Origin of the sequence: Sulfitobacter profundi (genome assembly GCF_042661425.1) — a bacterium.
Taxonomy (GTDB): Bacteria; Pseudomonadota; Alphaproteobacteria; order Rhodobacterales; family Rhodobacteraceae; genus Sulfitobacter; species Sulfitobacter profundi.
On the sequence record NZ_JBHSWA010000003.1, the window covers coordinates 226,386 to 281,718 of the forward strand.

At 58.9% G+C, this 55,333-nt stretch carries 58 protein-coding genes and 7 pseudogenes (2 of these 65 only partly in view); 28 read left to right on the top strand and 37 right to left on the bottom strand.

Features of this window, described 5'->3' with window-relative positions; genetic code table 11:
- The 3 genes from ACFQAU_RS19450 to ACFQAU_RS19460 form a co-directional block, all read left to right on the top strand.
- On the top strand, positions 1 to 333 hold the 3' portion of the coding sequence (locus tag ACFQAU_RS19450; RefSeq protein ID WP_132445991.1) for an HIT family protein. 99 nt of this gene lie to the left of the window's left edge; 333 of the gene's 432 nt are visible here — the last part of the coding sequence; the start codon falls outside the window, past its left edge; the stop codon is at positions 331 to 333.
- A gap of 132 nt (positions 334 to 465) precedes the next feature.
- Positions 466 to 870, top strand: a complete 405-nt coding sequence (locus tag ACFQAU_RS19455) for a hypothetical protein (protein ID WP_132445989.1) — start codon at positions 466 to 468, stop codon at positions 868 to 870.
- A 103-nt stretch (positions 871 to 973) separates the two neighbouring features.
- Positions 974 to 2,068, top strand: a complete 1,095-nt coding sequence (locus tag ACFQAU_RS19460) for an HPP family protein (RefSeq protein ID WP_132445987.1) — start codon at positions 974 to 976, stop codon at positions 2,066 to 2,068.
- Positions 2,069 to 2,075: 7 nt separating this feature from the next.
- On the opposite strand, the gene ACFQAU_RS19465 is transcribed toward ACFQAU_RS19460, so the two are convergent.
- From ACFQAU_RS19465 to ACFQAU_RS19515, 11 genes are all read right to left on the bottom strand, one after another.
- A complete protein-coding gene (locus tag ACFQAU_RS19465; RefSeq protein ID WP_240791643.1) occupies positions 2,076 to 2,498 on the bottom strand; it encodes an MFS transporter in 423 nt (140 codons plus the stop codon).
- Positions 2,499 to 2,531: 33 nt separating this feature from the next.
- The gene (locus ACFQAU_RS19470) at positions 2,532 to 3,029 is read right to left on the bottom strand and encodes an MFS transporter (RefSeq protein ID WP_240791642.1); all 498 of its coding nucleotides are present in this window, start codon (positions 3,027 to 3,029) and stop codon (positions 2,532 to 2,534) included.
- The gene (locus ACFQAU_RS19475; protein WP_240791641.1) at positions 3,026 to 3,343 is read right to left on the bottom strand and encodes an MFS transporter; all 318 of its coding nucleotides are present in this window, start codon (positions 3,341 to 3,343) and stop codon (positions 3,026 to 3,028) included. Before ACFQAU_RS19475 ends, ACFQAU_RS19470 begins: the two co-directional genes overlap by 4 nt.
- A gap of 192 nt (positions 3,344 to 3,535) precedes the next feature.
- Complete coding sequence (locus tag ACFQAU_RS19480; protein ID WP_132445984.1) at positions 3,536 to 3,859, bottom strand: hypothetical protein; 324 nt, start codon at positions 3,857 to 3,859, stop codon at positions 3,536 to 3,538.
- Between the two features lie 56 nt (positions 3,860 to 3,915).
- The gene (locus tag ACFQAU_RS19485; RefSeq protein ID WP_386284529.1) at positions 3,916 to 4,098 is read right to left on the bottom strand and encodes a DUF1127 domain-containing protein; all 183 of its coding nucleotides are present in this window, start codon (positions 4,096 to 4,098) and stop codon (positions 3,916 to 3,918) included.
- Between the two features lie 430 nt (positions 4,099 to 4,528).
- Positions 4,529 to 4,882, bottom strand: a complete 354-nt coding sequence (locus tag ACFQAU_RS19490) for an MliC family protein (protein WP_132445977.1) — start codon at positions 4,880 to 4,882, stop codon at positions 4,529 to 4,531.
- A gap of 59 nt (positions 4,883 to 4,941) precedes the next feature.
- Positions 4,942 to 5,796, bottom strand: coding sequence for an ABC transporter ATP-binding protein (locus tag ACFQAU_RS19495; protein WP_132445975.1), 855 nt, complete (start codon positions 5,794 to 5,796; stop codon positions 4,942 to 4,944).
- Positions 5,738 to 7,177: an FAD-dependent oxidoreductase gene (locus ACFQAU_RS19500; RefSeq protein ID WP_386284533.1), complete on the bottom strand. Its 1,440-nt coding sequence runs from the start codon at positions 7,175 to 7,177 to the stop codon at positions 5,738 to 5,740. Before ACFQAU_RS19500 ends, ACFQAU_RS19495 begins: the two co-directional genes overlap by 59 nt.
- Positions 7,170 to 7,487, bottom strand: coding sequence for a (2Fe-2S)-binding protein (locus ACFQAU_RS19505; RefSeq protein WP_132445969.1), 318 nt, complete (start codon positions 7,485 to 7,487; stop codon positions 7,170 to 7,172). Before ACFQAU_RS19505 ends, ACFQAU_RS19500 begins: the two co-directional genes overlap by 8 nt.
- A 33-nt stretch (positions 7,488 to 7,520) precedes the next feature.
- A complete protein-coding gene (locus tag ACFQAU_RS19510) occupies positions 7,521 to 8,060 on the bottom strand; it encodes an NAD(P)/FAD-dependent oxidoreductase (RefSeq protein WP_386284544.1) in 540 nt (179 codons plus the stop codon).
- Positions 8,057 to 8,575, bottom strand: a complete 519-nt coding sequence (locus tag ACFQAU_RS19515; protein WP_386284551.1) for an NAD(P)/FAD-dependent oxidoreductase — start codon at positions 8,573 to 8,575, stop codon at positions 8,057 to 8,059. The genes ACFQAU_RS19510 and ACFQAU_RS19515 overlap by 4 nt, the downstream gene beginning before the upstream one ends.
- 90 nt (positions 8,576 to 8,665) lie before the next feature.
- Between ACFQAU_RS19515 and ACFQAU_RS19520 the strand changes: the two genes are divergently transcribed.
- A complete protein-coding gene (locus tag ACFQAU_RS19520) occupies positions 8,666 to 9,580 on the top strand; it encodes a LysR substrate-binding domain-containing protein (protein ID WP_132445963.1) in 915 nt (304 codons plus the stop codon).
- Positions 9,581 to 9,662: 82 nt separating this feature from the next.
- Here ACFQAU_RS19520 and ACFQAU_RS19525 read toward each other — a convergent pair whose 3' ends face one another.
- Positions 9,663 to 10,538: a LysR family transcriptional regulator gene (locus ACFQAU_RS19525; protein WP_132445960.1), complete on the bottom strand. Its 876-nt coding sequence runs from the start codon at positions 10,536 to 10,538 to the stop codon at positions 9,663 to 9,665.
- An 82-nt stretch (positions 10,539 to 10,620) separates the two neighbouring features.
- Here ACFQAU_RS19525 and ACFQAU_RS19530 point away from each other — a divergent pair, with 82 nt between their 5' ends.
- Positions 10,621 to 11,421, top strand: coding sequence for a phytanoyl-CoA dioxygenase family protein (locus ACFQAU_RS19530; RefSeq protein WP_132446072.1), 801 nt, complete (start codon positions 10,621 to 10,623; stop codon positions 11,419 to 11,421).
- A 207-nt stretch (positions 11,422 to 11,628) separates the two neighbouring features.
- On the opposite strand, the pseudogene ACFQAU_RS19535 reads toward ACFQAU_RS19530, so the two are convergent.
- From ACFQAU_RS19535 to ACFQAU_RS19565, 7 genes and pseudogenes are all read right to left on the bottom strand, one after another.
- Positions 11,629 to 12,327: pseudogene (locus ACFQAU_RS19535) on the bottom strand (alpha/beta hydrolase).
- A 212-nt stretch (positions 12,328 to 12,539) separates the two neighbouring features.
- Positions 12,540 to 14,157: pseudogene (locus ACFQAU_RS19540) on the bottom strand (ABC transporter ATP-binding protein).
- Between the two features lie 3 nt (positions 14,158 to 14,160).
- Positions 14,161 to 14,951: pseudogene (locus ACFQAU_RS19545) on the bottom strand (ABC transporter permease); the annotation flags it as partial.
- Between the two features lie 33 nt (positions 14,952 to 14,984).
- Positions 14,985 to 15,941 (bottom strand): ABC transporter permease, encoded by a 957-nt coding sequence (locus ACFQAU_RS19550; RefSeq protein WP_132445948.1) that lies wholly within the window; start codon positions 15,939 to 15,941, stop codon positions 14,985 to 14,987.
- 1 nt (position 15,942) lies between these two features.
- Positions 15,943 to 17,448 carry a carnitine 3-dehydrogenase gene (locus tag ACFQAU_RS19555; RefSeq protein ID WP_132445945.1) on the bottom strand — a complete coding sequence of 502 codons (1,506 nt, stop codon included), beginning with the start codon at positions 17,446 to 17,448 and terminating at the stop codon, positions 15,943 to 15,945.
- Between the two features lie 69 nt (positions 17,449 to 17,517).
- Positions 17,518 to 19,071 (bottom strand): ABC transporter substrate-binding protein, encoded by a 1,554-nt coding sequence (locus ACFQAU_RS19560; protein WP_132445942.1) that lies wholly within the window; start codon positions 19,069 to 19,071, stop codon positions 17,518 to 17,520.
- Between the two features lie 49 nt (positions 19,072 to 19,120).
- Positions 19,121 to 20,053, bottom strand: coding sequence for a beta-keto acid cleavage family enzyme (locus ACFQAU_RS19565; protein ID WP_206054322.1), 933 nt, complete (start codon positions 20,051 to 20,053; stop codon positions 19,121 to 19,123).
- Positions 20,054 to 20,105: 52 nt separating this feature from the next.
- Between ACFQAU_RS19565 and ACFQAU_RS19570 the strand changes: the two genes are divergently transcribed.
- Complete coding sequence (locus ACFQAU_RS19570; RefSeq protein WP_132445936.1) at positions 20,106 to 21,044, top strand: GlxA family transcriptional regulator; 939 nt, start codon at positions 20,106 to 20,108, stop codon at positions 21,042 to 21,044.
- 158 nt (positions 21,045 to 21,202) lie between these two features.
- Here the strand turns inward: ACFQAU_RS19570 and ACFQAU_RS19575 are convergent, their stop codons facing one another.
- The 5 genes from ACFQAU_RS19575 to ACFQAU_RS19595 are packed head-to-tail and all read right to left on the bottom strand — an operon-like array spanning position 21,203 to position 24,950.
- Complete coding sequence (locus ACFQAU_RS19575; RefSeq protein ID WP_132445933.1) at positions 21,203 to 22,477, bottom strand: TRAP transporter large permease; 1,275 nt, start codon at positions 22,475 to 22,477, stop codon at positions 21,203 to 21,205.
- Positions 22,474 to 22,956 (bottom strand): TRAP transporter small permease, encoded by a 483-nt coding sequence (locus ACFQAU_RS19580; RefSeq protein ID WP_240791640.1) that lies wholly within the window; start codon positions 22,954 to 22,956, stop codon positions 22,474 to 22,476. Before ACFQAU_RS19580 ends, ACFQAU_RS19575 begins: the two co-directional genes overlap by 4 nt.
- A 43-nt stretch (positions 22,957 to 22,999) precedes the next feature.
- Positions 23,000 to 23,344: a type 2 periplasmic-binding domain-containing protein gene (locus tag ACFQAU_RS19585; RefSeq protein WP_386284780.1), complete on the bottom strand. Its 345-nt coding sequence runs from the start codon at positions 23,342 to 23,344 to the stop codon at positions 23,000 to 23,002.
- Positions 23,302 to 23,997 carry a TRAP transporter substrate-binding protein DctP gene (gene dctP, locus ACFQAU_RS19590; RefSeq protein WP_386284609.1) on the bottom strand — a complete coding sequence of 232 codons (696 nt, stop codon included), beginning with the start codon at positions 23,995 to 23,997 and terminating at the stop codon, positions 23,302 to 23,304. Before dctP ends, ACFQAU_RS19585 begins: the two co-directional genes overlap by 43 nt.
- Entirely contained in the window at positions 23,994 to 24,950 is a 957-nt protein-coding gene (locus ACFQAU_RS19595; RefSeq protein ID WP_132445921.1) for a PfkB family carbohydrate kinase, read from the bottom strand. The genes dctP and ACFQAU_RS19595 overlap by 4 nt, the downstream gene beginning before the upstream one ends.
- 81 nt (positions 24,951 to 25,031) lie before the next feature.
- Between ACFQAU_RS19595 and ACFQAU_RS19600 the strand changes: the two genes are divergently transcribed.
- The 5 genes and pseudogenes from ACFQAU_RS19600 (at position 25,032) to ACFQAU_RS19620 (ending at position 28,142) form a co-directional block, all read left to right on the top strand.
- The gene (locus tag ACFQAU_RS19600) at positions 25,032 to 26,039 is read left to right on the top strand and encodes an SIS domain-containing protein (protein WP_132445918.1); all 1,008 of its coding nucleotides are present in this window, start codon (positions 25,032 to 25,034) and stop codon (positions 26,037 to 26,039) included.
- 10 nt (positions 26,040 to 26,049) lie between these two features.
- Positions 26,050 to 26,472, top strand: coding sequence for a hypothetical protein (locus tag ACFQAU_RS19605; protein ID WP_386284627.1), 423 nt, complete (start codon positions 26,050 to 26,052; stop codon positions 26,470 to 26,472).
- A complete protein-coding gene (locus tag ACFQAU_RS19610) occupies positions 26,469 to 26,969 on the top strand; it encodes an ornithine cyclodeaminase family protein (protein ID WP_386284635.1) in 501 nt (166 codons plus the stop codon). The genes ACFQAU_RS19605 and ACFQAU_RS19610 overlap by 4 nt, the downstream gene beginning before the upstream one ends.
- 89 nt (positions 26,970 to 27,058) lie before the next feature.
- Positions 27,059 to 27,112: pseudogene (locus ACFQAU_RS19615) on the top strand (hypothetical protein); the annotation flags it as partial.
- 37 nt (positions 27,113 to 27,149) lie between these two features.
- On the top strand, positions 27,150 to 28,142 hold the full coding sequence (locus ACFQAU_RS19620) for a LacI family DNA-binding transcriptional regulator (protein ID WP_386284643.1): 993 nt from the start codon (positions 27,150 to 27,152) through the stop codon (positions 28,140 to 28,142).
- A 247-nt stretch (positions 28,143 to 28,389) separates the two neighbouring features.
- On the opposite strand, the pseudogene ACFQAU_RS19625 reads toward ACFQAU_RS19620, so the two are convergent.
- From ACFQAU_RS19625 to ACFQAU_RS19650, 6 genes and pseudogenes are all read right to left on the bottom strand, one after another.
- Positions 28,390 to 28,860: pseudogene (locus tag ACFQAU_RS19625) on the bottom strand (DDE-type integrase/transposase/recombinase).
- 85 nt (positions 28,861 to 28,945) lie between these two features.
- Positions 28,946 to 29,659, bottom strand: a complete 714-nt coding sequence (locus ACFQAU_RS19630) for an IS6 family transposase (RefSeq protein WP_132445909.1) — start codon at positions 29,657 to 29,659, stop codon at positions 28,946 to 28,948.
- A 75-nt stretch (positions 29,660 to 29,734) separates the two neighbouring features.
- Positions 29,735 to 29,902 (bottom strand): annotated as a pseudogene (locus tag ACFQAU_RS19635) (integrase core domain-containing protein); the annotation flags it as partial.
- Positions 29,899 to 30,576, bottom strand: coding sequence for an AroM family protein (locus ACFQAU_RS19640; RefSeq protein WP_132445906.1), 678 nt, complete (start codon positions 30,574 to 30,576; stop codon positions 29,899 to 29,901). The gene ACFQAU_RS19640 and the pseudogene ACFQAU_RS19635, both read right to left, overlap by 4 nt.
- Positions 30,573 to 32,129 (bottom strand): hydantoinase/oxoprolinase N-terminal domain-containing protein, encoded by a 1,557-nt coding sequence (locus tag ACFQAU_RS19645; RefSeq protein ID WP_132445903.1) that lies wholly within the window; start codon positions 32,127 to 32,129, stop codon positions 30,573 to 30,575. The genes ACFQAU_RS19640 and ACFQAU_RS19645 overlap by 4 nt, the downstream gene beginning before the upstream one ends.
- Positions 32,126 to 33,247: a DUF917 domain-containing protein gene (locus ACFQAU_RS19650; protein WP_132445900.1), complete on the bottom strand. Its 1,122-nt coding sequence runs from the start codon at positions 33,245 to 33,247 to the stop codon at positions 32,126 to 32,128. Before ACFQAU_RS19650 ends, ACFQAU_RS19645 begins: the two co-directional genes overlap by 4 nt.
- A 381-nt stretch (positions 33,248 to 33,628) precedes the next feature.
- On the opposite strand from ACFQAU_RS19650, the gene ACFQAU_RS19655 reads away from it, so the two are divergent.
- From ACFQAU_RS19655 to ACFQAU_RS19685, 7 genes are all read left to right on the top strand, one after another.
- On the top strand, positions 33,629 to 35,206 hold the full coding sequence (locus ACFQAU_RS19655) for an ABC transporter substrate-binding protein (RefSeq protein ID WP_132445897.1): 1,578 nt from the start codon (positions 33,629 to 33,631) through the stop codon (positions 35,204 to 35,206).
- Between the two features lie 73 nt (positions 35,207 to 35,279).
- Entirely contained in the window at positions 35,280 to 36,290 is a 1,011-nt protein-coding gene (locus ACFQAU_RS19660; RefSeq protein ID WP_132445894.1) for an ABC transporter permease subunit, read from the top strand.
- Between the two features lie 10 nt (positions 36,291 to 36,300).
- Positions 36,301 to 37,200, top strand: a complete 900-nt coding sequence (locus tag ACFQAU_RS19665; RefSeq protein WP_165935594.1) for an ABC transporter permease — start codon at positions 36,301 to 36,303, stop codon at positions 37,198 to 37,200.
- 7 nt (positions 37,201 to 37,207) lie between these two features.
- The gene (locus ACFQAU_RS19670) at positions 37,208 to 38,212 is read left to right on the top strand and encodes an ABC transporter ATP-binding protein (protein ID WP_132445891.1); all 1,005 of its coding nucleotides are present in this window, start codon (positions 37,208 to 37,210) and stop codon (positions 38,210 to 38,212) included.
- The gene (locus ACFQAU_RS19675; RefSeq protein ID WP_240791638.1) at positions 38,205 to 39,209 is read left to right on the top strand and encodes an ABC transporter ATP-binding protein; all 1,005 of its coding nucleotides are present in this window, start codon (positions 38,205 to 38,207) and stop codon (positions 39,207 to 39,209) included. The genes ACFQAU_RS19670 and ACFQAU_RS19675 overlap by 8 nt, the downstream gene beginning before the upstream one ends.
- Positions 39,206 to 39,601: a LysR family transcriptional regulator gene (locus ACFQAU_RS19680; RefSeq protein ID WP_386284665.1), complete on the top strand. Its 396-nt coding sequence runs from the start codon at positions 39,206 to 39,208 to the stop codon at positions 39,599 to 39,601. Before ACFQAU_RS19675 ends, ACFQAU_RS19680 begins: the two co-directional genes overlap by 4 nt.
- Positions 39,598 to 40,158: a LysR substrate-binding domain-containing protein gene (locus ACFQAU_RS19685; RefSeq protein ID WP_386284263.1), complete on the top strand. Its 561-nt coding sequence runs from the start codon at positions 39,598 to 39,600 to the stop codon at positions 40,156 to 40,158. Before ACFQAU_RS19680 ends, ACFQAU_RS19685 begins: the two co-directional genes overlap by 4 nt.
- A gap of 222 nt (positions 40,159 to 40,380) precedes the next feature.
- On the opposite strand, the pseudogene ACFQAU_RS19690 reads toward ACFQAU_RS19685, so the two are convergent.
- The 4 genes and pseudogenes from ACFQAU_RS19690 to ACFQAU_RS19705 form a co-directional block, all read right to left on the bottom strand.
- Positions 40,381 to 40,647 (bottom strand): annotated as a pseudogene (locus ACFQAU_RS19690) (transposase); the annotation flags it as partial.
- The gene (locus tag ACFQAU_RS19695) at positions 40,553 to 40,792 is read right to left on the bottom strand and encodes a transposase (protein WP_132445885.1); all 240 of its coding nucleotides are present in this window, start codon (positions 40,790 to 40,792) and stop codon (positions 40,553 to 40,555) included. The pseudogene ACFQAU_RS19690 and the gene ACFQAU_RS19695, both read right to left, overlap by 95 nt.
- A 222-nt stretch (positions 40,793 to 41,014) precedes the next feature.
- Positions 41,015 to 42,313: a type I glutamate--ammonia ligase gene (locus ACFQAU_RS19700; RefSeq protein ID WP_386284783.1), complete on the bottom strand. Its 1,299-nt coding sequence runs from the start codon at positions 42,311 to 42,313 to the stop codon at positions 41,015 to 41,017.
- 6 nt (positions 42,314 to 42,319) lie between these two features.
- Positions 42,320 to 43,171, bottom strand: a complete 852-nt coding sequence (locus ACFQAU_RS19705; RefSeq protein ID WP_132445882.1) for a MurR/RpiR family transcriptional regulator — start codon at positions 43,169 to 43,171, stop codon at positions 42,320 to 42,322.
- 170 nt (positions 43,172 to 43,341) lie between these two features.
- On the opposite strand from ACFQAU_RS19705, the gene ACFQAU_RS19710 reads away from it, so the two are divergent.
- The 9 genes from ACFQAU_RS19710 (at position 43,342) to ACFQAU_RS19750 (ending at position 51,337) form a co-directional block, all read left to right on the top strand.
- Positions 43,342 to 45,099 carry a branched-chain amino acid ABC transporter ATP-binding protein/permease gene (locus ACFQAU_RS19710; protein ID WP_240791637.1) on the top strand — a complete coding sequence of 586 codons (1,758 nt, stop codon included), beginning with the start codon at positions 43,342 to 43,344 and terminating at the stop codon, positions 45,097 to 45,099.
- A complete protein-coding gene (locus ACFQAU_RS19715; RefSeq protein ID WP_132445876.1) occupies positions 45,096 to 46,250 on the top strand; it encodes an ABC transporter substrate-binding protein in 1,155 nt (384 codons plus the stop codon). Before ACFQAU_RS19710 ends, ACFQAU_RS19715 begins: the two co-directional genes overlap by 4 nt.
- Positions 46,251 to 46,262: 12 nt before the next feature.
- The gene (locus ACFQAU_RS19720; protein ID WP_120352517.1) at positions 46,263 to 46,979 is read left to right on the top strand and encodes an ABC transporter ATP-binding protein; all 717 of its coding nucleotides are present in this window, start codon (positions 46,263 to 46,265) and stop codon (positions 46,977 to 46,979) included.
- The gene (locus ACFQAU_RS19725) at positions 46,976 to 47,872 is read left to right on the top strand and encodes a branched-chain amino acid ABC transporter permease (RefSeq protein WP_240791636.1); all 897 of its coding nucleotides are present in this window, start codon (positions 46,976 to 46,978) and stop codon (positions 47,870 to 47,872) included. The genes ACFQAU_RS19720 and ACFQAU_RS19725 overlap by 4 nt, the downstream gene beginning before the upstream one ends.
- A gap of 2 nt (positions 47,873 to 47,874) precedes the next feature.
- The gene (locus tag ACFQAU_RS19730) at positions 47,875 to 48,642 is read left to right on the top strand and encodes an N-formylglutamate amidohydrolase (protein WP_120352515.1); all 768 of its coding nucleotides are present in this window, start codon (positions 47,875 to 47,877) and stop codon (positions 48,640 to 48,642) included.
- Position 48,643: 1 nt separating this feature from the next.
- On the top strand, positions 48,644 to 49,282 hold the full coding sequence (locus tag ACFQAU_RS19735; protein WP_120352514.1) for a cysteine hydrolase family protein: 639 nt from the start codon (positions 48,644 to 48,646) through the stop codon (positions 49,280 to 49,282).
- Positions 49,279 to 49,437 (top strand): hypothetical protein, encoded by a 159-nt coding sequence (locus ACFQAU_RS19740; protein WP_206054320.1) that lies wholly within the window; start codon positions 49,279 to 49,281, stop codon positions 49,435 to 49,437. Before ACFQAU_RS19735 ends, ACFQAU_RS19740 begins: the two co-directional genes overlap by 4 nt.
- A gap of 35 nt (positions 49,438 to 49,472) precedes the next feature.
- Positions 49,473 to 50,597, top strand: a complete 1,125-nt coding sequence (locus tag ACFQAU_RS19745) for an aspartate aminotransferase family protein (protein ID WP_240791635.1) — start codon at positions 49,473 to 49,475, stop codon at positions 50,595 to 50,597.
- A gap of 551 nt (positions 50,598 to 51,148) precedes the next feature.
- Positions 51,149 to 51,337: an MbcA/ParS/Xre antitoxin family protein gene (locus ACFQAU_RS19750; protein WP_120352513.1), complete on the top strand. Its 189-nt coding sequence runs from the start codon at positions 51,149 to 51,151 to the stop codon at positions 51,335 to 51,337.
- Positions 51,338 to 51,429: 92 nt separating this feature from the next.
- On the opposite strand, the gene ACFQAU_RS19755 is transcribed toward ACFQAU_RS19750, so the two are convergent.
- The 3 genes from ACFQAU_RS19755 to ACFQAU_RS19765 all read right to left on the bottom strand — a co-directional run bounded on the left by ACFQAU_RS19755 (position 51,430) and on the right by ACFQAU_RS19765 (position 54,481).
- Entirely contained in the window at positions 51,430 to 53,046 is a 1,617-nt protein-coding gene (locus tag ACFQAU_RS19755) for an ISL3 family transposase (protein WP_417807596.1), read from the bottom strand.
- A gap of 26 nt (positions 53,047 to 53,072) precedes the next feature.
- Complete coding sequence (locus ACFQAU_RS19760; RefSeq protein WP_386284738.1) at positions 53,073 to 53,330, bottom strand: MerR family transcriptional regulator; 258 nt, start codon at positions 53,328 to 53,330, stop codon at positions 53,073 to 53,075.
- A gap of 101 nt (positions 53,331 to 53,431) precedes the next feature.
- The gene (locus tag ACFQAU_RS19765; RefSeq protein ID WP_064223623.1) at positions 53,432 to 54,481 is read right to left on the bottom strand and encodes an AraC family transcriptional regulator; all 1,050 of its coding nucleotides are present in this window, start codon (positions 54,479 to 54,481) and stop codon (positions 53,432 to 53,434) included.
- Positions 54,482 to 54,816: 335 nt separating this feature from the next.
- On the opposite strand from ACFQAU_RS19765, the gene ACFQAU_RS19770 reads away from it, so the two are divergent.
- Positions 54,817 to 55,333, top strand: the beginning of a protein-coding gene (locus ACFQAU_RS19770; protein ID WP_067296557.1) for an ABC transporter substrate-binding protein. The gene runs 668 nt beyond the window's last position; only the first 517 of its 1,185 coding nucleotides appear in the window; its start codon is at positions 54,817 to 54,819; its stop codon lies off the right edge, out of view.

Genomic DNA, 55,333 nt, shown 5'->3' on the forward strand with positions numbered 1-55,333 from the left:
CCGATCCGGGAGGGCCATACGCTCATCATCCCAAAACAGCATCACCCGTGGTTTGAGGACCTGCCCGAACCGCTGGCAGCGCGGATTATGATAGTCGGCCAGCGGCTGGCGCGGGCGATGAAGGGCGAATGGCAGGTCGAGCGCGTGGCGTTTTTCTATACCGGTATCCACGTCGCACATACCCATGCCCATGTCGTGCCGATGTTGCACCAGCACGATGTCACCTCCGCCGGCTATCTTGAGAACGGGATCGAGGCATTCACCCTGCCGCCCTCGCCGGGAGAAGCGGCGCTGCTGCAAACTGCCGAACGTATAAAAGGGCGATTGGCGTAGGACAGTTAAGCGGGCGATAGCTGCCTAAGGTTAGCCCCGGTCGATAGGGCGCGGCACTCTCGGTTGGCCCAAGCCACATTCCAATGCATCCCTGTCCCAGTGACCCGTCTCAGCTGCTGCCTAATAGGTCGATTGAAGAAAGGCTATCTACGCGCCGTGTGTATCAACGCTGCTTTGGACGGCCTTGTAGGGCAGGAGGAACTCTCAAGATCTATACATTGCAGCTTGCAGGTGAAGGTGTGGCGACGGCGCGACCTTGCGGGAGACTTGGCTCTCAGCGCTGGCGCTGGCGAGCTGGCTTTGCGCAGCTTAGGCTATGCGGACAGCGATGCGGATGATGTAGTCAATCGCTTGCGCAAAAGTGACGTTGAGCGGCTGGACCAGCAGATCACTGCCGCGCGGGACGAGCGTGGGCGTGAGGATATTGTCTTAGCGATTACACCGGAACCCGTAAAAGGCCGCAAGCCGGACATTCGCCTTTTATCGAAGAGTGCGGGCAACTTATTCCACCGGCGCGCGGAATTCGAGAAGCCTTGACCTTTTTGCGCCATGTCCTGTTCAGTTCCGGCACATAAACCTTCATAGGCAGAAGAATGCCCAATGTCGTCGCGTGCGGCAGGTCGACGGGAGAAAAGGTAACATGCGGATATGGCACCACCTTGAACCAGCGCTGCCCCGGTTCCACGGGGGCGAGCCGCTGCGGGCGGGTTTTGGCGCGCTGATTGGTATCAGCGTTTGTGTGGGACTGGCCTATCTCGGTGCGCTCTTTGGACAGACATCCTTCTATCTTGTAGCCCCTTTGGGTGCGACGGCGGTGCTGCTTTTTTGCGTGCCAAACTCGCCGCTGGCGCAGCCTTGGTCGGCAGTAGTGGGCAACATCAGTGCTGCTTTGGTGGCTCTGATCGCGGTTTGGTACACCCCCGATCCTTGGCCGGTTGGCATCGCGGTGGGGGGCGCGATCACTGTTATGATGTTTCTGCGCGCCTTGCATCCGCCGGGCGGGGCGGTGGCCTTGCTGACCGCGCTCAACCCCGAGGTGGCATTCGAGGCTGGGCCGTGGTTCGCCTTGGTGCCGCTGGGGTTGGCGACGGTAGTGCTTGTGCTCTGCGCCACTGTCTATAACCGGCTGACAGGGCGGAAATATCCCTTTCGCTTGCCAAAAGAAGAGCCGGATGACGCGCCGCCGCGTTTAGGGCTGTCGACGGATCAGCTTAGCGAATTGCTGGAGCGCTACAATCAGACCACGAACCTCGGCGTGGCCGATCTGGGGCGTCTTCTTGCCGCCGCCGAGGCCGAAGCGGCGCAGCATCGTTTTGACGGCACGACCTGCGCAGATATTATGACCCGCGATCTTATCACGGTTGGCCCTAAGACATCCTTTAAGGAAGCAGCGCGATTGCTGCGTAAGCATCGGATCAAAAGCCTGCCGGTTGTCGACGCTGGGGATACCCTGCGCGGGGTGATCCTGCAGGCTGATCTGCTCGGCATGATAGCCGCGCAGGGCCGCCCCTGGGCCCGCAAACAGCAGGCACGACAGACTGTGGGGGACGTCATGCATTCGGCAAACCGGGCGGTGCCGCATGACCTTCCGGTTGGGGTTCTGCTGAACCGCTTGGCCGAGCAGGGCAGTGATGTAATCCCCGTCGTGAAGGGCACGCAGCTTGTCGGCATTTTGACGCGGACAGACATCATGCGGCTGCTGCTGCAAGGCGCGGACGACCGGGCCGTGGCCTGAACCGGCCTTAACCGACCGCAGACGTTTCCTCTTCTTCTGGCGTGCGCGGATCAAGCTCCACAGCCACCGGGGGAATATCCGGCAGCGGCGCAAACTTCTCGCGACCTTGCACCGGAAGCGCCTGTCTGCTGCGCGTGGCGACCAGCACAAAGAGCGCATAAAGAACGGCGACAGCGGATTCGAACAGGAAGAAAGACGCAGGCCCAAAGATCGACATCAGGCATGACGCCAGTAGCGGTCCGACCGGGGCGCCGATGGAATAGACCATCAACAGACGCCCTGACGCCGCTACGTAGAACCGCTTTTCCAATCGGTCGAAGGTCTGCGCGACGCAAAGCGTGTAGACGCTGCTGATTGCCCCACCAAAGGCCAAGGCCATCGTGATTAGCACCGCTAAGGACACCCCGCCCGATAGCGCGGTGCTCAGCAACCCCCATAACACCCCAACCACCAATAAGAGGCACTACATGACGATGCGCCTATCAAACCGGTCCGCAAGCATCCCTACAGGCACCTGAAAGCCAAGACCGCCCAGTACGACCGTACTCATGAACATCGCCGCTTCAGACACACTCAACCCGATCTGCCGGGCAAAGACGACGCCGAGTGCGTAGAAAGACCCAACAAGCATGCCCGCAACAACCGCGTCGATGACCGCAATACGCGATGCATAGTATAGCGTTAGAATGTCGAGCGGCTGAGAAGCTTTCAGGTTCGGCTCGCCAAAGCGGGTCATAGCGATCGGGATGAGCGACAACCCGATGAGTGTCGATGCGATCATCAAATGATCGCTGCCGCCGACTGTGCCAAGGTTGACTAACGTCTGGCCCGCAGCAATCGCCAAATAAGAGACCAGCATATAAAAGCCCAGTACACGGCCACGGGTTTCGTTGCTGCTGCGGTCGTTCAACCAGCTTTCGATGAAGGTGGTCATGCCGGCGATGCAGAAGCCGTTGATCATCCGCAACAGGATCCATGCGGCTGGAAACTTAAAAACCCATAGGCCAAGCAAACCGCCGCCATCAGCGCTGCAAAGGCCGAGAAGGCCCTAATATGGCCGATCCGCAGAATGACACGTTTGGTGTAGAGCCCGCCAAAGGCCAGCCCCATGTAATAGACGGCCATTACGACCCCGGTTAGTGCAACCGGATAGCCTGCTGCTTCCATCCGCAGGGGAAGGATGACACCAAGCAGGCTGTTGCGCGCGATCAAAAGCGTGGTCCCGCTGAAGAGGGCTTTGACCGGGGCGTGCAGGGTGCGCACTGTTTGGGCCATCTTTGCCTCTTGTCGGTCAGGGGCCTAAAGGCCCAAGTGGTCTCCATCCGCGAGCTTTGCGGAGAATGGTCATGGTGTCAGAAAGAAAGCCCCGGCAGATGCCGGAGCTTTGAAGGCTGGGCCATGAGCGGAGCGGTTAACCCGTCCGATCAGGACCGATGCTGGATCTCTACTAGAGATTTCACTGCGCAATCAGCGAATTTCCTCCACATCCAGTATACGCCGGACCGCCGGCATCGCCACCTTGCTCAACTGCATGGCGGAATGTACTGCGGCCAGCCCGAGAAGGACTGCGACCATGGGCGAGGCGGCGTACCCTTGCCATGATCTGCTGCGTTTCCCTGCAATCGGAGCCGGCGCACCGCCATCGTCCTTCCAGCGAGCAACACAGTCGTCTGAAGGTGCAGCAGGCGTGGCACTGCCCTGCGGTTCAAACATTTCCGGAAACAGCTCTTCAAAATCTGCTCTACAAAGCATCATCTCTTCGGTCCTCTCGTAGCTTTCAAATATCGCCAACACAGCGTCCCCGCTATTCGGGATGCTGCATCGTGCGTCTCACGCGAAAACGTTGATCACGCGTGTTGATGCTTGAGAGACGTGGAGCCGTTCCTGGGTAGGGTTTCGGCTTGCATGCGTTTCACGATCAGCGGGATTTCGTCCCGGTGGAGACCGATGTCGCGCAGGACGTAGTCATCCAACTCTTGCAAGGCGGCAATTGTCCTTTGACGCTTCCAGCCAAGAACCGCAGACCGCATCAGACGGCGAAGAGCGCCCGGCTGCGCGGAAAAACCCGCTGGTTTTGGCGAGGGGGAGTCGATTTGAATGGTGAATAATTGGCGATGAAATAGGCGTACATGACACTCTCCATGACGAGATGGTTGAACCGCGACGGAGGTAGCATCTCGCTCGGCCATGCGCATAAAAGCGATTGGCGTCTGAGGCGCATACGTCCGTCATGTTGATTGATCCTGAGATCGAGTGAACCCCAAGGCTGGAACAGGCGTTGCCGCACCATTCCGCCCGGGGCTACCGGCGGTTCAGTGTTTTTGCAGCGTTCAGCAGGAGCCTCGTATGAATTCCGAACATCGTCATACCTCTGACATGGGCCACCCCGAGCGACTTATCAAGCGCTCGGGGTGGTCTGCGACCTTCTGTCCTAATTTGGCCCCTCTAAGGCCGGAGCGCTTATTCCTGCGGCATGTCGCTAGATTGCTCACACTGAACTTTGGTCTCGTCCATCTGGTTTTCTAAAAGTGCGGTAGAGCCCTTGGTCGACAATGTATCAGCGCCCGAAACATAGCTTGCGCCTGAGCCAGACACGACGTTGACGAAAATCCGCGGGGTCCCGTTGATATTAGTTAGCGCGATCGCGTTTTCGCCTGCGTTGACGTATTGCACGCGCAGCGGGTCGGCCCCATCGCAGGTATAGGTCATGGTCTCGATACTATCGACGGCACCAAGGGACAGATTAACGTTTGTTTCCGCGGCAACCGGCAGGGCCAGTGCCGAACCGATGCAGGCAGTAAGGGTAAAGCGCATGAGACATTTCCTTTGTTACTTCGAGCAATAGGTTAGGTAGTCCGTATCCTCTTAGGCTGCTAGTCGGGAGGGACGTTGCATGCGGCAGCTGACACAGGTGAGTGCCGCAGCCCCTTGCATTGGGATCGGCGCGTCACAGCGCCGGCATTTTGCTGATCTATTTGGCAGCGCTTGCGCGAACTGCGTGCGACAACTGGGACAGCGCCCAGCTGCCGCGCGCGGGATCGCGGCGGCGCAAGAAGGGCATTTGGATGGCAAGTGAATAGTCGGGCAAAGCCCATCTCATGTGTCACGACCAACATGGTGCGGCTCTCTTCGGCCAGATCGCGCATGACGCCCAGCACTTCGCCCACCAGCTCAGGGTCGAGCGCCGAGGTCGGCTCGTCAAAGAGCATCACGTCAGGGTCCATCGCCAACGCACGGGCGATTGCGACACGCTGCTGCTGGCCACCTGACAGATGTGCGGGGTAATAATCCGCCCGATCAGACAAGCCGACCTTGGCAAGCAGCGCTTCAGCTTTTTCGCGGGCCTGCGCCTTGGGGGTGCCCTGGACGTAGAGCGGACCTTCCATGACGTTTTCCATCACGGTCATATGCGACCAAAGGTTGAAGCCCTGAAACACCATCGCAAGACGGGCACGCATGGCTTCAACTTGCCGCAGGTCTTGCGGCACGATCTCTCCCCGGCGGTTCTGCGTCATCCGCATCTGCTCGCCCGCCAGCCAGACCTCGCCGGAATTCGGCGTCTCCAGTAGGTTGATGCAGCGCAGAAAGGTGCTCTTGCCAGAGCCGGAGGCGCCGAGAATGGCGATGACCTCGCCCTTTTGCGCCTCAAGCGACACGCCTTTAATGACCTCATGCAAGCCGAAGCTTTTGTGCAGGTCTTTGACTTTCAGGGCTGCGGGGGCGCTCATGCGGGTTCCTCCTGAGGGGTGAGAGTGCGGCCAGTTCGCCCAAGGCGATCGGTTTGATCGGCGAGCGGGCGCGGGGCGGTGAGATGAGGCGGTTTGCGCGGCCTTCGTTGAGCAGACCGCGCAGGGTCGCGTCGCACATGCGGCCCTGACAGGGGCCCATGCCGCAGCGCAGGGATGTTTTGATCTGGCGATGCCCTTGCTCGCCTTCACCGATCGCCTGTCGGATGGCCCCGGCAGAAACCTCTTCGCAACGGCAAACGATGGTGTCGTCTGATGGCGTCAGTATCTCAGCCGGTGGAGGGTATGCGGCATCAAGGAAGGGCCGAATGGCGCGGGCGCGGAACAGAGCGGCGCGGGCGCGGGCGGCTTGTTGGTTGCGGGTGTCAGTGCTGAGGTGGCCGGACTGGGATAGGATATTCAGTGCGGCCAATTCTCCTGCCGCCGCAGCCGCCTCCGCGCCACCAATCCCGGCACCGTCACCTGCCAGGTGCAATCCCGGCTGGTCGGTAGCACCCCAGAGATCATGCTTGGGCTGAAAGGCACCCTGCGCGGCGTTCCATTCATGCGCGATCCCTGCGGCGCGGGTGATATGGGTGCCGGGGATCACACCTTGATGTGTCAACAGCAGGCCACATGTGAGGAACTCGTCGCGGCCCTTGGCACGGAAGGAAAATGCGACGTCGCCATTCGTTTTGGCGGTCGCACGGAAATCAGACGCAGCAGTGTAGCGCGGCACGCCTGCCGCACGGATCTTAGCGATCAGGCTCAGTCCTTTCAGCAGAGTCGGCGCGCCAAAGAGCGCGCGCGGTAGATGGCGCAGGGCGGACAACATATCGCGGGACGACTGGGTCTCGACGAGCGCCTGCGGCGGGCAGCCCGCGTCGATCATCTGCGCCGCAATGAGGTAGAGCAGGGGGCCGGAGCCTGCGAGCACAGCATCTTTGGGGAGCATCTCCGTGGTCTTCATCAAAATTTGCACGGCACCGGCGGGCATGACACCGGGCAGCGTCCAGCCGAGAAAGGGTGCGGGGCGTTCCTGCGCACCGGTTGCCAGCAGAACATGGGCCGCCGGGGTCGTCCGGCTCACGCCACCTTGGGACCATGTGACCTGCGGGCCCTTATCCAGCCGCCAGACCGTTGCGCCGGCCTCGAAAGTGATGCGCGGATGGTTAAGCGCATCGACCAACCCGGCTCCGGCGGCATAGGCTTTTCCAAGATAACCGCGCTGATCTCGGTTTTGCGACACATTGCGGAAAATCTGCCCGCCAGGACGCGGCTGCTCGTCAAGCATCAACACGCGAAGACCGCCTTGGGCCGCGACGGCAGCGGCAGACATTCCGGCAGGTCCTGCGCCGATGATGATCAGATCGACTTCAGCCATTCTGACCTCCGCTCAGGCCACGTAGGCCGGTTTGACGTCGGACGGTCATGCCCTCGCGCAGAAGGGTCATGCAGGCTTGGGTATTGGGCGTGCCGTCAATCTCTACCAGACAGTCAAAACAGACACCCATCATGCAAAAGGCCGTGCGCGGCGCGCCTGTCGCTGTCTGTCGTGTCCAACCGCCGCTATGCGCCAGAAGGGCCGCTGCGACGGTGACCCCAGCAGGCGCCGACGCGGGCGCGCCATCGAGGATGAACGCGACACGGGCCCCGGTCTCAGGCAGCGTGCGAAAGCGCGAAGCGACACTCATCGAAAGCCTCTAGATCAGGGGTGGGGGATGTGTTCAAAATCCAATCCGCCAGAACGCTGGCATGCAGGGGGCAAGAGTGACACCGCTGTGACATGTCACGAGAAAAGCGCCGGGATGCGCGGCGGATTTGGCATATACTGGGTAGCCATCAGGCGACATGACTCGCAGCGCGCCCCACGCCCGGACAACCCGCACATCGGCAAGCGCAGGGAAGACCGTGACCGCATGTTGCGCGAGTTTGGACATGATGGGCAAAGATTCACGATCATCCAGCCCCGCATTCGCTTTGGTGCCGCCAATCTGCACGCCGCCCTCGTCGACCTGCCGGATGGTGCTGGACAGGAACGGCAGGCGGTAGCCCAACTTTTCGGTGATGAGCAACTCGCCAAGCTGCGGCCGGACCTGTGTGATGAACCCAAGATCGCGGGCCAGGCAGGCAGCGCCCAGACCGGCGCCGAGCACAACCTGCTCAGTGTAGAGTGCTTCTCCCTCGGCCAGCGTCAGCGCGAAACCACCTCTTGGCTGCGGCCTGATCGCGGAAACGGTTGCGCCCAGCCTTACATGCCCGCTCATCGCCTGAACCGAACAGCGCAAGGCGCGGAGAAGGCGGAGGGGTTTACATGGCCATCGCGGGGCGAGAAGCTCGCGCCGACAACATCTGATCCAATGCCTGTCATCTGGTTGCGCAGGTCATCGCCGCTAAGCATCTCATAGCAGGCGTGGTTGCCCAAATGGCTGGCCTGCTGAACCAGCTCTGCTTTGAAGCTGTCCATCTCTGTCGGATCGGTGAAAAACTCGTAGCCCCCGGGCTGATCCAGCGCCACGTCGATGCCCGACAGTTCTCTCAACTGCTGCGCGAAAGTGGGCCAAGCGGCCAGCGCATCGAATGTCCAATTGGCGTAAGGGGCGAAATCTGCGCCTTTGCCTTGGCCCCAAATGAGCCCAAAGTTCCCCTGTGACGCACGCGCATCGCCATCTGCCCCGTCCAATACGCAAACACGTTGTCCGGCCTTGAGCAGACCAAGCGCCACGGACAGGCCGACAAGCCCGCCGCCGATGATGGTGATTTCTGGGGTGCATTGATGCATGTGATTCCTCCGCCGTCAAAATCGCAGCATTGCGTCCATAAGAATAATTGTAATATTTGCGCTAATCATTCTCTTAGGATATGAATCGCTATGCTCTCTCGGCTCACACACCGCCAGATCGAAGCCTTCCGCGCTGTAATGGAGACCGGCAAGGTCACCTCCGCCGCCGCAGTGTTGGGAACAACGCAGCCATCGGTCAGCAAGCTGATTGCGGATTTGGAACGCGCCGCTGGATTCAACATGTTCGAGCGACAAGGCAGGCAGGTATTGCCCACTTCTGAGGCGCGCGCGCTTTATGAAGAGGTTGAGCGGGCCTTTGTCGGGATGATGGAGATTTCCCGCGTTATCCAAGACATCCGAGACTTTCGGACCGGCAGCTTGCTGATTGCGGGGATGCCAGCGCTGGCTTTGAAACTCTTACCCGACGTCATTACCGAGTTCATCGCCGATCATCCCGGCATCTCCGTATCTTTGCGCACAAGAAGCTCTCAGGCGGTGCTGCGCCACCTCAGCTCACAGCAATTCGACCTTGGGTTTGCGGCATTGGACAACGACCATCCTGCCGTGGAGCGCCGCGCGTTGTTCACCGCGCCGATGATGGGCGTCCTCCCCTTGGGGCATGAATTGGAACAGAGAACCCTGCTCAAGCCAGAAGATTTCGATCAACGTCCCTTTATCGCGCTTGGCGCAGAGATCGGGACCCGTTCGGAAACAGACGCATTCCTATCGGCAGGCGACGCTGGCCCTCGGATTGTCGCCGAAGCCCAACTGTCTGCATCCATCTGTGAAATGGTCGCAGCGGGGGCGGGTATTTCAATCGTTGAGCCAGTGACGGCGACATATTTCGCCAATCTAGGCCGGATCGTCGCGCGTCCCCTCTCGCCTGCACAGCCGTTTCGATACGATCTTCTCCTGCCGACCACCCGCCAGCCGTCGCGGGCCTCGGAGCAGTTTTTGAAGTTGGTCGAAGCGCGGTTTGTAGCGCTTTTCGGTGCGCAAGATTAGCAGGTGTCGGGGGAGGCAACTCCTTCGTCTGAACATAATAGAGTGGATGCCGATTGCTTCTGCGCCGCTGTCGTGAAAGACATCAAGCCGATACAATCGCCTCGACAGCTTCCAATATGAACGGGTCCGCTTCGGTAGGCTTGGCCCAGACCAGCATGACATCCGCGCGCGCCTCCGCAGTGGTGATTGGGATCGTTACAAGCGGTTGACCATCGTAGCAGATTTGGGTCGGCGGGTTTGAATAGCTGATACCTACACCTACCCCACTCGCCGCCAAAGAGCGCATCATCTCAAGCGATGACGTCTTGTGCCGTACGTCCGGCTTTACGCCCAATTCGGCGAGCAAATTCCGGATATATCCACAGGACAGTTCTTCCGCTGACAGGATGAGCGGGCAGTCGTTCAACCGGCGCAAATCAACCGCCGACTGGGTCGCCAAAGGGTGATCTACAGCGACAAAAATCACAGGCGACACCTGCTTTATTTTGCGCCGTCCAAAGCTGCGATCAAAGCCAATATCGTAGGTGATGGCCAAATCGACCCGACCCTCGTTCATCTCGGTCGCCAACTGGGTGAAACGCCCCTCATACGCGCGAAACTCTGTGGTCGGGAACCTCTCGCTCAGCCGCGCGAGGGTTTTGGTTAGATACCACGGGGCGAGGTCTTCAAAACATCCCAAAACAAAGGGCCGCGCCGTATCTGACGCGCGTTCGATTTCCGTTGCAGCGTAAAGAACGCCGCGCGCTTGTTCCACAAATCGATGGCCGAATGGTGTTAACGTCGTTGCGGAGCCCTTGCGACGCAGGAATATCTTACGCCCCATTTTGCCTTCCACATCCTTGATCGCAACCGACAAAGAGGGCTGGGAGACGTTCACCGCATTCGCGGCCTCTGTCATGGAGCCAGCATCCGCGACCGCAATCACATACTCATACTGGCGCAGACTTATGGATAGCATGGAACTATTCTTTTTATTGGTATATATTATTTCAGGCTATTTAGCCGGGCCGCTAAGGTCCACCTTGAAAGAGGAGGCCGATATGAACCCATTGCTCACACAAGCGCAGATTGACGCATTCCAAAGAGACGGCGTTGTCCTTGTGAAAGGATTGTTCAAAGATCACGTCGAAACGATCCGCGCAGGAATAGAACGCAATATGTCCGAGCCCGGACCCTATGCCGCTGAAAACCTTAAAGAAGGTGAAGGCGGTCGATTTTTTGATGACTATTGCAACTGGACACGCATTCCTGAGTTCGAAGAGGTCATCCGCAACTCTCCCGCCGCCGAAGTCGCCGCTGACCTGATGGGATCGAACCAGGTTCAGGTGTTCCACGATCATGTTCTGGTGAAAGAACCGGGCACGTCGAAAGCGACGCCTTGGCATCAGGATGGCCCATATTACTTCGTCGATGGGATTCAAAACGTCAGTTTCTGGTCACCCATGGACCCGGTAAAGGGCAACAGCCTGCGCTGTGTTGCAGGCAGCCATGCTTGGGAGAAGCCAGTGCTGCCGACCCGTTGGCTCGCGGAAACCAGTTTCTACCCGGATGACGAAAAATACATGTCGGTTCCCGATCCAGATGCCGAGGGGATGGACGTCAAGGAATGGGAGATGGAGCCGGGCGATGCTGTCGCCTTTAACTACCACACCCTTCACGGTGCGCGAGGAAACACCACCGAAAACCGCCGCCGCGCATTCTCGCTTAGATTGGTTGGCGACGATGCACGCTATGTGGAGCGGCCCGGCCCGACATCTCCGCCGTTTCCCGGCCATGGTATGGCGCCCGGCCAAAAGCTGCGCGAGGATTGGTTTCCGACGATCTTCCAACGCCTGTCGTAAGACGGCGAACAAGTCTGAGGGCGAATTGGCGCATAGAACGGGGCAGCGATCCATGGGCCGCTGCCCCTGCACACAGGCATGAAAAAATAACCTGATGCTTGGATCAATTCAATGCTCAAGCGGGCATCCGCATACTGCGTTTGAGTGAGGCATCCTGTGATCGAAAGGTGTTTTTCCCGTTCGCTCTTTCTCGCGTCACCAGTTTCGTCAGCCAAACAGGAAAGCATTGATCCAAGTGCTAATCGCGCCAAAGCTCTCACTTGCGCGGGTACTGCAATGGCGCGCGCGTAGGTAGCCGTGGATCAGTTGCGGCTCATTGCGCCATTGGGCGGAAATACCTTCGGCCTGTAAGGCTTTGTGATAGGCCGGCCCATCGTCGCGCAGCGGGTCGACATCGGCCGTTACGATAAACGCCGGGGAGTCCCACGAAACTCTCAGCAACCAAAGGGGAAACTTCGGGATTGCTGCGGCGCAACCCCATGTCGCCGCCGGTCAGCATGCCCGCGTAGGTTTTCAAATCCTGCGTCCGCAACAAAGGAGCTTCGGCGTTTTCGATGTAGCTCGGCGCATCCATGTCGCCGCCTAGCCCCGGATAGATCAGCACCTGCGCCAAAGGCATCACCCCGCCCTTGCGGCGCATCCGAAAGCACAGCCCAGCCGAAAGGTTGCCCCCGCGCTGTCGCCAATCGCGATGCCCCGTCGGCCATCGCCGCTCTCAGCGTTCCAGACGGCGGCAACATCATCAATCTGCGCTGGAAACAGATGCTCCGGCGCGAGACGGTAATCGACAGAGACAACCTCGCACCCCGTCGCGACCGCCAGTTCGGCGCAGACGTCATCATGGCTATCGAGCCCGCCGACGACAAAGCCACCTCCGTGGGAATAGAGCAAAAAGGGCCGCGCCACAGCCCCTCAGGCGTGTAGCGGCGCACCGGCACACCAGCCACAACCTCATCGCGCACCGGCAGGCCCTCGGGTCGCGGCGCGCGGAAAACGGCGCACATGGCGTCATACATGCGGCGGTTTTCCTCGGCGGTGGCACCATTGGCTTCGGCAGGGTAGGCGGCTTCGGTATCCGCGATAAAGCGCAGTACTTCAGGGTCGGTAACTTGCATCAGTCAGGCCTCCTGTCGGGTCTTGATGGTATGATCGAGCCAGTCAGGGTCCATTTCCGGTACCGAACTGAGCAGCAATTTGGTGTAAGGGTGGTGCGGTGGGGTGAACATCTCGCCCTTCGGGCCTTGTTCCACGACCCGACCGTTTTGCATCACCACCACATAGTCTGCGATGGCGCGCACGGTGGCGAGGTCATGGGTAATGAACATATAGGCCAAGCCGCGCTCGTCTTGCAGCCGTTTCAACAGGCGCAGGATGCCTTCGGCCACCAATTGGTCGAGCGCGGAGGTAACTTCGTCACAGATGATGAATTTCGGCTCCGCCGCCAAGGCGCGGGCGATGCCGATACGCTGCTTTTGCCCGCCGGAAAGCGAGCCGGGATAGCGGTCGATGAACTCATCGGGGTCAAGCTCAATCGCGGTGAGCAGCTCGCGGATCTTTTCCTCCTGCGCGCGCCCGCGCAGGCCAAGGTAAAAGCGGATCGGGCGGCCAATGATCTCGCGAATGGTTTGCTTGGGGTTCATCGCGGTATCTGCCGATTGGTAGATCATCTGCACTTGACGCAGATGGTCCTTGCGACGCTGTGCCAGCCTTGGGGGCAGGGGTGTGCCGTCCAACTCAATCTGCCCCGCAATGGGCGGCAGCAACCCGGTGATCGCCCGCGCTGTGGTTGATTTACCCGAGCCGCTTTCGCCGACAACCGCCACGGTGCGTCCGGCATGAATGTCGAAACTCACATTCTCTAGCACCGGGGTGCCGTAGACATATTCTGCCGTCACGTCATGGACCCGCAGCACCGGGGTTGCGCCCTCGGGCACGGGGCGCTCTTTGGATTCGAAACTGCGCACGGCCCAAAGTGATTTGGAATAGTCCTCTTTCGGGTTTTTCAGCATGTCGCGGGTGGGCTGCTCTTCGACCTCTTCGCCGCGCAGTAGAATTTTGATGCGGTCGGCCATCTGCGCCACCACGGCGAGGTCGTGGGTGATGTAGATCGCGGCGGTGCCCAACTCGCGCACCGCATCGCGAATGGCGCGCAAGACTTCGATCTGGGTGGTCACATCCAGCGCCGTAGTCGGCTCGTCAAAGATGATCAGATCGGGTTTGCACGACATCGCCATCGCTGTCATGGCGCGTTGCAACTGCCCGCCAGAGACCTGATGCGGATAGCGAAAACCGATCTCGTCAGGGTTGGGCAGCCGCAGTTGGGCATAGAGGGTGCGGGCCTCTTGCGCCGCGTCCTGCTGCGATGTCAGCCCATGAATATCGGTCGGGCCTTCGCTGTACTGGTCGATCAGCCGATGCGCGGGGTTAAAGTTCGCCGCCGCCGATTGCGCGACATAGGCGATCCGCTTGCCACGCAGCCCGCGTTTGCGACGCTCGCTGAGGCCCAGCAGGTCCATCCCGTCAAAGGTGATCTCTCCCCCGAGATACGCGTGCCGTCGCGGGTGTAGCCCATCGCGGCCAGACCAAGGGTCGATTTGCCAGCGCCGGATTCACCAATCAGGCCCAGCACTTCGCCCCGCTTCAGCTCAAGGTCCACCCCTTGATGATGGGAAGCCATTGGTTCCCCTTGCGGCCTTCGATCTTGAGATCACGGATGGTTAAAAGCGGTTTGCTCATCTCTTAATCCTTCAGGCCAGAGGTGCGGTGAAGCATCCAGTCAACGACGAAATTGATCGCCACCGTCAGCAGCGCGATGGCAGCGGCAGGCAGCAGGGGGTGATGTCGCCAAAGGTGATCAGCGCGGCATTGTCGCGCACCATCGAGCCCCAGTCGGCGGTGGGCGGCTGAATCCCGAGCCCCAGAAACGACAGCGCCGAGATTGCCAGAAAGACAAAGCAGAAGCGCAGACCGAATTCGGCCACCAGCGGAGCCATGATATTGGGCAAGATCTCGCGCCGAATGAGCCACCACATACCTTCGCCGCGCAGCCTTGCAGCTTCGACAAAATCCATCACCACCACATCCATCGCCACTGCGCGCGACAGGCGGAAAACCCGCGTCATCTCCAGCACCGCGATGACGAGGATCAGCGTCAGGATCGACGTGCCGAAGATGGAGAGCAACAGCAGCGCAAACAGCAGCGAGGGGATCGAGATCAACATGTCCACCAGACGCGACAGGATTTGATCGGTCCAGCCCCCGACCACTGCCGCAAACAGCCCAAGCAGCGCGCCAGAGAAAAAGGCGATCGCGGTGGTGGCGAGGGCGATGCCAATGGAATTGCGCGCGCCCCAGATCAGCCGCGACAGCATGTCCCGCCCAAGGTTGTCGGTGCCCAGCAAATAGGCGCCTCCGGGCGGCTCGAATTCCATGCCGACGATCTCAGTCTCGGCAAATGGGGCGAGTTGCCCGGCGAAAATGGCCGTGAAGGCATAAACCACGATCACAATAATACCGAAAATGGCCGTGAGCGTGACGGAAGCACCGTTATAAAGTCTCATGGATTACTTCCTGTGCATCAAGCGGGGGTTGGTGGCGATGGCCAGCACATCCGCGCCGAGGTTGAGAAGAATGTAGATGCTCGCAAAGATCAGACAGCTTGCCTGCACCACCGGGATGTCGCGTTTGGCGACGGAATCGACCATCAACTGGCCGAGCCCGGGAAAGACAAAGACGACCTCCACAATGACGACGCCGGTGATCAGATAGGCAAGGTTCAGCGCCACCACATTGATGATCGGCGCCAGCGCATTGGGCAGCGCATGGCGCAGGATCACCCGCAGGGGCGAGGCGCCCTTGAGACGCGCCATTTCGATATAGGGCTGCGCCAGTAGGTTAATGATTGCTGCCCGCGTCATGCGCATCATATGGGCAGTCACCACAAGCACCAGCGTAAGCGTCGGCAGGAACGTGCGGTATAGCATTTCACCCAAGCCCGCGTTGCTGCCAAAATCCGAGATCGACGGAAAAATGCCCCAACGGATCGACAGAAACAGCATCAGGATATAAGCGACGAAATATTCAGGAAATGAGATCGACGAGAGCGTAAAGATATTGACTCCTCGGTCGAACCAGCTGCCCCGGTAGAGGGCGGCCAGAAGTCCCAGCCCCACAGCCAGCGGCACCGAGATAACTGCCGCATAAATCGCAAGAAAGAGGGTGTTGCCAAGCCGCGCTGCAAGCAGGTCCGAGATTGGCCGGTTATTGGCAAGTGATTGGCCAAAGTCGCCACGCAGCATGCCCCCGAGCCATTCGAGATAGCGCGCATAGGCCGGTTGATCGAGACCCAATTCTTGCCGAAAAGCGGCTACGGTCTCGGGGGTGGCGGATTGACCAAGTACCTCTTCGGCAAGATCGCCGGGCAATAGTTCAATTGCCATAAAAATAAACAGAGAAATCGCAAACAACGTCAACAGCCCAAGAGCCAAACGGTGCAGGATCATGCGGGCGAGCGGATGCATGTCAGGTGACCTCCGGATCAGGCCAACCGATATCGCGGATCGGACGGCCCGCGTGCTCAGGCACCTCAAGCTCGCTTTGGCCCGGCGACAGGGCCGAAAGCCTTTCGGTCAGGGGTGCCGCCATCGGGCTTGCGCGGCCCGCCGTCGTGTCGACATGCATCAGCATATGCTCGGCGGTGGCTTGTACCTGTCCGGCCTCATCGACCATTTCGTGATGCAGGCGGATGCGCTTGGCGTCATGGCCCAGCACGCTGGTCCTCACCAACAGCCGCGTGTTTACTTTGGTTTCCGCAAGATGGCGAATGTGGGTCTCTACCGTATAGACCGAGCGGCCCGCGCTGCGATAGGCGTCGTCCATGCCGATATGGCCCAAGAATGCGTCAGTGGCATCGCCAAAAACCTGAAGATACCGGAATTCGGTCATGTGGCCATTGTAGTCGAGCCATTCACCCGGCACGCGTGTCTCATGCAGAACCATCGGCGCAGTGTAGTCTGGATCGGTTGCACTGGCGCTGGCTTTGGCACGTTCAAAGAAGCGGTCTTCCATCTCGCGAAGGGTTTCGCCAGCGCCCCAATCGTTGGCCCGAAGGGCTTGCAGGATACCGATCAAGTTGTCATCACGGATACGCTCCAATTCACGGATCGAATGCTGCCCGGATTGCGCGTCCGATTGGTCGCCAATCTTGCTCGCCAACGCGTCTGTCATTTCTGGCACGTCCATCAGTTTGGTCCAGGGCCATTTCAACGCGGGGCCAAATTGCTCGATGAAATGCTTCATCCCGGCTTCGCCACCGGCAATCCGATAGGTCTCAAACAGACCCATCTGCGCCCAGCGAAGACCAAAACCAAATCGGATGACATCATCAATCTCTTCGGTCGTGGCCACATCGTCATGCACCAGCCAAAGCGCTTCGCGCCAGACGGCTTCGAGCAGCCGGTCCCCGATATGCGCGTCGACTTCGTTGCGGATGCGGACAGGTTTCAGCCCGGTCTCGCGCTGGATTTCGGCGGCGCGGTCAAGCGCTGCCTCTGTATTCGCGGGGGAGCCCACGATCTCGACCAGCGGAACTAAATAAACGGGATTGAACGGATGCGCCACAAACAGCCGTTCGGGGTGGGCCATACCCTCTTGCAATTGCGAAGGACGAAAGCCCGAGGTGGAGGAGCCGATCAGCGCATCACGGGGCGCGGCGGCTTCGATGGCGGCGATGACAGTATGCTTCAGGTCGAGCCGCTCCGGTACGCTTTCCTGAATATAGTCGGCATCGCTCACCGCCTCGGCGAGCGTGTCGTGAAAGGTCAGCCGCCCCTCGGGGCAAAGCGGGGCCATCATCATGCGGCGATAAGCGCGGCGGGCGTTCTCAAGCACTTCATCGACAATGCGCCGCGCGTCGGGGTGGGGATCATGCACCGCCACGTCGATGCCGTTGAGCAGGAACCGAGCGATCCAGCCACCACCAATGACGCCGCCGCCGATACAGGCGGCCTTTGAAATCCGTTGAGACATTGAGAAGCCCTTATTCGTCGTAAGTAAAAGGCTCTGCCACGGGGGAGGGCGCGGCAGAGCAGGGGGTGATCAAACGTCCGTCAACCACCAGCGTTCAATGGCTTTCCAGCCATCAAGATACCGGTTCGCCGCAACCTCGCCATGAGCCACTCGATCGTTTTTGCCGTCGATGTAATTGCCGAACATCGGAATGATCGACCCGCCATCATCCCTGCAAAGGCGTTGCATATCAGCGTACATTTCGGCCCGGCGGTTCTCATCCAATTCAGTCCGCGCTTGGATCAACAGGCTGTTGAACTCGTCGTTCTGCCAATTCGTTTCGTTCCACGCCGCGCCTGACGCATAGACGAGGCTGAACATCCAGTCCGATGTCGGACGCCCGTTCCAATAGCCCATGAAAAGCGGCTCTTTCATCCAGACGTTCGACCAATAGCCGTCAGAAGGCCGGGTGTTTACCTCCAGATTGATCCCTGCTTTGGCAGCGCTTTGCTGGAACAAAACGGCGGCATCCACCGCCCCCGCGTAAGCCCCATCCGATGTCGCCAGCGTCACATCAAGATTGTCTAGTCCGGCTTTCTTGAGGTGGAACTTCGCCTTATCAGGGTCATAGGTCCTCTGCTCTAAATCGGCGGCGTGGAACCGTTGCGAGGGGGCGATCGGATGGTCGTTACCAAGGCTGCCGTGGCCCCGCAGCACTTTATCGAGCATTTCTTGACGGTTCACCGCATGTTTTAGTGCCAAGCGGACGTTTACATCGTCAAACGGCGCTTTGTTGCACTGCATCGCAATGGGGAAATGCGAGGTGCCGGTCACTTCGACGGTTTGCACATTAGGGCGGCGCTTGAGCATATGCACGGTCTTGGTTGGTACGGCATTGATGATATCAACCTCGCCCGTGACCAGCGCATTCTGTCGCGCTGTCGGATCGTTAATGGTGAGGATTGTCACCTCATCAAACCAAGCGCGGTCAGATTTGAAATAGTCATCGCGGCGCTTCAGCCGCATGCGCACGCCGGGTTCGAACTCTTCAAGTGTATAGCCGCCGGTGCCCACGCCCGACTGCCAGTCGAGCTTGCCCTCGCCATCTGCGGGCATGATCCAAAGGTGATAATCCGCGGTGACGAAGGGGAAATCGGCGTTGCCGCTGTCAAGTTCGAACACCACGACATTGTCGCCATCGGCGCGGATTTCCTTGACCTGTTTTAGCAGTTCCTTGGCGCCGGATTTCGTGTCTTCGCCCCGGTGGTGATCGAAGGAGGCAATCACATCCCGCGCCGTCACCGGCTTGCCGGTGGAGAAATTGGCCTTGCGGAGCCGGAAGGTCCAGGTCGCCGCATCGGCGCTGGCCTCGAAGCTCTCCGCCAGTTCGGGCTGCGCCTTGCCTGCGGCGTCGACCTCGACCAGCGTATTGCAGACCGCAAGCATGCCAAGCGCCACCACGCCGCCATAGGTGGTGGCCGGGTCGAGCGTGTCGGAGGTGGCGCCGCCCGAGCTGCCCACACGCACACTGCCGCCGCGTTTCGGAGCAGGCTGGGCCAGCGCCGCGGGGGCGAGGCCCAACGCCAGCGCGGCGGCGGAACTTGTCCGCAGGAACCCACGGCGGTCGAGGTTGGATATCGTCATCGAAAATCTCCCTAACTGATGGCGCTTTGCGCCTGTTGTTGCGCCGGACTTACCAGCGTTTCTTAAGGTTCAACTTGCTGCGCACTTCGGCCGGGGTCAGCAGGTTGACGTTCATCGCAGAGAGCATCGTCGCGGCCCGGTCCACCAGATCGCCGTTCGACGCGGGCACGCCCCTGTCCAGCCAGATGTTGTCCTCAAGCCCGACGCGCACATTGCCGCCCGCCAGCACCGCTTGCGCGGCAAAGGGCAGTTGCATCCGCCCGATGGAGAACATCGAATAGCACCAGCCTTCGGGAATGTTGTTCACCATCGCCATGACGGAATTGAGATCGTTCGGCGCGCCGTAGGGGATGCCCATGCAAAGCTGAACCAAGACCGGATCGTCGATTAAGCCTTCGTCAACCAGCGTTTTGGCTAGCCAAAGGTGGCCCAGATCAAAGACTTCGATCTCTGGCTTCACGCCCGCCGCTTGAATCCGCTGCGCCATGGTGCGCAGGGTGCCGGGCGTGTTGGTCATGACATAATCGGCTTCGGCAAAGTTCATCGTGCCGCAATCGAGCGTGCAGATTTCCGGCAGCAGGTCTTCCACATGGACCAGGCGCTCCGTTGCACCGATCAGATCGGTGGCTTCCTCGTTCAGCGGCAGGGGCGCTTCGGCGGAGCCAAGGACGATGTCCCCGCCCATGCCTGCGGTCAGGTTCAGTACCACATCGGTCCCACTGTCGCGCACCCGTGCCACGACTTCGCGGTAAAGCGCTGTATCACGCGAAGGCGTCCCAGTTTCAGGGTCTCTGACATGAACATGGGCGATGGCCGCGCCCGCTTTCGCGGCTTCCACGCAGGCGGCCGCGATTTCCGCTGGCGTGACAGGAATTTTATCGCTTTTGGTATGGCTCTGTCCTGAACCTGTCACCGCACAGGTGATGAATGTATCCCAGTTCACGTTGTCGCCTCCGTTCGCGTGATGTCTCGATACGGCCATATTAGGAAATAAACGACTTCTATCTTGGCAGGATCGGCCATATTCTTTGCATATGTCGCCAGAACGCCCTTTTCAGTTAACCTTCCTACCTTTCGACGGTTTCTCCAACATGGTGCTGGCCAGCGCCGTCGAACCCCTGCGCGCAGCCTGTGACATTTCCGGCAATGCGCTGTTTCGGTGGCAGGTGGCCACCCTAGGCGGCCAATCAGTGCGCAGCTCGTCCGGGATGCAGCTGCGCGCCGATACCGCGCTGGAAGAGATTGAGCGGGCGGATGCGCTTGTCATCGTGGCGGGATATGGGGTGAGAGAACAGGCCGAGCCACCACAGGTCCGCGCCGCCATGCGCACGGCGGCGCGACGGGCCGACAGTCTGATGGGTCTCGATATGGGGGCGTGGATCATGGCTGCTTCTGGCTTGCTGCATGGGCGGCGCGCCACTGTGCATTGGTATGAGTTAGACGCCTTTGCCGAAACCTTTTTGCAGGTCGATGTGGTAGCCGACAGCTATGTGGTTGACCGCGACAGGCAAAGCGCGGGCAGCGCCACTTCGGCCATGAGCCTGATCCTTGAGCTGATTCGAGACCGAGCCGGGGATGCGCTGGCACACGATGTGAGCACTTTGTTTGTTTACGACACGGCCGAGGCACGACGCGCTGACAGCGGTGCGCTTTCGCCGCGCTTGGGCCGGGCGGTACGCTGGATGCTGAAGTACATCGAAGAACCGTTGCCGCTGGCTGCGGTATCAATGCATGCAGGGGTGTCACTGCGGTCTCTTGATCGTATGTTCCATCGCGAGCTGGGTGTTTCCGCCGGAGAATACTATCGCCGCCTGCGCCTGACCCAAGCGCGCAGTCTTGCGATAGAAACTAGCATGCCCACTCACGAGATTGCAGCCCGTACGGGCTTTGGTTCCGCAGCCACGCTTGCTCGCGCATTCAAAGTGCAGTTTGGCAGCACAATCAGCGAGTTGCGCCGCGGTACGCGGGTGTAGCGGAGGCTTTGGCGTCAAGATCGCGGTCAACCCCGGCCTGACGCAGCATACAATGAAGCGGTTGCCGCGCGACCGCATAAAAGTGGAAAGCCAGTTCCGAATAGCCCGATGATTGCACCTGTCGGGGGTATACCGTTGCTGCCTAAACTAGCGCTGCTCTAAAACAACAAGTTTGGTAGGAAAGTTACCAGTGGCGGGACGAAGGTCAACAACAGCAAAACTCCGATCAGGCTCGCAAGAAATGGCAGGAACTCTTTGGTAAATTCTTCGATTGAGCACCGGGTGATCGAACAGACTGTATAGAGCACTGTACCCACAGGCGGCGTGATAGAGCCGATCGTCGTGTTGAATACAAGGACGATTCCGAAATGTACCGGATCGATGCCTAAGGTCCGTGTGACTTCAATCAGGATCGGCACCAGGATCACCATAAGGGCGAGCCCTTCCAGCATCGTGCCGAGCACCAAAAGCAGGACATTGAGGATTAATAAGACCACATATTTATTGTCAGAAATGGTGAGCAGTCCGGACAGCAGAGCCTGTGGCACTTGTTCCAAGGCCAAAACCAGAGAAAACACGGCGGCTGAGGCTACAATAAACAAGACATTCGCTGTGGTCAGAGCGGATTCACGTAGTAGGTCATAGGTCTCAGACAAGCCGAAGCCGCGATAGATGAATATACCTACGAGAAAGGCATAGAGTGCAGCAATGGCGCCAAGTTCGGTTGGGGTGAACCAACCGCCGCGCAGACCGATAATTAGAAGGACTGGCATGGCGAGAGCCCAAAGGGCTGCGCGCGCACGGGTCGCAATCTGGCGGGCAGGTAACCGTTCTTCGCGTTCAGGTTTATACCCACGTCGTTTTGCGACGTAGCGAACGGTTAATAGAAGTGCTGCAGTGATGATCATGGCGGGAATAACGCCGCCGATGAACAGTCGGCCAATGGAAGTTTCCGTGAGTAGACCATAAACGATCAACCCAATTGAAGGAGGCATGATCGGCGCGATGGCGCCCGAGGCCGCGCTGACGACTGAGGCGAAGCCATTGGAATATCCTCGCTCGCGCATAATTGGTGCGATCGTGCGCGCGTCAATCGCTGCATCGGCGTTAGAAGAGCCAGACATCGCCCCCAAAAACAATGAGTTCATTACTGCGACCTGGGCTAGTCCGCCATGCCAGTGTCCAACCAACCCGTCTGCAAAATCATAGAGCCGTCTGGCGATCCCGCCTCGCGCCATGGCAGCGCCAGCAACGATAAAGAAAGGTACGGCCAGCAAAGGAAAGCTTTCGAGAGAGGAGGCCATACGTTGGGCCACCGTGCTGGCCATCATGGGGTTCAAGGCAAAATAGAACACCGAAGCGCCAAGAATGACGAAAGCGATTGGAACGCCAAGTATTAACAATAGGATGAAAACAATGCCAGAAACAATCATTCGCCGCGTCTCCGCCAAAGAATAACGATATGTAACAGCTGTGCCGCGATGATTGCCCCCATGGCAAAAGCCAGCCCAGCAGAAACAATCCATTTTGGCCATCCGAGCGCCAAAAAGGTTGTAAAGCGCGCGGTCGCGACTTGCGCTGTGGCTGCATGGAGTACGGCTCCGGATATAGCGATCACCAACAGATGAGACAGCAAAAGAGCAGGACGCTCAAACGCGCGCGGCAGGCGGGAAATGAAGTAATCGACGCCGAACATCTGTTTGTTCAATGCGGCGCCGATAATGCCAAAGAATACCACGCCGGAAAAGCACACGATGGCGAGTTCATTGGCAGTTTGAAACCCTTCACGTAAAATCGTGCGGGAAATCACGTTTGCGCTGACTACAATTAGCACGCCCGCCAGAAGCAAGGTCGGGATCACTTCGCCAATCAGGCGTAAAAGGGCTCGCAGAAGGGGTTCTATGGCACTCACCTTTAGAAGCGGGCTCCGGCGCGCAAAGCGCCGGAGAGAATTATTAACTGGTCGCTGCAGTGCGGATTCTGTCAAAAAGACCTTCGGGCAGGTCTTCAAAGAAGCTTGCGGTGGCAGCCCGATAGGCATCAAGGTCGGGATCATGGAAAGTAACGCCGGCGGCTTCAAATTCCTTACGGATCTCGTTTTCTTGCGCGATTGATTGTTCTGTGAGTTGTTGTCCGCCGCGTCGGAACTCCTCAATCATGATTGCACGGTCATCTTCTGACAGAGCCTGAAATGCCTTTTCCGATGTGATCCACCCGAGGAATAGGTTGAAGTGGCCAGTGAGGGTGATCTCTTTAACTACTTCATACCAGCGGTTAGCACGCAGCCCGGTGAGGGGGATTCGCCTGCGGTGACTACGCCTTGAGACAGGGCGGAATAGGCCTCGGCAGCCTCAACGGTCGTCGCAACGACCCCCATAGGCTCGAATGTATTAAGCCAGGTTTCCAAAGGCGGAACACGCATTTTGACGCCGTCGAGATCCGATGGGCTGACATAGGGTTTAGTGCCGATCATATGGCGAGCGCCATCGAACCAGTTCAGTGCTAGTACACGCAGGCCAGCAGTCTGCGCCAACTGGTCATAGTAGCCCTGCATCAAATCAGAACTTGCAAGGCGCTGTGCTTCTTCAGCATTGCTGACGATGAAGGGGCCTTCGACGGCTGCCAGATCTGGTACGCCGAATTGGGACAAGAAGCTGGCTGACGCATAGGCGATGGTGGGTTGACCCTGGCTTGCCTGTTCAATCGTATCGGTGGTAGTGCCCAACTGGGCGCTCGGGAACATCTGAAACGTCACGCGACCTTCAGTGCGTTCCTGAATGCGTTTGCCTGTCTCTTCTGCAAGTGTGTTTGATAAGGCCGTGGGGGCGTTCACCGAAGCAATGCGGAAGTTTGCAGCTTGGGCCAGAGCGGATGTGGCAGCCATGCCGAGCGGCAAGCTGGCCAACATCGCAAGAGCATGGCGGCGGCTCAAAGTGTTCATTGGGTTTGTCATAGGGTCCTCCTCTTTATGGATTGTTTTGCCGGGGCGCTCTTATTGGCGTTGCGCTGCATAGCCCGGGCCGCCAGTTTGGCGGCATGCGCATGGACGTTGCTGATTGGCATTGCGTGGGTGCCGTCGATCTCAATTGGTGCCGGATGCCCAAACCCGCCGCGTTGTGCGCAGGTCTCGGCTGCCGTTTGCGCCGCGGCATTCATAAGGGATTGTGGTGGCTCTTTGCGCAGAAGCCCGACGAGAGTGCGTGCGATGAAGCTGTCGCCTGCGCCTAGTGTGTCGATCACGTTGGCTGCGATCGGTTGGGCAGAAACCTCGGTATCAGGGCCAAACAGAACAGCGCCTTTTTCGCCGCGTGTGATCAGGCACCATGTTGCACCCTGAGCGCGGACCTGAGTTTGCAAGGAGATGACGTCAGCGTCGCTCAACTCTCCACCTGACAGGTTGGCAAGATAGCAATAAGGGGCGACTTGAGCGATATAGTCAGGGGTCATTTGATCCGCGAAGTCAAAGGAAAGTTGGCTTCGGTTCGCGAAGGCTGACAAATAAGGCACCACATGGGACGATCGGCCGGTGTGCACGACATGAGCGTTTGCGATCATCTGCAAATCCTCCGGCTCAGGCGCGATAATGGAAACGCCAAGATCGGCGGAAAGAAATTCTCGTTCGCCGATGGAAGAATTGCGGATCATGCAATGCGCACTGCGCCCAGCCACCGACCGCAGACGTGAAATATCGACACCCTCTGCGCGTAGCGTTGCACGCATATGGTCTCCTGCGGGATCATTACCCATCGCGCCAATGTATGCTGCATCGGCACCTGCGCGGCGCGCAAAGACCGCGACATTCAATGCATTGCCCCCAGGATACATCAGGCCAGCGGGCTCATAGCAATCCACATCATTGTCGCCAAAAGCAATCAGCCGAGGGGAGGTTGCGTTTTCAGTTTTCATGTGAGAACGTTCACACAATCCCGCTCGCGCTGTCAAGCGATACGCCTATCAGGCCAAATTTCAGACAATGGACCTTGCCGAATGACCGAAACCTTTCTTCCGCACCCCGACGTTGCCGCGGCCTTAAAAGCACTTGATGGTCGCAAGACAGACCATGTTTTCTTTGTGGCCTGCGGTGGCTCTCTATCGATCATGTATCCGGCGAAGTTCATGTTGGATCAGCTGTCGAACAGCTTGCCATCGGACGTTTACAACGCCGCCGAGTTCACCCACCGCGCCCCAAAGCGGCTGACCTCGAATTCGGTCGTGATCTTATGCTCAATGACGGGCACAACCGCAGAAACCGTCGCGGCGGCCGCTTTCGCACGCAAAGCGGGCGCATTGACCATTTCACTGAGCGTTGAGCCCCAAAGCCCACTGGGCCAAGGGAGTGACCACTTGGTGTCTTTTGAGGCTCCCTATACGACTGGCGTGCCAATTGATGCGAAGAACAGCAATTACGCGCGCATCTATCAAATCGTATTAGGATTGGTGCAGCGCTATGATGGTGTGGAGCGTATGGGGGCCTTGATGCGTAGCCTTGATGCCCTTCAGAGCGTCATCGACAAAGCACAGGAGGTTTTGGCCCCTCGGTTTGATCAATACGCGCCACATTTTGCCAAGCAAGATGTTATCTACACCATGGCCAGCGGTGCAAGCTACGGAGCAGCATATTCTTACGCCAATTGTGTTCTAATGGAAATGCAGTGGATTAACAGCTATCCGATCCATGCCAATGAATTTTTCCACGGTGCTTTTGAGGTTCTCGACAAGAAACGCTGCTATATCTTGATGAAAGGCTTGGACGATACCCGCCCGCTCGAAGACCGCGCGGAAGCATTCTTGCTACGTTTTGGCTCTCCAGAAAACATCCTTGTGGTCGACGCGACTAAGTTCGACTTTGCCGGTGTTGATGAGATGTTTCGTGGCGCGCTGGCACCCTTAGTGTTCTTCGATACGCTGTGGCGTTTTGCTTACCGTCTGGCGGACCTGCGTAAACATGAGATGATGGAAGCGCGGCGCTATATGAAAAAGCTCAATGACTATTGAGGAGAGCCGAATGCGCTTTGCCGATGCCGAAACGGTTCACCATAATTTGGACTACACTTATTTGATGGATGCCTTGCAAGCGGCTCATAGAGATGCACCGCCCACAGCAGAGCATATGGTCTGCGACGAGCCTGAGGGAGGAGAAAATCTCTTTGTGACGCTGGTGGGGTGGAGGCGCGCCGGAGGTATTGCAGTTAAAATGGTCGGGGTGTTTCCGGAAAACCTGTCCCTTGAGCCGCCACAAGCTTCTGTTCAGGGGCTTGTAGCATTGTTTGATCCTTTCACAGGTGCCCCACAGCTGGTGGCTGATGGGGAAGCGATGACCTTCCGCAAGACTGCAGCTGATTCCGGTTTGGGCGCGCGGCTTTTGTCACGTGAAGACAGTGAGACATTGCTTGTGGTGGGGGCAGGGGGCTCGCGCCCCACGTTGTGAAAGCGCATCTTGCTGCACGTCCCTCGCTGCGGAAAATCCGGGTCTGGAACCGAACCCAAGAGCGCGCGGAAGCGCTGATAGAACAGCTTAATATGCCAGATTTGGATCTGAGGGTGGCGCATGATTTAGACAGCGCTGTGTCAGATGCTGATATCATCTCTTGTGTGACTATGGCTCAAGAGCCTCTGGTGAAGGGCGAGCTTTTGAAGCCCGGTACGCATCTTGATCTTGTTGGCGCCTATCGACCCGACATGCGGGAAGCCAATGATGCTGCCATGGCGAGAGGCACTCTCTTTGTCGATTGTCGCGATGGGATGAAAGGGAGTGGTGAGCTTTCCCGGCCTGTAGATGGAGGCGTGATCACTTGGGAGGATATCAAAGCTGATCTCTACGAATTGGTTCAAGGTCACCACCCTGGTCGGCAAACTGAAGAAGAGATCACCGTGTTCAAGAATGTCGGTGGGGGCACCTTGACCTGTTTACCGCGATCGCTTTGAAGCACCGCTTAGAGTGAGATGTAGACAATGCGTGTGCATGTCCGTCAACTTAGATTAGCTAGACGGTATCGTTTGCGAGCAAGGATTATATGAAGGCCCGAAAAGTCACCATAGTTGAGGTCGCGAAAGGGGCGGGCGTCAGCACTGCAACAGCTAGTCGTGTGCTCGGCAAGTATGGCTATGCCGGGGGAGACCAAAGAACGGGTGCTTGCTGTTGCGACGAAGCTTGGCTACCAGCCAAACAAAATCGCCCGGGGGCTGATCACAGGTCGGACCCGGACAATTGGGGTCATTGCGGGTGACATTTCTAGCCCCTTTTATGCTGCTGTCCTGCGCGGAATTTCGGATGTCGTGGAAGGCCATGGTCTTGGTATGTTGATCACCAACAGCGACGAGACGCTTGATCGTGAAGTTGCAGCGACCAAACTGCTTCGAGAAAATCAGGTCGATGGGCTGATCGTTTCGCCCTGTGACGTTGCTGACTCCCCGCATCTGCGTGAAGCCGTGAAAGCAGGTATGCCAATGGCTCTGATCGACCGAAAGGTAAGGGGACTGCTCGTAGACACAGTGGCCGTGGAAAACGTTCAAAGTTCGCGAGATGCTGTAAGGCGTCTTTTGATGGCAGGCCATCGCCGGGTGGGAATTATCGCAGAATTAGCAACCGATGAAACCCGGCTGAAGGACTTCTTAGCAGCTGCTAAAAATCAGCCTCCCGAGGGGCTGCAGCTGCTCTCTACGAGCTGGCAGCGCCTCGCAGGATATTTAGAGGCGCATCGCGCATTTGGGTTGGAGGTTGACCCTAACTTAATCTTGGCAGTGAATGGGCACTCTGCGCTCGCGGCACAAAACGCAGCGTTGGTGGCATTAACTAAAAACCCGCGGCCGACTGCATTGTTTTGTGCAGATGGCTTGATGTCGGTGGGGACTATGGCCACGATTTCCGCCAAAGGGCTTCAGGTTCCAAGTGACCTTTCGATGATTTGCTTCGATGATCTCGACTGGATGACATTTGTTGGTCCTGGCATTGATGCGATCGCGCAGCCAAGGCGCAGGCTTGGACGAGCAGCGGCGCGTCTTTTGCTCGCGCGAATTGGTGAGGCACAAGGTGCGCCGCGCGACATTCGGCTTTCGCCTCGGATGATCGAACGGGGATCACTAAGGTCAATTCGCTAAATGATGTCGTAGTGTTGATTGTCACTGATAACCCCGGGAGCGCGGACGAAAAGTTGGGATTTTTTGGAGATAGTCCATGTATCGCTACGAAGAGCGAATGCGCGCGGTTAAGCTTTAGGGATGAATGTCGGCGACTTTAGCTATTCCGCGGATGGCCTTTTGGAAACGATCTTTACAAAGACGGTACTGTTTAAATGCGGCTTGTGCCGCCCATGAAAGGGTTTGGTCGGCACCTGCCTCACGCCCGTCAGGCGGTCATTTCGAGCGTGTAGTCATTCCAAAGGTCGAAAGCAAAGGATCCGGCTTGGCGGTACGATGTGGCTAAGAGACGATAGCGGCGGGCACGAAAGATTGTGCTGATCTGGTCAAGAGCCGCCAGAAATCTCTGCTCCTGCCTAGGTGACTTAAACCGCCCCATAAGTTTCTCTCGCTTTCGGGTCGATCGATGCGATCCTCCCATCGGGTTGTTAAAGCGCTTGTGCGCGCGATGCTCCGCGTCTGTTGCCAGATCACAGATCGGTTAGAAATAGCTGCGCAATTTGTCCGTGATCACGGCACGAGGTTCACCGAACCGGGCGATTAGCCTTGCAAGGAAACGCCTTGTAGCTTTGGCATTCCGCTGTGGCCGAACGAGAATATCAAGCACGCTGCCGTTCACGCCGACAGCGCGCCAGAGCCAGTATTTTCTGGCGATGACCGTGACCTCGGAGAGAACCATGACTCCGGACGGACATATCGCACCCCCCTTGACATGGCATCGTCAACTTATCGGATCTTGCTGAAAAGGAGCCACACCGCCCTGGTCAAGCGGCCATCAACACATATGTGATGTCGTCCCAAATGCTGTGAGCATCTGAGCGAGATTGTCGATAGGCAGGGGCGGACAGTTTGTGGCGGCGAGGGCGAAATACGGTTTGGACCTGATCGTGGACAGACAAAAAGAGCTGTGCTTGGCCGGGCGATTTGAAGCGGGCCATAATCTTTTCTCGGCGCCGCGTCGGTCGATGTGAGCCTTCTGATCTGTTGTTTAAGCCCTTATGCCTGCGGTGGTCGATGCTAGGCGCGAGGTTTTTCAAAGCCGCACTATAGCTGCCGAGCTTGTCCGTGATCACAACGCGCGGTCGCCCATATTGCTTGAATAGCTTGCGGAAAAAGCGTTTCGCTGCGCGCGTGTTACGCCGAGATTGAACCAGAATATCAAGAGCGTCACCATTGCTGTCGATCGCCCGCCAAAGCCAGAATTTGCGCCCGCGGACAGGAATGACCACTTCATCAAGGTGCCATTTATCAGACGGCGCAGGCCGATCCCGCCGGATGGACGCGGCATACTTTGTACCAAATTTGCCAACCCACTTCCGGATCGTCTCATAGCTCACGATGATGCCGCGCGCCGCAAGTAGATCCTCGACATCGCGCAGGCTCAAGGAAAACCGAAAATAAGACCAAACCGCATATGCAATGATCTCAGGCGGGAAACGGTGGCCTTTGAAGGCACCGGAATGTTTGGCTTTTGTCATGTCGGTCGGTACGATTTCAGGTCACGCCCCGCAAGTTGACGATGCCTTCCGCTGACCTGCTCCCCGATGAGTCGGCTAATTTAGGTTAGCTCTGTTCAGGTTTTGGCCCTCTTCTGACCGGTTAGCATATTCTGCTGGCGTCAGGCTAGCGAGGCTTGTGTGTGGGCGGTTATGGTTGAAGTCGGTGCGCCATGCCGCGATCAACTGGCGGGCATGGCGGAGATTGTCGAACCGCTCGTTCATAACCCGCCAAGTTCAGCCGCGAAACGGGCGCAGACCGATACGGCCAATAGGCTCTGACAGCCATGGATGGTGCATGCAAGGTCGCGGGCGTGGCTCGTATAGCTGATACAGTCATGAACCACGAGATCGGGTGCATGTCCGGCCATCTCGCGCGCTGCTGCGGCGATAGTGTTGTCGTCTGCGTCCGGCGCCAGAGCCACGGTAACGCATTCTCGACCCGGCCGCTCCCAGCGATTGCGGCATTCCGCGGCCTGCGCGGCCATCGGAATGAAAACGCCGAGCCGTCCTTTTCCTGGCAGGCAGCCATCGACCGCCCCGGCCATTAGGTCCGAGGCAAAATGCACGCCCGGCGTCGCCAATGTGGGGAACTTGCCGGTGCAGCAAACCACCGAGACCGCGGCGCCGATCTCGTTTAAGTCGGCAAGGCGCTGTGCCATGCCTTCGGTGACAGCGGCCTTGCTGATCAAGACCGACCGACCGTCGGGCAGCGTGGTGTAAAGCGTATCCGCGTCCCCAATCGGAGGGACGGCAGCGATGCCTGCCTCGTTCAGATGGTCCAGCGCACCCATGACGCACAGCTTGGCCCGATCGCCGATCACCTGAGCGAACTGCGCCTGCAGGTCGGGGCGCGGCGACTGCCCTATTACCAGCAAGCCGACCAGCGAGCGAGTCATGCCGACACCGTGCCTTTCAGTGCGGCGGCATCTCCGACGACCCTCACCCGGGTGCGGATCGCCCGGCCTGGCAGGTAGGAAAGCGGCAGGTCCTCGACCTCGATTACCTTGATCGAATCCTTGTCGGCCCCGGCCTCGATCGCCGCGGCAATTGCATCGGCGCGCGCGGCGGCAATAGCATCGTCCCGCTCCATGTCGCGATAGATGCGATCGGTTTCGCCCGAAATCTGCGCCATCGCGGCACCGACCGCATTTGCGACGCCGTTGTGCTCGACATGCACGACCTTCGATATGCCGGGCATGGTTTCGGGAATTAACATCGCACCGCCCCCGGCGGCCAGCAGTGGAATCTCGGTGGCGTCTGTCTTCATCCGGTCAACCGCCTCGGCGATCCGGTCGTGCATCACCGCCAATGCCCTGCTGACGAAATCTGCGGACAAGCCTGCGACGCGCGACTTGTCACCGATGTCGATCAGCCCCGCCGCGACGGCGATGTCGGTCGCGGTCACCTGCTCGCCGCCAAAGACCAGTGCCTCTTGCCCCAGCCGGTAGCCGACCGATTCCGGGCCCACGCTCAGCGGATCTCGCGTCACCTTTGTGCCACCGCCAAGTGCGACGGACAGAAGATCCGGCATTCGGAACAGCGTACGCACGCCGCCGACCTCGACCACGTTGTTCGCTTCGCGCGGGAAGCCGTTAACGAGGCAACCGACATCCGCGGTCGTGCCACCTACGTCGCAGACCACCGCGTCCTCAATCCCCGCCAACAACGCTGCGCCGCGCATCGAGTTAGTGGGACCGGACGCAAATGAGAACACAGGATATTCGCGCGCCGCGTCGGCTTTAACCACGGTGCCGTCGTTCTGGGTGATGAACAGCTGCGCCTCGATCCCGCTGTCTCTAACCGCATCGACAAAGGCGCGGGTCGTCTCGCGAGCCAGCCCGATCAACGACGCGTTCATCAAAGCTACGTTCTCGCGTTCCAGCAGGCCGATCCGGCCAAGTGTCGAGGACATGGTGACATGTACATCGGGCGCCTCGTTCCTGACGATTTCGGCGGCGCGTTCCTCGCATTCCGCGGTCAGCGGCGAGAATGTAGCTGAGATTGCGACCGCCGGAATGCCATCCGCAGCGATCTTGCGTGCGGCCTCGGCGACGGCGCGTTCATTCATTGGCACGAGCGGGCGGCCATCGTATTCGTGCCCGCCCTCGACCAAATAGACACCGCCATTGACCTTGGCGGCCAGATCGCGCGGCCAATCGCAGAATGGCACTAGGCTGGCCGAAGCCGGCAGCGCTATGCGGATCGCTGCGGCGCGGCCTAGATTGCGCCGCTCGACGACCGCATTGGTGAAATGGGTCGTCCCAATCATTACGGCGATGGTGTCCTGCGCCGCATCGCCCGCCTGCGCCAGCAGGTCGTTCAGCGCGGTGCGTACGCCCGATGTCACATCGGCGGTGGTGAACGTCTTAACCGATGCCAGCACCCGGTCGCCATCCAGAAGGGCCGCATCCGTGTTCGTGCCGCCGACATCGATACCGATACGCTTCATGTCCATGACTCCTCAAAAACCGATTTGAAATCCAGATCGAACCCAAAGGCTCGAGGACCGACAGCCGCAATTCCCTGGTCGGTTAGGAACACGGCAGGTGCCGGCAGAGCCAGCACGCTGACCCGCTGGCCAAAGCGCAGGACATCGGTGCCGATCCCCTCCCCTGAAACGCTGTCGAGCAGACAGATCAGATCAGGTGTCATCACCACCGGTTCGCCATTCAGATAGGCGACCGAAAACTCATTCTGGAAATGCACGACCATCTCGTGACCTGCGAAATCGTGCAGTCCCTCGATCACCGCCTTGCCGCGCAGGAACCCTTCGGTGGCGCGCCTATCGACATCGACGACCTTTCCCTGGAACATCCTCTTGCCGCTGGCAGCCGACAGAACCGCCTCGATCGGGTCGGTATGGGCGGCACGGGCCTCAATCACCCTGCTGCCAAGTGCGATGGCGTTTGACACGGAATATAGAACTCCGTGCTGCTTAATCTCGGCTCCGGTGCGGGGCGCCTTGCAAGTAGCGGCGACCGATCCGATTTCGGTGCAGGCCTTACGGCTGATCCGCTCCATCCAGCGCCAGGATGCGGCGCGCGGGATTATGATTTCGTTATCTCGGATATCGGCCATCGTCAGCGGATAGCAACGCAGGCCCGCCACCGCCACCGACGTCATCTGCGCCTCCGGATAGGCGCGGCCCATGGTGTCGGCATCAACGACTGGATAGCCCGTCAGCGCCGCTATCTGCATTGGATGCATGCCGTTGCCGCCGCCAATCTCGAGCGACATAATCGCGTCGAATTTGCGGCCCATGTGCTCTTCCATCATTCGCACGGGTTTCAGCGCGAATTCCGGGTCTGCCAGCCGTTCCTGCCCGACCAGAGGGGCGCCCATGTTCGACACGACGGCGATCACCGCGTCATCGTTCAACGTCATCGGATCGATCAACGTGACCTCGCGGCCCGCCTCGTAGAGGATACGCATGTTCAGCAGCTTGTGATACGGATCGCCGCCGCCGCCGGTGCCGAGGATCCAGGCACCGACTGCAAGCGCCTCGATGTCATCGGCTGACAGAATCCGGCTTGTCTGGCTGGGTGCCCTTTGGGTCTGAGTGGTCATCACGTGTCCTTTCGCACCGGGCCGCCCCGCGCGGACGCGCAAGGAGGTGCCGGCCTTCGGTTGGCCTTTGGCACTGATTACCTTCGTCCACCGGGTGGTTCGCAAATAGCAATTGCGTATGGATCCTATGCGCCGCGCCTATCCCGCAGTCCGGTCGCGACGACGGATCGGGCTGGGATGCCATCGCAGGCATCGAATCCACCCCGCAAGCCTAAATTTCCCGGCACGCGCATAGTTTTCACAAATGTCCGCTATCAGGAATCACTCTTTTTCCTCTGCTCCCGCATCTGAATTGATGGAAAGGCACAAAGCCTGTCCGTCAGAAGGATGGAGGCATTGCCACCGCCCGTTCCGGGCGGGGCGACAGCGGGGAGATGAACTATGAAATTCTGGAAGATAACTTCGGCACTGGCCCTATCGCTCGGAGTCGCATTGAGCGCCCCGGCCGGGGCTGTGGAGAAACGCGATGGCAAGTTCTGGATGGTTCTCGGCGGCCGCCAGCCTGTATCGCACGTAGATCCGGGTCAGGCCTATGACTACGCCGTCCGGATGATGACCCAGGCGTTGTATGACGGCCTGGTCAAGTACTCGGGCGACCCGCCGAAGGTGGAACCGTGGCTTGCGACTGACTGGACCACGTCCGATGATGGGCTTGTCTGGACCTTCAACCTCGCCCCAGAGGCGAGGTTCAACAACGGTGATCCGGTAACGGCAGATGCGGTCGTCTACTCCTACCAGAGGGTGCTTAAGTTGAACGAAGGCGCTGCCTGGATGCTGTCTGACGTGCTAAGCGCGGAAAACATCAAGGCCTTGGACGAACATACCGTCGAATTCACGCTGGACCGGCCTTATGCCCCGTTCCTGTCCTTTCTGCCATGGTGGTTTATCGTCAACCCGGCCGAGGTCGAGACGCATGTGACTGATGAAGATTACGGCAAGGCATGGCTTTCGGAAAATGCGGCTGGCTCCGGTCCTTACACGCTCGAGAAATTCGACCAAGGAACGGCCTACTGGCTCAAGCGGAACCCCAACTACTGGAAGGGCTTTCCCTATGATGACGAAAAAATGGGCGGGGTTATCTATCGGCTGATCCGCGAAACCTCGTCGCAGCGCGCGGCGCTGCTTTCGGGCGAGGCGGACATGGTGACCGACCTGACGCCGGAAGAGCTCGATATCGTCGGCCAGCGGCCCGACATCAATGTGTCATCAACTCCTGCGCTGACGTCCTTTGGGATCAAGATGAATACCCAAGGGCAATACATGTCGGACATCAATCTGCGCAAGGCCGTCGCCTACGCGTTTGACTACGAAACGTTCGTGCAGGTTTATAACGGTAACGCGACGCTGCAGACATCGGCATTCACCGACGCGATCAAGGGCAAGGTCGAGATCGATATGCCGCGCAAGGATATGGAAAAGGCCCGCGAATACCTGTCGAAATCGCAGTGGCCGGATGGTGGGATCACGCTGGAATACGTTTATGTCCAGGGTCTGGAACAACAGCGCCAGATGGGGCTCGCCCTACTGAACAGCCTGCGCGAGCTGAACATCGAGCTCGAGATGACACCGCTGACTTGGCCGAATATGGTTGCACGCGCGGCTGACGCGGGCGAAAGCCCTGATCTGATGAGTATTTTCACCACGCCGGTGTCGACCGACCCGGATGCGGTCGCGGTCCAGTATCATCCGTCCTCGCAGGGCAAATACTATGGCTCGCACTTCCTTGAGGACGACGAACTGATCGAGATGATCGAAAAAGCCCGCAAACTGTCCGATTGGGACGAACGCGCGCCGATCTATGCAGAGATCCAGCAACGGATTGTGGACCTGCAGCCGGAGATTTTCGGTATGATGCGTCAGCGCATGTTCGCCTACAAAACCTACGTCAAGGGATACGAGGACAGCCCAATCCGCATGACCAGCGAGGTGGATATCTACCCTCTCTATATCCAACCCTGACCCTTTCGGGGTGGGCAGAAAGGGCGCTGCTGAGTCGGCGGCGCCCTTAATCACACGACAACCGGTAGTGCCAATGCAACGATTGATCCTTAAACGACTAGGCCTGATGGTAGTCATGCTTCTGGGGCTGGCGGTTATTACGTTTACCGTCGCGAACATCGCGCCGGGCGATCCAGCGCGGCTGGCCGCGGGGCCTGATGCGTCACCGGATATGGTCGAGAAAATCCGCGTCGAGCGCGGTTTTGACCGCGCATTGCCGGTGCGCTTCGGGCTTTATCTTGGGCAACTCGCACAGGGCGATCTGGGCACATCCGTCTATACCGGACGTCCGGTTGCGCAGGATATCGCTGTATTCCTGCCCGCAACGATCGAACTGGTCCTCTTCTCGATTTTGATCGCCGTGGTCCTTGGTGTGCCATTTGGTGTGCTAGCAGCGGTTTGGCAGAACCGCCTGCCCGACCACGCAATACGGTTCCTTTCCGTTTCGGGTGTCGCCCTGCCGATGTTCTGGCTTGGGCTGATGCTGCAATGGTATCTATCGCTCGAACTGGGGTTGTTCCCGCTTGGCGGGCGGCTCGGAATCTTCGACGATGTGCCGACTACGATTACCGGAATGATATCGATCGACGCGCTACTAGTCGGCGATCCGGCGACTGCCGGAACGGCGCTGATGCACATGGTCCTACCTGCGACCGCGCTCAGCTTTCCGGCGTTGGCAGCGATTATCCGGGTCAATCGCGCCGAGATGCTGGAGGTGTTGGGCCGCGACTACGTTGTGAATGCCCGGGCGCAAGGCATTGGGCCGTTCCGGATCATCGCGATCTATGCATTGAAAAACGCCATCCTGCCGACGCTGGCGATGATCGGGCTGCGGTTCGGATGGATGCTGGGTGGCACCGTGCTGGTCGAAAGCGTGTTCGACTTTCCGGGCATCGGGCTCTATGCCGCCAAGGCCGCCATTTCTTCCGATTTCGAGCCGATCATGGCCGTGACACTGATCCTCGGTGCCGCATTCATGCTGACCAACCTGCTGATCGATCTGATGTACGCGTTGCTCGATCCGCGCGTACGCAACCAGATATGAGGAGACGGCAATGACCGATGCATCGTTAGAATCCGGCCCCGTGGCGATCCGTGAGCCAATGCGTTTCCGCGAGACACGCCGGGCGATCCGCACCTATTCGAGAAGCTTCTCCTCGATGCTGGGCCTCGTGATCGTGATCGTTTTCCTATTCATTGCCGCCTTCGGGCCATGGCTTGCGCCCTATCCGCAGGACGCCTACGGCGCGGTCGATTTCGGGGCCAAGTTGCTACCGCCTTCAGCCGAACACTTGTTTGGCACCGACCAGGTGGGGTCCGACATCCTGTCGCGGGTGCTGATCGGCGCACGCACCACATTGCAGATCGGTGTAACTGTGACTGGTATCGCCATCCTGATCGGTGTGCCGCTCGGGCTGATCGCGGGAATGACGAGCGGCTGGATATCTGAAGGGATCATGCGGGTCACCGACATCTTCCTGTCCATTCCAGGGCTGATCCTCGCCATTGCCATCGTCGGTGCGCTCGGTCCGGGGATCATCAACGCGATGATCGCGCTGTCGCTGGTCTGGTGGCCGGGTTACGTGCGCCTCGTTCAAGCCAAGACACTCAGTCAGCGCAACGAAACCTACGTGGATGCCGCCCGCGCACTTGGAGCGGGCCCATTGCGGGTCGTGTTCGTGCATGTTCTGCCGAATTGCCTGTCACCGATCATCGTCAAGGCGTCGATGGATATGGGCATGGCAATCCTCGGAGCTGCATCACTCGGGTTCCTCGGTCTTGGCGCGCAGCCGCCCTATCCCGAATGGGGCGCTATGATCTCGACCGGGCGGGCCTATCTGCCGGACTGGTGGTGGGCCACATTCTTTCCAGGGCTAGCGATCTATTTGACGGTGCTGGGGTTCAACCTGATGGGCGACGGGTTGCGCGACGTCTTCGACCCACGACAGAGGTAAGCAGAGCATGACCGACCATCCGCTTCTCGACATCCGCGATTTCTCGCTGGTCTTCGACACATTCGACGGCACCTACCATGCCATCGACGGTGTGAACCTGTCACTGCAGCGGGGAGAGGCGCTAGGCCTCGTCGGCGAAACCGGCTGCGGCAAATCGGTACTAACACGCGCCGCCTTCGGCCTGGTCCCGTCGCCGCCCGCACGCATTACTGGCGGATCCGTGCAACTTCAGGGGCGTGAGCTTCTGGGCCTGTCGGATCGCGCTCTGCGACAGGTGCGCGGGCGTGAGGTAGCGATGATCTTTCAGGATCCGATGACCTATCTCAATCCGGTGTTTCGGGTCGGTACGCAACTGGTAGACGCGATCCGCGCACAGTCGGGCGGGCAGACTAAACGTGACGAGGCAAAAGCGATCGCGCTAGACATGCTGGAAAAGGTCCAACTGCCGAACCCCAATCGCCAATTCGCCGCCTATCCGCACGAATTGTCAGGCGGAATGCGCCAGCGGGTGCTGATCGCGATGGCGCTGGCGGCGAAACCGAAATTGTTGATCGCCGACGAACCCACGACCGCGCTAGACGTGACAATTCAGGCGCAGATACTCGATCTGATGGCGGAACTCGTCGCCGATATGGGACTGACAATGATCATGATCTCGCATGACCTGGGGGTCGTCGCTCAGGTCTGTTCTCGAATCGCTGTCATGTATGCTGGCAAGATCGTTGAGGATGCGCCGGTCGCGCGAATATTCGATGCACCAGCACATCCATATACCAAAGGCCTGCTGGCCGCCCTTCCGCATCCGTTCCGCCGGCAGGACCGATTGGAATCGATCCCCGGCACCCTCCCGGACCTCCTGCACCCACCGGCGGGCTGCCTGTTTGCAGCGCGATGCCCACATGCGGCACCGATCTGCGCCAAGCCTGTGCCGATGCGCGAAATCGACTATTCTCACCGGGTCGCCTGCACCCTCTACGACCCTGCCCGCGAGAAGGACCGCGCCGATGCTTGAGCCGATCACGACCCGCCCGCCCGACGGCCCCGCGATGCTGTCGATCCGCGATCTGGACGTTCATTTCCCGCTGGCCAACGGGCAACTCGTGCGCGCCGTTGAACAGCTTTCGCTGACCCTGCGCGCAGGCGAGACTGTGGGGCTTGTCGGCGAAAGCGGATCGGGAAAGACGACCGTGGGCAAGACCGCACTGCGGCTGGTTAAACCGACCGCCGGGCACATCGAGATCGGCGGAATGGACGTGATTGACGTCTCGGCCCGCGACCTAAGGAAACTTCGGCAAAAGGCGCAGATCATCTTTCAGGATCCGCATTCGTCGCTGAATCCGCGTATGACCATCCGCCGCGCTGTGTCCGAGGGGCTAATCCTAAACACCGACCTACGGGGTCGTACCCTGCGCGACCGAGTGTCGGAAACGTTAACTTCTCTCGGCCTGCCGGCGCAGTTTCATGATCGCTATCCACACGAATTGTCGGGCGGGCAGAAACAACGCGTCTGCATCGCCCGCGCACTGGTGCTAGATCCGGATCTTCTGGTGCTGGACGAACCGACATCGGCGCTGGATGTGTCGGTACAAGCGCAGATCCTTGGCATCCTCAAAGATCTGCGCGACACCCGGCCGTCGCTGACCCAGCTTTTCATCTCGCACAATCTGGCCGTGATCCGGTTCCTGTGCGAAAGGGTCGCGGTGATGTATCTGGGTCGCATCGTCGAGGAAGGACCGGTTGAGCAGGTGTTCGACGCGCCCGCTCACCCCTATACCCGTGCTCTGCTGTCAGCCGTGCCGGTGCCCGAAGCGGTCAAGCGACCTGATCGGATGCGCCTGAGCGGCGACATCCCCAGCCCTACTAATGTTCCGAAGGGCTGTGCCTTTCACACTCGTTGCCCGATCGCGGAAAAGGGGTTGTGCGACACGACGCCGCCGCCCGCCCTGACACCCGGGCCCGGGCGCATGGCACTTTGCCACTTCGCCGACAGAACGACGGAGCAAACATGAGTTTCCCCCTTGATCGGCTGGCGCTGCAGCTCGACTGGAACCTGTTGCTGACATTCATGGTCATCGTCCAAGAACGATCGATCACCGGCGCTGCGCAGCGGTTGAACGTGTCGCAGCCTTCGGTGTCGTCAGCTCTGCGCCGGCTGGAGGAACGGCTGGACCAGCGGCTGATTGACCGTGGAGGCGGACAGGCATTCCGCGTAACCCGGGCGGGCGAGGCCGTCTATCGTGAAGTGCTGGAAATTTACGGCGGCGTCGTTCGGCTGAACGATCTGACTGCCGATGGTGGCAGAGCGCTGTCGGGAACGGTGGTGGTACACCGGTCTTCGCATTTGGAAATGGACGACATAACCCCCTGCTGGAAGAGTTTCGCCGCCAGCATCCCGACGTGACGCTATTGCTTCGCTCTACCCCCTGTCACGAGGTAGCACAGGCGTTGCAGCAGCGCGCGTCGTCAGTTGGGTTCTGCACGCGCGTGGATCCGACGATTCACCGGTTGCGCGCACAACCGCTGAAGCCGCTGGAATTCGGTGTCTATTGCGGCCCCGAACACCCGCTTTTCCGCCAGAAGGAGATCGACCCCGCGATTCTCGCTGCATCGGATGTGGTCGGCTATGAAGAGGACCGAATGGCGGGCGCGCTCTCCACGCTGACGGTATGGCGGGTGCGCCACGGGATCGGCGACCGCTTCATCGCTGCCGCCACCGGTATCGTCGACCTATCGGAACTAATCGAAAGCGGCACCGCCATCGGTTGCATGGCCCGGGGACACGCGATCCGCTATGGTGCGAGACTCTGGCAGATCCCGGTGCCGGTGTCGCCGCCGCTGGTGGACGTATTTTCGTTGGTGGATACGGAGCGGCACATGACCCCGGTGGAATATGAACTGCTGAAATTCCTCGAAACAGCCGGAATGGTGACGCTTCCGACACGCCGTTCTGATATCTGAGGCGGAGCTTATATCAGTCGCCCTGTATCAGCGCGGGTCTGGCGCTGTGCATGCTTCTGTCCGTGATCTGCGTATTGCACTCATATGATGCGGTTGGCTTTGGCTCGGGAAAGCCCATCTCCGTTGCGGCTTCAGGTTCAAGTTAGGATTTCTGTCGGCTTTTCCCTAACCACGTCCCTTCAGGGGCGCCTTCCTTGCGGAAGGATTGGTGTTCCTTGGCTGTCAGGCAGTTCTAAACTCTGTGCCGTCCATCCACTTCCGATGCATGATGACGGCCAATTTCCTCGCGAGGGCGATTTTGGCGCGCTTTGCGCCACGTCGAGCGGCAACGCGCATCACCCATGCCTTGAGCGGGATCCACCGGTTGGTTCTCACCAGCATCACATGCGCCGCTTCATAAAGCGCAGCCCGCACACTGGCATCGCCAGCCTTGGTGATCGACGTGACGCGATCCGTTTCGCCGGATTGATATCGTCGTGGCGTCAGGCCAAAATGGCTCGTCCGCATCCGGCGCGAGTAGCAACAGCTTTCCTTGTTCGGCCTGTCGGCGCCACGCCGATAGCTGGTTCGGAAGAATGCCATATCGCTCTGCGACAGCGTTCACCGTTGCACCTACCTCAAGCGTGTCCGCCACCGCCTGCGCCTTCGCGGTGTCCGACTATCGGCGGTGACCCGACGCATAAATCTCAACTCCCAGTGATTGGAGAAACGAATTTGTAGCGCACTTTGCGAAACGCACTACCCATCATAAGATGGGCTCGTTCTCGCAGCTCGGATCACACCCTACAACGCGCCCCTGGGCCACCGCTGACACATGTTCTCCGGCATGCAGCGCCTGACGGTGGGGTACGCTTCATTAGTAAACTTCTTCATAGGCGACACAGCGGGTGGCGGTGTCTTTACCCTCCAATGCGGCTAGCTCGCCGCGTTTGTGGGCGGTATAGACAGCGGCGAAGTCGGCCGGGAACCATCCCCGCACGGTTGCATTGTCTTCGAATCTTTGCAGAGCTTCAGTCAGGGTTTCAGGCAGCCGTATATAGCCGCGCTCTGCTAAGGCATCGGCGGAGAGGGTGGACAGGTCTTCTTCTGTGACCTGCGGCGCGGGCAGGGCATCTTCGATGCCCTGCGCCCCGGCATGGATGATCGCCGCGAGGGCAAGATGCGGTGAGGCGGTGGCATCGGCGGCGCGGTATTCGAAGTTATATTGCCGCGCGACGCTGGAGCTGTCCTGCGCCGTCACCGGACAAATCCGCACTGAGGCTTCGCGGTCACGGAAGCCCAGGTTGTTGTAGGCGGCGGACCAACGGTGCGGCGTCAGCCGCAGGTAGGACACGTCCGAGGGCGCTGTCAGTGCGATGATGCTGTCGAGGTATTTTAGCACCCCAGCGATGAATGCGCCGGTAGCCTGCGACATTCCAGCGACGCCCTGGGCGTCATAGGTGGCCGGCTCGCCGGCGTCGTCGAGAAAGCTCAGATGGATGTGCACGCCGTTGCCAACGCCCGCAGGATTGCGGATCGGGGTGAAAGTCACATCTTCGCCCAACCGTTGTGCGGTCATCCGCGTGACTTCGCGCAGAATAACGGCCTGATCGGCGGAGCGGTGGTCCTGCGCCGGATCATTGGTAACTTCGAACTGGTTGGCACCGTATTCTTTCATGAAGGTGTCGGCCCCCAGTCCGCTTTGACCGAGCGCGGCCATTAGCGTTTCGCCGAAAACCCGGCGTTCGGAGAACACCGAATGGCCAAAGGCACCGCCGGGTTGATCGCCGCTCGTCTTGAACTGGAATTCGTGCTCAAACGCGGAGACGAGCCTGAGGCCGCTCGCATCTTTGAGCCTTTTTAGCGCGGTCTTGAGCAAAGAGCGCGTACAGAAATCCCAGGGCTTGCGGTCGAGATCCGTGATGTCGCCCAGCATGATCCGCTCAACCGGGCCGCCGTCTTCGAAATCAAGCTCGACGCCGGCCTCTTCGTCGGGGATCAGCAACAGATCGCCTAGCGAGCCGAAGGGGCTTTCCGCGATAGTATCGAAACAGGTGATCATCACGTTGGTCGGGGTCCAGCCGACGCCTCGTTTGGCGCGTTTGGCAAGGTCTGCCAATGGGAACGCCTTGCCGCGAGTTTTGCCGGCCAGGTCTGAGGTGGCGGCGAAAATCAGGGGGTCTTAATCATCTTTGATAACTCCAAAATCCAACCGGAAGGAATCCCATTCCTCGATCCGGCTTTTCGTGAGGTCCCAGTTGTCGCCCGCGATGCGCGTCAACAGGGCCTCGAGCAGTGCCAGGGCACCGGTGTAGCTGTCCCACAGGGTGCTGACGTCAATTGAGGCGGCGAGGACTTCGCTGGCCTGTGCTGAAATCGGTGAGAGCCATTCATCGGTCATCAACACGATCTGAATATTGCGTGCCTGAGTAGCCTTAAACGTCAGCGCGGCCAGATTGTGCTGGTAACGCCGGAAGTCGATCACGAAGAGCACGTCTTTAGCGCGCATTCGCAACAAGTATTCCGGCCAAACGTCGGGATCGGGAGGCAGATGGAACACCTTGGCGCGGATCTGGCGTAAGTGGCGCGAGAGATATTGCGCTAGCGGGTCGCTCATCCGTCCGCCGATCACAAAGATGCTGCGTTTCTCGTCTGCCAGCAATGCGGCAATGCGTGCGAACTGAGCTTCGGACACTGCTTTGTTTGCGCTTTTTACAAGGGTGCAAACCCGCTCGAGAAAATTTTCTAAAAACGCACCTTCAATCGGGGCGCTAGACGCCTGTAGGTCAACAGGGGAGCGCTGGCCCTGTTTCAGCTCGCCGATCAGATGGCGCTGGAAATCTTGATAGCCGTGAAATCCCAGCTTGCTGACAAAACGTGAGATCGTGGGCGGCGAGGTGTTGGTGGCGCGAGCGAGTTCCTGGATTGGTTCCAACCCGGCAAACGGATAGTCAAGCAAGAGTGCGGTCGAAAGCTTGCGCTCAGTCGCGGTTAGATCGCCCGACAATTTCTCTATGCGTTCGCGAACTTGCATCGACTCTCCTTTTTCAGAGAAGGAAGCATTTATGAAAAGGTCTTGTCAAGGATGGTAATATCGTTGACTTTGAAAAATTCGGTCACTATGCTGGCCGAAATTGAACTGCGAGATTCGATATGATCACTGCACCACGCAAGCATATATTTGCCTCAGTTCTGGGGATTGTCGTGCTTGTTATCGCGGCAACTCTGATCGCGTCGTCGATTGGCGCGGCGAGTGAGCGGATGCTGACCGTATTCTACATTGCGCTGATTGCGGTTGCCGGCATGGGGGTCTACAGCGGCAATTCCGGCATCCTCAGTTTCGGGCATCTCTCGTTCATGGCGATCGGAGCCTACGCGGCCTCTTTGCTGACGCTTCCGACGCAACTTAAGATCGCGACGCTGCCGAAATTGCCTACCTGGCTCGCGACAACGGAGGTGGGGATTTTCTCTGCGACGATCGTCGCGATCTTGCTGACATGCGTGGTGGCGGCGGTCGTCGGTCTGGCGATCGGCAAGTTAGAAGGGTCGGCTGCGGTGATCGCGACGCTGGGGCTTTTGATCATCGTGCATGGGGTCGCCATTGGCTGGCGCGATGTCACCCGCGGATCGCAAACGTTCTTTGGCATCCCCGCAGTCACCACGCTTTGGGTCGCGGCTGGGGGCGTGGTGCTGGCGTTGATCGTAGCGCGGCTGTATCGCGATTCAGTGTCGGGACTGCGGCTACGGGCCGGACGGGAAAACGCCATTGCTGCCAGTGCGGTAGGAATTCGGATCCGGCGCGAGCGGCTGTTTGCCTTTGTGCTGAGTGCGGCCCTCATGGCCTTATCAGGCGCTTTGCTCGCGCATTTTCTGGGTGCGATCAGCCCCAAGAAATTCTATTTCACCGATACCTTCCTGTTGCTGGCGATGCTGATTGTCGGCGGCATGACGACCGTTACTGGGGCAATAACCGGTGCAGTGGCGATCACGCTGGTGACCGAGGTTCTTCGCCGGTTCGAGAGTGGGTTCTCCTTGGCCGGGCTTGAGGTTCCAGCGGTCTTTGGCACCACTCAGATTGGCATCGGCCTGATCATTCTTTTCGCGATGTTCCGCAAGCCTGACGGTTTGGCGGGCCTGAAGGAATGGGAGGAACGGCTGTTCCCACACCGCCCTATGCCTGAGGAAGAATCCAAGATTGCAAAGAACGCGAGCACCGAACCGTTGGTGGCCAAGGGCATGACCATGCAGTTCGGCGGGCTCACGGCGGTGAATAATGTGGATATAACGCTGACTCCCGGCGAGATTACCGGGCTGATCGGGCCGAACGGATCGGGCAAGACGACGCTGATGAACATGCTGTCAGGAGTGCTGGTGCCGACCAAGGGTGAGGTTCACCTTGGCTCTGAGGCGCTGACCGGGCTTGCGTCGCAAGACATCGCCGATCATGGCATCGCGCGGACCTTCCAGAATATCCGACTGTTCGAAACCTTGAGTGTGTTCCAGAACGTGCTGGTGGCGGCACTGTCGACACGTGGCGGGCACAACGCCGAGGCCCGCACACGCGCCGCGCTGGAACGGATGGGCGTGACCCGCCATGCGAACGCAGATGCGGGTACGCTGTCTTATGGCGATCAGCGACGGGTCGAGATTGCCCGCGCGCTGGCTTGTGAGCCGTCGTTGCTGTTTCTGGATGAGCCGGCGGCGGGGATGAACCGCGATGAAACCGATGACTTGATGGAAACCCTGCGCGGTCTGACCCGTGATCTCAGGCTGGGGATCTTGCTGGTCGATCACGATCTGAAACTAATCAACCAGCTTTGCGACCGGTTGGTGGTGCTGAACGAAGGGCACAAGATCGCCGAAGGGACCCCGGCAGAGATTCAGAACGATCCGGCCGTAATTGAGGCCTATCTCGGCCCAAAACAAGAAGACAACGGCAACCAACTGGAGGAAGTTCAATGAAAAAGACAATACTTGCATCAACCTTAGTGGCGGCGGCCCTTGCCGGACCGACCTTTGCTGAAACCCTGAAGATTGGGCTGGCAACCGCTCAGACTGGCGGATTGGCGGGCTATGACGGGCCGGTGATCGAGGGCGTGCATATTGCTGTGGACGAGATCAACGCCGAAGGCGGGATCAACGGCAACATCAAGATCGAACTGGTAGAGAAAGACGTGCGCTCGGATGCAGCGCAGACCGCCATCGCAGTGCAGGAACTGGCCGACGAGGGCGTGTCAGTGATCGTGCTGCCGTGTGACGCCGACCCGGCGCTGGCCTCGATTGGGACAGTGACTTCAGCGCAGATTCCAGCGATTTCGACCTGTGCTTCTTCGCCCACCCTGCCGATGATCGGCGGCGGCTTCATGTTTGCCAACTTCCCCGGCGACAACGTGCAAGCCACGGTGTCCGCCGAATGGGCGCGCGAGCAGGGCCATGAGACAGCCTATATTATCTATTCGCCAGACAGCCAGTATACCACCATGCCGCTATACTTCAGCGACGTGTTCGAGGCTTTGGGCGGCGAGGTTCTCGGCCAGGACACCCATTCCATCGGTCAGCAGGATTTTTCGGCGATTGCGACCCGGATCGCGGCGCTTGATCCGCAGCCCGATGTCATCATGACCTCATCTTACGAGCCCGACTTTCCGTCGATGCTCAAGGCACTGCGCGCGGCGGGCGTAACCAGTCAGATGATCGGTTCGGACGGCATCGACAGCCCGACGACCTTTTCGTTGGGCGATGTCGGCGAGGGGGTGGTGTTCACCACTGCCGGACATGCAACCGAGGGCAACCCGCTGGCTGAGTTTAACGCCAAATATGAGGCCGCGACCGGCAGCCCGTCGGAAACCGTGTTCAATGCCGTGGGCTATGATCTGGTGATCGTGGTCGCCGAGGCGGTCAAGGCGGCGGGGACAACCGATCCGATTGCCATCCGCGATGCCCTGGCCGAGCTGGAGAACGTGCGCGGCGCGACCAGTCTGATCACCTACAAAGGCACCAACGGCATGCCAGTGCGCGAGGTGACTCTGATCCGTGTCACCGATGGTGAACGTGAGCTTGTGGGCCAGCCGAGCCCGACCGCTGAGCTGATTCCAGCACCGCGGATGCAATAAGGGTCAATGGCCATGACATCGCTTCTATCTGTCCAGTCCCTTGCGGTCAGCTACGGCCCGATTGAAGCGGTGCGGGGGATCGACTTTGAGATCAAGGAAGGCGAGATCGTGGCCTTCCTTGGCGCCAACGGTGCGGGCAAATCCTCGACCTTGAATGCACTGGTGGGGCTGGTGCCCGTGGCCAGCGGCGCGGTTTATTTCAAGGGCAAAGACATCACCGATTGGGCGCCGGAATTGCTAGCGCCGGCGGGAATGACGCTGTCGCCTGAGGGGCGGCGGGTGTTTGGCTCCTTAAGCGTAGCGGAAAATTTGCGGATGGGGGCCTTTGCGATCACCGACAAGGCGGCGGTCAAGTCCGCATGGGATCGGGTCTACGACCTTTTTCCAATTCTGCACGAACGCCGCGACCAGTTCGCGGGTACCCTGTCGGGAGGGCAGCAACAGATGCTCGCCGTGGGGCGGGCGCTGATGAGTAATCCCAAACTGTTGTTGCTGGACGAGCCCTCGCTGGGGCTCGCGCCGAAGATCATCGGGCAGGTGTTCGAGCTGATAGAACGGCTGCGCGGGCAGGGCGTCACGCTCGCGGTGGTCGAACAGAACGTCGCAATGGCGCTTGAAGTGGCTGACCGCGGCTATGTCTTTGCCAATGGCCAGATCGTGGCCGCGGGCAGTGCCGCCGATCTGGCGCAGTCCGACACCTTAAAATCTGCCTATCTGGGAGGCGAATGATGGACTTGCTTTTGCAACAGACGGTCAATGCCTTCGCCTTGGGCGGCACCTATGCGCTGCTGGCGTTGGGGCTCGCGGTGGTCTTTTCGATCATGGGGCTGATTAACTTTGCCCACGGTGAATTGATGACGATTTCCGGCTATACGCTGATGTATTGTGGCATTGCCGGTGTATCGTTCCTGCTGGCTGTGCCGTTGGCGATTGCGGTGGCGATGATCGCCGCAGTGTTGATGGAGCGGATCGCCTTCCGCCCCGTTCGCAACAGTTCCGGCGCGACGATGCTGGTGACCAGCTTCGCGGTTTCGATGATCTTGCAAGTGCTGTTCCAGAACCTGATCTCGACCCGGTCGCAACCGGTGATCTTGCCGCAGGTGCTTTCGGATTCCATCACCCTTGGTGGGTTGGTGATCGGGGTGAACAAGATTGCGGCGATCGTGGCGACGATCGTGATGCTGATCTTTCTCGATATATTCATGAAGCGGCAAAAGACCGGCATCGCGATGCGGGCCGCGGCCGAGGATTTCAACGTTGCGCGGCTGATGGGCATCCGCGCCAATACGGTGATCGCGGGCGCCTTTGCCCTGTCGGGGCTGCTGGCCGGGGTGGCGGCGGTGCTTTGGGTTTCACAGCGATCTTCTGTGGCACCGCATATGGGCTTCCTGCCGGTGGTAAAAGCCTTTATCGCCGCGATCCTTGGCGGGCTCGGCAGCCTTCGTGGGGCTGTGGCAGGAGGGTTCTTGTTGGGGTTCATCGAGATCTATCTGGCCGCCTTCCTGCCGCCGGCGATGCAGGAATTCCGCGACCCCATTGGGCTGAGCATCGTCGTGCTTGTCCTGCTGTTCAGGCCTAACGGATTGATCCCGGCGGCTTCCCTTAAAAGTGTAAAGGTTTGACGATGACGCTGGACACGACACGGCCCCTGCTGGGGGCGGATGATCCCGCCCCGGTCACGGTGCTCAATCCCGATAGCAACCATCCGGTGCTGCTGGTGTGCGAACATGCCGGACGAGCGGTGCCGCAGGCGCTGAACGGGCTTGGTATGAAGGCGGACGACCGCGACAGTCACGTGGGCTGGGATATCGGTGCCGAAGCGGTGACACGGCTGATGGCCGAGACGCTCAACGCGCCGGCGGTGCTGCAATCCTACAGCCGCTTGGTGATCGACTGTAACCGCCCGCCCGAGGCCCCCGATGCGATCCCGGAAAGCAACCATGGGGTGTCGGTGCCGGGCAACCGTGCACTCGACAACGCAGCCCGCGTCGCTCGGGTGCGGGAGATTTTTGAGCCTTTCCAGGAAAAGGTTGCGGAATACCTGCGTCAGCCGTCGCGCCGGATGGTGCTGGCAATCCACAGTTTCACCCCGACATTGGGCAAGACCTCGCGTCCTTGGGAAATTGGTTTTCTGTTCCGACACGAGACCCATGCCTCGACCCATTTGGCGCGATTGGTTCAAGAGGCGCGACCCGAGTTAACCATCGGCATGAATGAGCCCTATCAGATTGACGACGAGTCCGACTGGTTCGTGCCCCAGCACGGCGAGGCCAGCGGTCTGCCGCATTCGCTAATTGAAATTCGCAATGACCAGATCAGGGATTCCCAAGGCCGGGCGGCTTGGGCAGAGACCCTAAGCACAGCCATTAACCGCTATCTCAAGGAAGTCTAACATGACGTTGACACGCAATGTTCCCCTCGTTCCGGCGCAATCGGCGCTTTTGTACGTGGATGTCCAGAATTTTTCGGCTCATCGAGACGGTGCTGAATTCGACGGCCTGACTGAGGAAGAATTTCAAGCCAAGCACGGCTGGCTGTTTGAACAGCTCGAAGAGGTGATTCCGCGGATGCAGGCGCTGCAAAAGGCCTTCCGCGAAAAGCAGATCGAAGTGATGTACACCACGATCGAAAGCCTGACGCTGGACGGGCGCGACCGCAGCCTTGATTACAAGATCACCGGCTTCAACGTGGCCAAGGGCTCATGGGATGGCAAAGTGATCGATCAGATTGCGCCGGGCGAGGACGAGATTGTGTTCCCGAAATCCTCCTCCTCTGTCTTTGTTTCGACCCATATCGACTATGTGCTGCGCAATCTGGGTGTAAAGCAACTGGTGATCTGCGGGTTGCTGACGGATCAATGCGTTGAAGGTGCGATCCGCGATGCCTGTGATCTGGGCTATCTGGTAACCCAAGTGACCGATGCCTGCGCCACCGAAAGCCAGGCCCGACAGGATAATTCGATTTCTACCATTAAGGGGTACTGCCGCCAGGTGGCCACGCAAGAACTACTCGAAGAGTTGAAGGCCCTATGACCGACGTCGCCCTGATCGCGCGGGATGGGGCCGCATTGTCGGCATTGCAAAAACTTCGGTTTTTTCCGCTGGCTGTCACGGGCGGTTCGGGCTGCACCCTGATTGAGGAGGGCGGCCGCGAGCTGCTTGATCTGTCGGCGTCCTGGGGGCTGTAAGTCTTGGTCATAGTCATCCGGCCCTGCGCGCGGCCGTGGATGGTGCGCTGTCGGATCAAGCGGGTGCGTCGATCCTGTCGGGAACCAACGAACCGGCGGTGGCGCTGGCTGAACGGCTATTGCAGCTGACCCCGGGGGCGGGGGAGCGACGGGTCTGGCTGGGGCATTCTGGCAGCGATGCCAATGAAACCGTGGCACGGGTGGTGCCGGCAGCAACCGGGCGGACGCGGATGATGGCGTTTTCCGGCGCCTACCACGGCGGAACGCAAGGCTCGATGGCGGTTTCCGGACATACCGCGCAAGAGGGGGTCGCGAAATCAGGTGGCCTGACATTGGTGCCTTACCCCGATCCATTTCGGCCCCTTGAGGGTGATGCCAGCGGCGCCGCGTTGCTGGCGCATATCGAACATTTGCTTACCACCACTTGCCCCGGAGAGGACGTGGGTTGTTTCTTTATTGAACCGATACAGGCCGACGGCGGGTTGATCGTGCCGCCTCCAACTTTCCTGAAGCGTCTGGCAGAAATCTGCGAGCGCTACGGCATCCTGACCGTCTGCGACGAGGTCAAAGTTGGGCTGGCGCGAACCGGCAGGCTGCATTGTTTCGAGCATGAGGATTTTATGCCCGACATCGTGGTTCTGGGAAAAGGGCTGGGCGGCGGGCTGCCAATCTCGGCAGTGATCGGGCCGGCCGAAATTATGGATCACACAACAGCGTTTTCAATGCAGACGCTCCATGGCAATCCCGTCTGCGCTACAGCGGCGCTGGCGGTTTTATCCGCGATTGAAGATAACGGTCTTGCGGCTCGGGCGCAAAGCGTGGGCGATGTTCTGATGGCCGAGATCGCCAGCGCGACGGCGCATCTGCCGCAGGTTGGCGATATCCGGGGCCGCGGCTTGGCCATCGGCGTTGAGCTGATAGCTGCGGATAGCAACGCGGTTGATGCGGACTTGGCCCGAAAGACTGTGTTCCGGGCTTGGCAACTGGATGCGGTGTTCTACTACGTCGGGATGCATTCGAACGTGCTGGAACTGACGCCCCCTTTGATCTTGAGCGAGGCTGAGGCCAAGCGCGGCGCAGCGATCTTGGCGCAGGCGGTCGAAGACGCGTTGGCAGGACGGGTGAGCGATGCTGAAGTTGTTAGGTTCGCTGGCTGGTAACAACACAAACTTTGGCTTCCGTCGATTCGGTCGCCAAAAAATGCAGGCGCATCGGGTGGGCAAGAATCCACTTGGAAAACCGTCAAGAATGCAGCGTTTGCGACTGTGCTGAGGTGAGCTGGATGCAAGTGGCGGTATCCAAGGTTAGATGCATTGTACGTTTATCTTTCACTAAGCCATTTTATTGCAAGATTACCTTTCGTATGATTCTTATTTGGCCCGCCATTCGAGAAGGCGTGATCACCTTGAACCGCCCCTAATTCGAGGTTTTCATTGGATGCCGTCGCGTCATGGGAAAATTCCGCGAGGAGAGCGCCCTGGATGAAACAGCGCGCCAATCCATTCCCTATACGCATCAGAAAAATTATCATGCCCATTCATATCCTACTCATGCTTTGCCCGTGAAGACGCGGAGAGTGTGCGCTTCTTGACTGTCTCAGGTGTCACAAGGTCATAAACTGCCTGAGACTTCATATTTTTGTGCCTATAGTTATCATGCTGTGACAGCGTTAGGTTCACCATGATCTTAGGACGTTAAGAGGAGGGCGCCGATGACTAGAGATCAGTTGATTGAGATGGCGAAGCGCGTGCTGAAATCTGAAGATCGTGCACAAGAATGGCTGTCACGCCAGCATCCGTTATTGAACATGCATGCACCCCAAGATCTGCTGAGCAGCCATTTTGGTCGTGATCGCGTAGAGCATCTTCTGGTGAGGATTGAGGCCGGTTTTGCTGTCTGAGGTATCGGCTCCGCTATTTGGCAACCTAACATGTGTATGCGCCAAATGCCCTTGAAGGGCTGCTGTCGCGTAGCCCTTAATTGGGCTCTGCCTCAATCTGTGTGGCGGAACGGTAGCATTCTCGCCCGCAACAATTCTGGACCGGCTCGACCGTACATGGCGCGTTTGAGCGTCTTCAGGCGATTGATCTGACCTTCTGCTTGGCCGTTGCTCCATGGCATCTCGATGGCGTTTTTGACTGCATCGAAGTCCCGGTTCAATGTGCGGGCAAAGCGCACGATGGGCGCCAGATCGGTTTCGATCGCGTTGTCGATCCATGCTGGGAGCGGGTCTGCTTGGCGGCTGCGCAGGATACCGTTGAACCGCATGGCGAGACTTCGCATCGTTGCGAAGGCGGGAGAACCGGCCTTGAGCGCGTCGACTTTCCGCGCTTGATCCGGGGTGAGCTTTCCGCGGGGTTTGATGCACAGCGCGGCTGCGATGACCGGGGAAATCGCGTGCCCCGTTTCCGGGTCCCGGACTGGCTTAAGGATTTCGTGCTCTACCTTGGAGTCGCTCCCTTGCTGTTCTGCTTTTCGCCAGCCCGCCAACAGACGCTGCAAATGCGACTGACTCCCCTCGTAACCGCGCTCTCGGATCAGACGGAACAGGGCGCTGCCAGTTCGAATGCCCTCCTTCCAGCTTTGGCTCAGGAACTCTTCAAAGTACCACGGCGATGTCGGCTTCAAAGCGGCCCGCCTGCGGTCCGGTGGTGTCTCGAACTGCAGCCATTTCGCGATGCTGCGACGCGGGAACCCTGTTCGCCGCCCGATCTCGCTGCATGAAAGCCCCTGATTTCGGAGCGCATGAATGGTGGCGAAAATCTCTTCCCGAGACGTCCTATGCGCCAGGCGTGACTTCAGAAGGCTGCCGGCTGCGGTGATGTTGTCGGCGTCGGACAGCAGCGCCCTGCCGGTCGCACGGCCGTGAAGGTTCATTTGCTCCTCGATGGCCTGCCGCAGGTTTTGTACGATATGGAACCGGTCAGCGACCTGCTTCGCCTGCGGTGCCCCTTGCCGTGCTGCCTGGGCGTAGAGACCGCAGCGATCTCTGCTGATCACTTCCACCTCGGGGTGTCGCTTCAGCCAGTTGGTGCAGCTGACGACATCTCGATCCTCAAGAATGTCGATCACCACGCGACGCTCCAGATCCACAATGATCGTGCCGTAGGTTTGCGATTTCCGCCAACTCCAGTCGTCGATCCCGATGACTGTCGGCGACTCGCCACTGTCTTGGGCACGGTTCTTCAGCTGCCTAAGCACCGTGTCATCGCTGACTCCAAGGCCCAAACGATGCAACAACCGCTCGGCTGGCCGTCCGCCGCTCGCATGCCCAAGATGGGTGACAATCTCCCCGACACGCGAAGTACGACGTGCAAATGGACGCGCAATCGAGGCGATTTGGTCTGAGAATGTCCGGCGTGGGCAAGCGGGTGCCTGACATCGCCAACGGCAAATTGCGAGATCAACCGTTACCTCGTCTCCATGCGCGGGATAATCCTGCAGCCGCCGACGCCGCCAGCCGTGACGTCGGCGTGAATGCAATCCACAGTCTGGGCAAATGCCGTTGGGAGCCAAGACGCCAGATACAATCCACCCGCCTCTTTCACTTCGCTCAACGCTTTGAACGGCAACATCGCTCCCGGGCGACCAGTGCTTCTTCGAACTCACAACTATACCTCCTGAATTTTCCAGTTTCAGGATAGTTGCGCCACACAAAGTGAGGCAGAACCGATTAAAGGGCAACGCGACAGCTGCGCTCTTGAGCCCCTGTTTTTATATATTTCTAACCAAACTCTTATATCTTCAAGCTTCATTCCGAACCGACGACCTCGCAAGATCAGCTTGAACCGCGCGATCTGTTTGCGATCATAACTTCGTTCACGCCCTTGTAGCGTGGGTTTGAGAAGTTCGAGATATTCGTAATACCGCAGGGTTCGGGGGTGACGTCGAATTTCCCGACCATCTCTTTGAAGGTGAGCGTTTCGTCATCGGACTTGTTCATGGCGTCACTCCGTTCTGATATATGGTCGTGTTAGCGTCTCGTCGTCTAATCCTAACGTGAACTGGCGAATAACCCTTTGCTGGTTTTTCGATATGCGGACGGCGAATCCCCTGAAACCCGCCGGAAAAATCGCGACAGGCTGGCAGTTTCCGAAAAACCGAGGCGATCTGCAACTTCAGCCAGCGGTAACTCGGATGTATCAAGAAGCTCCCGTGCGCGGCGCAAGCGCACGCTATCGATAATCTGGCGATAGCTCATCGACTGACTGGCAAGTTTTCGATGTAAAGAGCGTTCTGACAAATGAAGCGTTTCGGCCACTTCCGGCGCATTGGGAAAAACGCCGCGCACCTGCATCAACACCTGATAAACCGAATTTGCTGTTCCGGTATGCTTGGGGCCGGTTTCAAGCATATTCTCGCACAAAACACGATAGTTTACCGCAAGAAGGGCATTCGCCAGCGGCAGTTTCAGCGCGCCTGTTCCAGGATGAAAGTGAATGCAACTGCGCGGTGCGCGATACACGATTTCGGTTTGCCAGCGCGCTTCTAGGTTCATCCAGCCTTTCGGGCGGTCCAACGGGCATTCGATCAGACGGATGGGCAGGTTTTCTTGACGCAGGTCCCGGAAGAAGGTCGGGCCGGACCCAAGCAGCCGTTCATGAACAAAATCCAGAAGATCGGGCGGTACATACTGGTCGTCGGCAACAAACCCTGTTGCAAAACCTTCATCGTCCTCTGTGATGTCATATGCCAGCAGTGCGTATCCCAGCCCCTGCATTTGCGTGAAAACCCTCAGCCCCGCTGTCACATTCTCTGAAACTAGCGTGGCAAGCCCGATAGGGCCATACGAGATCAGGCTGTAACGCAGACCGGTGACAAAAGCGACACCTTCAATATGCGCTGTACTCCGGCAAAAGGCACGCAGGAATGTGAGTTCCTGAATACCGTCCAGCGTGCCCCATGGATCCGAGAGAAGGCTGAGCTGCAAACCTGCTTCTTTGAGCAATGGGTCAGGATCAATGCCGTGTTCGATCAGCACGTCACACATGAACTGGATGCTATGTTTGGGAAGACGCAGGTTTTGGAGCAAGCCCACCTTCATGACGATGACCTCAAAATTCTACTGATGGGTAAATAATATCGATTTGGCAGAAAATGTCAAATTTGTGGCGTTTTCGGACATTCCCTGCCAGTCCTAACCCTGCGATGCTTGATGCAAGAGATGGGGGAGGGTTAGGGACACGGTCGCGATCAGATGCACTTTTGCGCCATTTGCAAATCCATGATTTGTTACCGCCCGATTGCTGATCCGACGTATGATAAAACCCGCCAAACTTGCTGATAGTATTCTGCTTTTCCGGGAACGATTTATCCCGGGCAGCGCATCATTCGCCTTGCAGGAGAAACTTCTTGGGGCGTGAAACCGGGAGGAAAACTATGAAACGTCGGAATTTTCTACGCAGCGCCGGGGCGCTAACTTTGGCCAGTACCTTGCCTGCGCCAATGGTTCTGCGGGCCGCAACGCCCGAAGATTATCACATTGCGGGCATTCTGTCTTTCTCGGGCGCATACGGCTTGATCGGCAATGACATGCGCAAAGGCGCGGAACTTGCCGTGGCCATGCGGGGTGGCGAATTGTTGGGCAAAAAAGTCCGCTTCAGCTGGGAAGACGATGAAACCAAACCCCAGCCCGCCGTACAAAAAGCAAGCCGGCTGTTGGCGGAAGGCACGCAATTGATGTTTGGCGCGGTCAGCTCAGCGTCGACTCTGGCACTGCAAAGCCTGTCCACACAGCGCAAGGTGCCGCATCTGGTCACGATTTCCGCAGACGACAGCATTACCAAGATGGACGGTGCGCGTTACTCATTCCGTACGTCCAACACGTTGGCCATGGAAATGAACATGTGTGTTGAATTCGTAAAGAAACGCGGGATCAAGAGAGTATACGCGGTCA

Coding starts and splice junctions, on each gene's coding strand:
- ACFQAU_RS19725 (WP_240791636.1), top strand. CDS start 46,976: ATGATGGACTTGCTTTTGCAACAGACGGTCAATGCCTTCGCCTTGGGC.
- ACFQAU_RS19750 (WP_120352513.1), top strand. CDS start 51,149: ATGACTAGAGATCAGTTGATTGAGATGGCGAAGCGCGTGCTGAAATCT.
- dctP (WP_386284609.1), bottom strand. CDS start 23,997: ATGACAAACCCAATGAACACTTTGAGCCGCCGCCATGCTCTTGCGATG.
- ACFQAU_RS19495 (WP_132445975.1), bottom strand. CDS start 5,796: ATGAGCGCCCCCGCAGCCCTGAAAGTCAAAGACCTGCACAAAAGCTTC.
- ACFQAU_RS19515 (WP_386284551.1), bottom strand. CDS start 8,575: ATGCATCAATGCACCCCAGAAATCACCATCATCGGCGGCGGGCTTGTC.
- ACFQAU_RS19735 (WP_120352514.1), top strand. CDS start 48,644: ATGACGTTGACACGCAATGTTCCCCTCGTTCCGGCGCAATCGGCGCTT.
- ACFQAU_RS19605 (WP_386284627.1), top strand. CDS start 26,050: ATGCGCTTTGCCGATGCCGAAACGGTTCACCATAATTTGGACTACACT.
- ACFQAU_RS19500 (WP_386284533.1), bottom strand. CDS start 7,177: ATGGCTGAAGTCGATCTGATCATCATCGGCGCAGGACCTGCCGGAATG.
- ACFQAU_RS19510 (WP_386284544.1), bottom strand. CDS start 8,060: ATGAGCGGGCATGTAAGGCTGGGCGCAACCGTTTCCGCGATCAGGCCG.
- ACFQAU_RS19765 (WP_064223623.1), bottom strand. CDS start 54,481: ATGAAGGTGGGCTTGCTCCAAAACCTGCGTCTTCCCAAACATAGCATC.
- ACFQAU_RS19655 (WP_132445897.1), top strand. CDS start 33,629: ATGAAATTCTGGAAGATAACTTCGGCACTGGCCCTATCGCTCGGAGTC.
- ACFQAU_RS19675 (WP_240791638.1), top strand. CDS start 38,205: ATGCTTGAGCCGATCACGACCCGCCCGCCCGACGGCCCCGCGATGCTG.
- ACFQAU_RS19715 (WP_132445876.1), top strand. CDS start 45,096: ATGAAAAAGACAATACTTGCATCAACCTTAGTGGCGGCGGCCCTTGCC.
- ACFQAU_RS19670 (WP_132445891.1), top strand. CDS start 37,208: ATGACCGACCATCCGCTTCTCGACATCCGCGATTTCTCGCTGGTCTTC.
- ACFQAU_RS19485 (WP_386284529.1), bottom strand. CDS start 4,098: ATGCGGTCTGCGGTTCTTGGCTGGAAGCGTCAAAGGACAATTGCCGCC.
- ACFQAU_RS19665 (WP_165935594.1), top strand. CDS start 36,301: ATGACCGATGCATCGTTAGAATCCGGCCCCGTGGCGATCCGTGAGCCA.
- ACFQAU_RS19560 (WP_132445942.1), bottom strand. CDS start 19,071: ATGACGATATCCAACCTCGACCGCCGTGGGTTCCTGCGGACAAGTTCC.
- ACFQAU_RS19470 (WP_240791642.1), bottom strand. CDS start 3,029: ATGATCAACGGCTTCTGCATCGCCGGCATGACCACCTTCATCGAAAGC.
- ACFQAU_RS19650 (WP_132445900.1), bottom strand. CDS start 33,247: ATGACCACTCAGACCCAAAGGGCACCCAGCCAGACAAGCCGGATTCTG.
- ACFQAU_RS19620 (WP_386284643.1), top strand. CDS start 27,150: ATGCCGGGGGAGACCAAAGAACGGGTGCTTGCTGTTGCGACGAAGCTT.
- ACFQAU_RS19740 (WP_206054320.1), top strand. CDS start 49,279: ATGACCGACGTCGCCCTGATCGCGCGGGATGGGGCCGCATTGTCGGCA.
- ACFQAU_RS19640 (WP_132445906.1), bottom strand. CDS start 30,576: ATGACTCGCTCGCTGGTCGGCTTGCTGGTAATAGGGCAGTCGCCGCGC.
- ACFQAU_RS19630 (WP_132445909.1), bottom strand. CDS start 29,659: ATGACAAAAGCCAAACATTCCGGTGCCTTCAAAGGCCACCGTTTCCCG.
- ACFQAU_RS19720 (WP_120352517.1), top strand. CDS start 46,263: ATGACATCGCTTCTATCTGTCCAGTCCCTTGCGGTCAGCTACGGCCCG.
- ACFQAU_RS19730 (WP_120352515.1), top strand. CDS start 47,875: ATGACGCTGGACACGACACGGCCCCTGCTGGGGGCGGATGATCCCGCC.
- ACFQAU_RS19460 (WP_132445987.1), top strand. CDS start 974: ATGCGGATATGGCACCACCTTGAACCAGCGCTGCCCCGGTTCCACGGG.
- ACFQAU_RS19520 (WP_132445963.1), top strand. CDS start 8,666: ATGCTCTCTCGGCTCACACACCGCCAGATCGAAGCCTTCCGCGCTGTA.
- ACFQAU_RS19475 (WP_240791641.1), bottom strand. CDS start 3,343: ATGGCCCAAACAGTGCGCACCCTGCACGCCCCGGTCAAAGCCCTCTTC.
- ACFQAU_RS19660 (WP_132445894.1), top strand. CDS start 35,280: ATGCAACGATTGATCCTTAAACGACTAGGCCTGATGGTAGTCATGCTT.
- ACFQAU_RS19600 (WP_132445918.1), top strand. CDS start 25,032: ATGACCGAAACCTTTCTTCCGCACCCCGACGTTGCCGCGGCCTTAAAA.
- ACFQAU_RS19645 (WP_132445903.1), bottom strand. CDS start 32,129: ATGAAGCGTATCGGTATCGATGTCGGCGGCACGAACACGGATGCGGCC.
- ACFQAU_RS19555 (WP_132445945.1), bottom strand. CDS start 17,448: ATGTCTCAACGGATTTCAAAGGCCGCCTGTATCGGCGGCGGCGTCATT.
- ACFQAU_RS19490 (WP_132445977.1), bottom strand. CDS start 4,882: ATGCGCTTTACCCTTACTGCCTGCATCGGTTCGGCACTGGCCCTGCCG.
- ACFQAU_RS19575 (WP_132445933.1), bottom strand. CDS start 22,477: ATGATTGTTTCTGGCATTGTTTTCATCCTATTGTTAATACTTGGCGTT.
- ACFQAU_RS19680 (WP_386284665.1), top strand. CDS start 39,206: ATGAGTTTCCCCCTTGATCGGCTGGCGCTGCAGCTCGACTGGAACCTG.
- ACFQAU_RS19525 (WP_132445960.1), bottom strand. CDS start 10,538: ATGCTATCCATAAGTCTGCGCCAGTATGAGTATGTGATTGCGGTCGCG.
- ACFQAU_RS19550 (WP_132445948.1), bottom strand. CDS start 15,941: ATGCATCCGCTCGCCCGCATGATCCTGCACCGTTTGGCTCTTGGGCTG.
- ACFQAU_RS19565 (WP_206054322.1), bottom strand. CDS start 20,053: ATGGCCGTATCGAGACATCACGCGAACGGAGGCGACAACGTGAACTGG.
- ACFQAU_RS19705 (WP_132445882.1), bottom strand. CDS start 43,171: ATGCAAGTTCGCGAACGCATAGAGAAATTGTCGGGCGATCTAACCGCG.
- ACFQAU_RS19530 (WP_132446072.1), top strand. CDS start 10,621: ATGAACCCATTGCTCACACAAGCGCAGATTGACGCATTCCAAAGAGAC.
- ACFQAU_RS19505 (WP_132445969.1), bottom strand. CDS start 7,487: ATGAGTGTCGCTTCGCGCTTTCGCACGCTGCCTGAGACCGGGGCCCGT.
- ACFQAU_RS19570 (WP_132445936.1), top strand. CDS start 20,106: ATGTCGCCAGAACGCCCTTTTCAGTTAACCTTCCTACCTTTCGACGGT.
- ACFQAU_RS19595 (WP_132445921.1), bottom strand. CDS start 24,950: ATGAAAACTGAAAACGCAACCTCCCCTCGGCTGATTGCTTTTGGCGAC.